This window comes from Paraburkholderia sp. NMBU_R16 (assembly GCF_013282575.1).
In the GTDB taxonomy this organism is placed as follows: Bacteria; Pseudomonadota; Gammaproteobacteria; order Burkholderiales; family Burkholderiaceae; genus Trinickia.
The window spans coordinates 56,093-97,020 of the sequence record NZ_JAAAYE010000022.1 but is presented as its reverse complement, the minus strand read 5'-3'; the positions used below and the strand labels follow the sequence as shown (position 1 = coordinate 97,020).

The following is a 40,928-nucleotide window of genomic DNA, read 5'->3' as shown; positions in this document are numbered from 1 at the left end:
TTGACGCGCTGCTCTCATCTTGTTTGACGCGCGGCAGCATAGCCACCCGCGGCGTCGCAAACGAGCACCGCATGGGCCAGTTTCGGCGCAGCATTGGCAAGCTCGTTCGCAAACGCCCCCTGTACACGCCAGGACCATGCAGCGTCGGGGAGCACGTGCAGCGCGCCACACTGCAGGACTACGTGAGGCAGGCATTGCCGCGCCCGCGCAAGATCGGCCTCGCGTTCTTCCGTCAAGGTCGGCACGAGCGGTTCGGCGGCGATGAATTCGAACGCGTTCGAATACGGCCGCAGCGCTTCATACAATTTGTCCGGCGCGATCAGCAGGTCCGCCTCGGTGCGGCCGTAGCCGTTATAGTTGAGTGCCTCTCCGAGTGAACGCAATTGCTGCGTTTGCCCGGCGCTCAAACCGGCAGATTGCGCGAGCACATGCGCGGGCGCGACCAGATTGTCGCCAAAGGCCGCGGCAATCGCCCAGAGATGATGCCGTCCGGACAGATGTCGGTCGACGAGGATACTCGTGCACACGTCCGGCGACGTATCGATATGCGCAATCAGTCCGCCATGTGTGGGAATCGTGCCGGCAAAGTGATGATCGAAATACTCGACGCGAACACCTCGTTCGAGCAGCGAGTTCAGCGCAGTGCGGTTCGCATCCAGCGAAATGTCCAGCACCGTTATGGAATCGCCATGCCGCGCGTTCGCCCGCGCGAGCAGGCTGACATCGTGCTTGGGGCCGGTGATGAGTTTCGCCGGCATCGGCGCGGCGAGCCGCAACTGATGCAGCGCACAGATGCCGTCGGCATCGCCGTTGAAAACGTCGAAATGTGCCATGGCCGATTCATGCCTCAACCGACATCACAGGCCTGCATGCGCCGGCCCGGCGCGCAACTATTGCGCATCCAAACGAAGTGCGAGATTCCTCAACGGCTCCGAAGCGTCGGCACGAAACGGAACCGCCGACTCGAGATCGAGCAGAGAATCGGGCAGCAGATCGAGTTGCTGGCGCGCATATTCTCGCGCCGATTCGAGGCGCACGGGTGGCTTCGTCCGCGCGCCGTCGCTCATCGCCGGCTCCAACAGTTCTTTGCCCGCGTGCCGCTCTCCAGCAAGTGCAATGCAATCGCTTGCCAGTCGCCCCTCGGCGTCGAGCCGGCGAAACACCTGCTTGCGGCCCGGCCACGTCGCCTTCCCTTCTGAGCGCTTGCGGCGTGGTTTGCCGGCGTACTCCGTCAGCTTGTACGCGCAGTCCAGGTAAGGTGCATCCGCTGAGGTGTTCATTCGCGTTCCCACCCCAAAACCATCGATCGGCGCCTGAGCGCTCATCAAATCGCGTAGCCGGTACTCGTCCAGATTTCCGCTCGCGAAGATCGTGATCTGGCGGAGTCCCGCATCGTCGAGAATCGCCCGCACCTTGCACGCGTGCACCCCGAGATCGCCGCTGTCGAGGCGCACGCCTTTGACGGCAAGCCCCTCGCGTTCGAGCGCGCGTGCAAGCGCTGCGACTTTGCGCGCGGCGGCCTCCGTGTCGTAGGTGTCGATCAGAAGTATCGCGTTGTCGGGCTGCGAGCGAACGAAATGCTCGAATGCCTGTGTTTCCTCGTCGTGCGCCTGCACGTAGGAATGCGCCATCGTCCCATACAAGGGGATCCCGAAGCGCAGACCTGCCAGCAACGTCGCCGTGCCCGCAAAGCCCGCGAGATAGCTCGACCGTGCAGACAGCAGCGCCGCTTCCGCACCGTGCGCGCGGCGCAAGCCGAAGTCGACGAGCAGTTTTCCGGGCGCCGCAAGCACGCAGCGCGCCGCCTTGCTCGCGACGACCGTTTCAAAATGCATGAGATTGATGATGCGGCTTTCGATCAATTGAGCTTCGCGCAACGGCGCGGTGACGCGCAAGATCGGCTCGTCGGGGAAAAACACCGTCCCCTCCGGCATCGCATGCACAGAGCCGGTGAAGCGCAGCGTTTCGAGTGAGGCAAGAAACCTGGCAGTGAAGCGCCCGGTGCGCGCGAGCGCCTCGATATCCGGCGCGTCGAAATGCAAACCGCCGAGATAGTCGAGCACCTGTTCCAACCCGGCTGCCATCAGGAAATTTCGATCCGCCGGCAGTTTTCGCACGAAGAGCTCAAACGTGGCGCTGTCGTTCATGGCGCAATCGAAGTAGGCCTGCAGCATCGTTAGTTCGTATAGGTCCGTGAGCAGCACGCTCTCGCAAGATCGATTCATCGTGCATCCTTCCTCTTTTGCAGAACCGCTCGCTCACCAAGAATGCGTGCAATCGATATTCTGCAAACGTCTGCACAGGTCGTGATTCGCCGATGGATCACGCCTTTAGCGCATGGACGAGCAGAAGTGGAATCTCGGAAAGTTGCGCTACGCGCCCTGCGACCGTGCCCAGCATCCAGCGAGCCACGCCGCGTCGCCCATGCGTCCCCATTACGATCAAATCGGCCTGCCAATGGCCGGCCTCCCGAACGATCGCGTGGGCAACGTCGTCGTCGGTGCGGGCTGTCCTGATAAGTGCCGTGCTCGATCGTCCTGATACGCCAGCGAGAATCGGCTCTGCTTGCGCAATTGCACGGGTGCCTTCGTCAACGAAGCCGGCCTCGAGCGCATCGATAGGTACGAAGTCGCCCAAGCGCACCGCGCGATCGACCACATAGACGGCCCGGACATGGGCGTCATGTGTCGCGAACCGGACGCCGTAATGCAGCGCCGCCATTGCCTGACGGCTGCCATCCACCGCGTATAAAATGCGCTCCGGCGGGCGATCGGCCTTGACCGTATAGGCCGCGGGCACGATCAGAATCGGGCAGCGGGAAAGTTTTGCCAAGGGCTCGGAGATAGTGCCTTCGATCCAACGCAGCAAACCGTGGTGTTGCCGGGTCCCAACCACGAGCAGCTCCGCCTGCCACGTGTCGGCCGCTTCGATGAGCGCGTGGACGACATCGCCGCCGTGCGTCGAGAGATCGATCGCATCCGTTTCGACGCGGATGTTGCATTTGGCGAAGGCCTCGCTCGCGACGGCCAGCGCGTCGGCCGCGTCGCGCAACAATTCAGCGCGCGCTGAACCTAGCGCTTCGCCGACGAACGAACCCGTCGGAACGAGCGTGCGAGGGTTTTCGGCGACACTCACGAGACGAACCGTGCCGCCCTGCGCAACGATAGTTCGTGCATAAGCGACGGCCTGCCGCGATGCCGCAGACGAATCGACCGCAATGAGAACTTTGCCGGGTAGCGTTGAAGTCGGGCTGCTTGAAGTCGACGTGTTCATGGTTCGCCCTTTGCGAATGGGTGTGAGGTCTCTCTCGTCTACTGGAATTCTGTGGGTCGGCGACGTCTCGTCGTTTGATGGAGGTCAAAGCCGATGTGATAACTGTATTACCCGAGTGACGATCGCAATACTCGATGCGCACGCCTCGTCGCGCTATAGATGAATGGAGTGCGCCATCTTCTGTTCGATCCAAATCATCCCTTCCCGCAATCCTTCGAGCACGGCCTCGCGCTCCGTGCCGAATACCCTGTGATGCTTGAAGCAGTGCTCGAATTTGCCGTTCGGATCGGCGTGGTCGACGTGATCGACGTGGATCGTGCAGACGAAACCGCCCGAAGCAGGCTGGACATCCGCCGAGACGGACCAATCGTGCTCGTTGACTTTACCTGACACCGTCATGATGAATACCTCGACTTGAAAGAACTGCCGCCCTACCGGGGCAGCAGCATTGCCACCGCCGCCGCGCCCATCACTGCCGTCGCGATCCAGCCAAGAACGATCAGAAAACGACTCGCGGTGAAAGCGCCCATCACCGACTTCTTCGAAACCAGCATGATGATGACCACCATCAACGGCACGGCGACCACACCGTTGATGACAGCACTCCAGAAGAGCGCCTTCATCGGGCTGATCGGCGAGTACTGGATACCCAGCGCCGCAAGCACGCTAACGGCAATGATGGCGTAGAAGCCCCGCGCGTCGTTCACGTTGCGTTCAAGCCCCTCTTTCCAGCCCATCGCCTCGGAAAGCGCATAGGCTCCCGATCCGGCCAACACGGGTACCCCGATCAGGCCGACCCCGAGAATGCCGAGGGCAAAGAGGAGATAAGCAAACTCGCCGGCCAGCGGGCGCAACGCGCTGGCTGCCTGCGCTGCAGTCGAGATGTCGGTGACGCCGGCCGCATGCAGCGTGACCGCGGTCGCCAGGATGATGAAATAGGCGGTGACGTCGGAGTAGAGCATGCCGCTCCATGTATCCCACCTGATTCGTCGAAGTTCCACGACGGCGGAACGCGGGTCTCGCAGGAGCGCCTCACTGCCGCGGCGTGCCGCCATGTCCTCGACTTCCTCGGATGCCTGCCAAAAAAAGAGATATGGGCTGATGGTCGTACCGAACACACCGACGACCACCGCTGCGGCGTTTGCGTCCAGTGTGAATCTGGGCCACAGTGTACGAACCGCAACCTGGCTCCATGGAACATCGACGGCGATCAGTACCGCTGCATAGGCGAGCAGCGAGACCGTCAGCCACTTCAGGAAGAAGACGTAGCGATGATAGGGGACGAACATCTGCAGTAAAAGCGTACCGAACACGAAGCATGCCGTCATCAGATGGCGGTCGACGCCGCTGACCAGTTCCGCGACCTCCCCCATGGCAGCGACGTCGGCGGCAATGTTCAGAGTATTGGCGACGAGCAGCAGCAGCACGACGCCCCGAAGCACGATGGGCGGAAACGCAGACTTGATGTTGGCGGCAAGTCCTATGCCGGTCACCCGGCCGAGATTCGCGCACATCGACTGAACGGCAGCCATCAACGGGAACGCCAATGGCATCGTCCACAGCATGTTGAAGCCGAATTGAGCGCCCGCCTGGGAATAGGTCGCGATGCCGCTTGGATCGTCGTCAGCGACCCCGGTGATCAGTCCCGGCCCGATCCGTGACAAGGGGTGCTCCTTCAGACGCTCCCAAAGCCCCCGAAAGGCGTTGACGCATGGCGCTTGGTCGATGTTCATTTACCGATTCCATTAATGGAAACGAGCGTGCCACCTGTCACCCCTTCTTTCTTTGATCGACCTCAAGTTATGCCTCGACCGGACGCCCAGAATTCGAATAGCGGGAATTTCCATATATCCGAACAACGCATCCGAGGAGAAAAATCATGAACCGTGGTGCGCAAGGCGGCGCGCGCGATGCAAGCGAACATCGGCTCGAACCGCAAATCAGCATGGCGAAGAAGCTGGACGCCACGCTTCGAGCGGCCGTGCAAGCTCCGTCGAGCCATAACTCGCAACCGTGGCATTTCGTCGTCGACGACGAGTCGATCACGCTGTGCGCCGACCGTACCCGCGCCCTGCCCGTCGTCGATCCGTTCGATCGCGAGTTGATCATCAGTTGCGGAGCGGCCCTCTTCAACCTGCGCGTGGCGCTGAATCACTTCGGCCTCGCCTACGAAATCAGTTTGTTTCCGTCCGAAGTCGATCCCGACGTCCTTGCCCGGCTACGATTGCATGCGGGCACGCTTTCCGATCCCACACTGGAGCGCTTGTTTGGGGCGATCGCCAGGCGCGCCACGACTCGCAAGCCCTTTGCCCGCACGCCGGTGACAGCTACCTCGCAGCGCTACCTGATCGAAGCGGGTGAAGCGGAGGGAGCGCACGTCGTCTGCATCGACCAAATGGCGCAGCGCGACCGAATCGCGGAACTGATCGCCGAGGCGGATGCCCTGCAATTCGCCGATCCGCGCTTCAGACGCGAACTGGCGTGCTGGATACATCCGCAGCGCGCCAGCGACGGCATGCCGGCCGAGGCCGCGGGGATGGCGGCCTTGCTCGATTTCGCGGTACCGATCGCCACGTCTGCGATTCGCACGTTCGATCTGGGCGGTGGCGCAGCCGCCATGCATCACGAGCTCATTGCCGGTACGCCGCTCATCGTCGTCATCGGCACCGACAGCGATGGCCGCGAAGCTTGGCTCGCGGCGGGCCAAGCGCTGGAGCGCGTGTTGTTGACCGCGGCAAATGGCGGGTTGAGTGTGTCGTACTTGAACCAGCCGATCGAGGCCGCGGCGCTTCGCGAGCGACTGCGCACGATCGCCAGCATGGACGCTCAGCCGCAGTTGCTGCTGCGAATCGGTTATGGGCCCGAAGTGACAGAACGTGCACCGCGCCGGCCACTTGACGACGTTCTATGGTGATGTGGCGATCGAGCGGCGCGTGGGCGGATCCCGTCACCGCATGTCGTCATTGGAAGGCGGCCTGCCTATCGCGCGTTGTCCAAGGCATCGTGTTCCCCTCTGCGCAAATGCTATCGGCACGCGATCAATGTAGTGACTGTCTCGCCACACCGGCTTGATTTGCGTCAATCCAGTTTGCAGGGCGCGCGCGTAGGATAAAAGCCTCGCGTCGCAATCGCCTGCAACGCCAATCCCATGCAAACCATTCCTTGCTGCGAACCCTGCGCTGAAGAATGAAGGTTCCCCGGCGCGATTCTTGATCCTGCTCCATCGCGGCAGACAGGAAGGAGACGAATGATGCTGAGCCTTCACGAGGTCGCTGCGCTATTGCTGGTCAAGGACGGGCATGCGCTGAAACAGATCGATCGCGCCGAGTTGGACATGCTGTATGAGCACGAACTGATCACGCTCGAAAACCGCGAGAGCACTGACATCCGCGCACGCGTGACGTACCGCGGCGAGTCGATGCTGCGGGCGATCGGAAGAAACCGCTAGCCGGCGGCGGCACGAGCGCAGGCGGATTGTCATCGAACTTGCCGGTTGGAATTCGCCGGTTATGTCGGGAAAGCAGGCGCGTTGACGTCGATCAATGGCCAGCCTCATCCGCAGCGCAATATCTCCTCATCGAACGGAGCACGCGTCGCGCCGCCACGCGGCCGCGCGGCGTGCGCGACAACCGTCTGGAGATCATGGACGTGGCTGAAACCACGAAGACCACCCCGTTGCCGCCGCTGCGCAAAAGCGAGGCGCCAGCCGGTTCGAAACCGGTCGTGTCGTACAAATGGCACCTCGCCATCTGGCTGGCGGTCGTCGCTGTCTGTCTGGCAGGAGGCGGTGCAGCCTGGTGGCTCATGCGCACGGCGGTGCCCGTCCACTATGTCAGCCTCCCTGTCACGCGCGGCAACGTAACGCGTTCCGTAACGGCAACTGGAACTGTGAATCCGGTTCTGACCATCATCATTGGCAGTTACGTATCAGGTGTCATCCAGAGTCAGTACTGCGATTTCAATACACGGGTACACAAAGGGCAGGTCTGCGCGAAAATCGACCCGCGTCCTTATCAGACGATCGTCGATCAGCACAAAGCCGATCTTCTCAACGCCCGGGCACAGCTGATCAAGGATCAGGCGGCACTCGCCTATGCGAAGGTCGCGTATGAGCGGGACGCGGCGTTACTGACCCGCGGCATCGTTTCGCAGGATACGGTGGACAACGCCAAAAGCATCTACGGTCAGGCTGTTGCGCAAATCGCGGTCGACAGGTCGATCATCGAGCAGCGAGCCGCAGCGCTCGAATCCGCACAGGTGAATCTCGACTACACGAACATCGTCTCGCCGGTGGATGGGACCGTCGTCTCACGCAACGTTACGATTGGACAGACGGTCGCCGCGAGCTTTCAGACACCCACGCTCTTTCTCATTGCGACGGACCTCACGCAGATGGAGGTCGATACGAACGTGAGCGAAAGCGACGTGGGCGGGGTACGCGAGGGCGACAAGGCGTCGTTCACCGTGGAGGCCTATCCGAAGCGGTCATTCGAAGGGAAAGTCGTGCAAGTCCGGCAGGCTCCGCAGACCGTTCAGAATGTCGTCACCTATGACGTCGTGATCGGCGCGGCCAACGAGGCGCTCCTGCTCAAACCGGGGATGACGGCTACGACACGCATCGTCATCGAACAGCGTGAAAACGTAGTTCGTGTGCCCGATCAAGCGCTGCGGTTCTCGCCTGCGGGTGTCGCCAAGGCATCGAGTAGCCCGGCTGGCGCACCGCTCTCACAGGCGGGCGCGGGCACCGCCCGCGTCTGGGTACTGCGCGACGGACACCCGGTATCGGTCGTGATCAGGACGGGGCTCGACGACGACACGCACACTGAAGTTCTAGCCGGCTCCCTGAAGCCTGGCGACCTGGCGATCGTAGCGGAACAGCATGACACGGCGACGGAATCGGGCGCCGCGTCGGGTCCGCGGCTGTTCCGCTTCTAACGCTGCGGTGTGCGGCCATGACAGAGCCCGTCATCGAGATCGAGAACGTAACGAGAGTGTATGCGCTCGGGGACGTGCAAATGCGCGCGCTCGATGGCGTGAGCCTCACGATCGCGCAAGGCGAATTCGTCGCGATCATGGGCTCCTCGGGCTCGGGCAAGTCGACGCTGATGAACATTCTCGGCTGCCTCGACAGACCGACGAGCGGACGCTATATCTTCGAAAAAGTGGACACCGCAACGCTACCCGAGCCGGCGCTTGCACGAATCCGTAGCGAACGGATCGGGTTCGTATTCCAGAGTTTTAATCTACTGGCGCGCACGAGCGCCATCGAGAACGTCGCCCTGCCGCTCTTTTACGCGGCGTCCGGACCGGCGCGGCGCGCCGAGCGATTCCAACGCGCGCGCGAAGCGTTGCATTTCGTCGGGCTGGCCGACAGGGAGCGCAACACTCCGGGGCAGCTATCGGGCGGTCAGCAGCAGCGCGTCGCCATCGCACGCGCGCTGATCAGCAGCCCGGCAATTCTGCTCGCTGACGAGCCGACCGGCAACCTCGATACGAAAACATCGCACGAAATCATGGAGATGTTGCGCTCGCTGAATCGCGACCACGGCGTGACGATCGTCGTAGTCACCCATGAACGGGACATCGCAGACTACACGGATCGGGTCGTGACCATGCGTGACGGGCGCATCGTCACCGACGAGCAGCGTCGCTCGATGTCGCGACCGGACCAGCTATCGGCCTCGGCAGATCTGTCGTTCAGCACGCAAGAAAAGGCAACCTCCGACACCGCTGCGCTGGCCGATCCCATTCTCGGGTTCGCCTCGATGATCGTCCTCGCAGCAGCGCAGGCGCTCGGCCGCAACAAGATGCGCGCGGCGCTCACGATGCTCGGTGTGTTCATCGGCGTCGCGGCCTTGATTGCGATGGTGGCCGTCGGGCAAGGCGCGAACGAGGCTGTCAAGAAGCAGATCGAAAGCCTCGGCACCAATCTTCTGATCGTCTTGCCCGGTGCAACGACGGCGAGCGGTGTCCGCTCCGGCAGCGGAAGCGCATCGACACTCACCGTCAGCGACGCCCAGGCCATTCGCCGCGAAGACCCTGCAGTTGCCGCAGTCAGTTACCTGATTCGGCAGATCGGACAGGTGCAATACAGCAGCCAGAACTGGTCGACGAGTATTCAGGGCATCGCGCCAGCCTATCTGCAGACCGCCAACTGGCGCATCGCAGCAGGCCGGCCCATTACCGTCGATGATGAACGCAACGCATCGATGGTCGCGCTGATCGGCCAGACGGTCTACCAGCAGTTGTTCGGCGCCGCCGAAAATCCCGTGGGCGCGATGCTGCTGGTCAAGGGCACCCCGGTCCGAGTGATCGGCCTGCTCGCCGGCAAGGGACAGAGCACTTATGGGCAGGACCAGGACGACGTTCTGATGATCCCATTCACCGCCGCCGAGCAAAAAGTGCTGGGCGTAGCCGTGCCCAGCCAGGTGCAGACCGCGGCGAACTCGCATTTCCCGCCTCCAACCGACCCGTACGGTCGTCCGCCCCGGCTGACCGGCTTCGTCAATCAGATCTATGTGCAAGCCGTGAGTCCCCAGCAGGTACAGTTAGCGATCGGACAGGTAAGTGAAACGCTACGCCGTCGCCACCACATCCGGGCACAGGACACGAGTGACTTCGCCGTGCGCAATCTGAGTCAGATTGCCGAAACCGCCGAAGGAAGCAGTCATATCATGGCCATGCTCCTCGCCACCGTCGCCTCGATCTCGCTTCTCGTAGGCGGCATCGGGATCATGAATATCCTGCTGGTTTCGGTGACGGAGCGCACGCGCGAGATCGGCCTGCGCATGGCCATCGGAGCGCGCCGATTGCATGTGCTTCTGCAATTCCTGGTCGAAGCCGTCTTCCTGAGCGTGACGGGCGGTTTCGCCGGCATGGTATTCGGCGTCGTTGCCTCCGAACTCATCACGGTGGTCGCGCATTGGCCGACGGTACTCTCGTCAGCGGCCGTGATCGGCGGCTTTGCGTTTTCGGCGGCCGTAGGGATCTTTTTCGGCTATTACCCGGCGAGGAAGGCCTCCCGGCTCGATCCGATCGAGGCACTGCGCTATGAGTAGCCGGCCGTCAACCTGCATCGGCGCCTGTTGGGCCCACAGACGCTGGGTCTTGCCGGTGGTGCTGGCGAGCCTCGCCGGCTGCGTCGTCGGGCCGGATTATTCGCGGCCAGTACCGTCGCCCACTGCGGGATACACGCGCTCGCCGCTCATGCTGCCATCGGCGGGAAGAACGGACGTCCAACAGCACATCGTGCCCGGCGAACAGATATCGGGCCGATGGTGGACGCTGTTCCAATCGCGAGAGCTCGATGACACGATGACGATGGCGCTCGCCGGCAGCCCGACGCTCGACACGGCACGCGCCACGCTGGCCGAAGCACGACAGGCCATCGCCGCGGCGCGCGGCGGACACTATCCTCAAATCGATCTCGGAGCAAGCGTTGCGCGGGCACGCGTGACCGCTGGATCGAACAGACGATCGAATTCCCGTGTCGAGAATCTGTTCAGCATCGGACCCACGGTGAGCTTCGACGCCGATCTCTTTGGCCGCGTCCCGCGCCAGATCGAGGAGCAGATCGCGCTCGCTCAGGTCGCGCAATACGAACTTGCCGCAGCCTGGCTCACGCTTACGGGCAACGCAGTAATACAGGCGGTCGACATCGCGTCCGCACGCGAGCAGATTCGCGCGGTCGAGGACATCATCTCCGTCGATGAACACAATCTGGAACTGGTGCGAATCGAACGCGAAGCAGGCAAAGCGGCGACGACCGATGTACTCAGTGCACAAAGCCAGCTAGCCGCTGATCGTACGCTGCTGCCACCGCTCGAGCAGCAATTGAGCGAGGCCAGCGATGCACTTACGATCCTCGTCGGCAAGACCCCTGCCGAGTGGACGCCGCCGCGTTTCGACCTCGAGCGGCTTTATCTGCCGAACGCCCTGCCGGTCACCGTACCTTCCCGGTTCGTGCGCGATCGGCCGGACATCCTCGCCGCCGAGGCTCGACTGCACGCGGCAAACGCAGCCATCGGCGTCGCGACCGCCCAGCTTTACCCCAACATCGCACTGACTGCTTCCTGGACGCAGGCGGCCGGTACGGTCGGCGAACTGTTCGATCGCTCGAGCGGGTTGTGGAGTGTGGCGGGCGGCTTGACCGCGCCGCTCTTTCACGGCGGCACGCTCAAGGCACAACGACAGGAAGCGGTCGATGCCTTCGCGGCGCAGCTCGGCATTTACAGGCAAACGGTACTGTCGGCCTTCGGCCAGGTCGCCGATACCCTGAGGGCGCTCGAACATGACGCCGCGGCGCTCGACGCGCAACGCAATGCACTGGATGCGGCGCAGGCATCGCTCGCGCTGTCGCAGGCAAGCTACCAGTATGGCCAGTCCAGTTTCATTCAGGTCCTGGAGGCTCAGCGCCTGTTCGGCCAGGCGCGTGTCGGTTATGCGAAATCAAAGGGACAACGGTACATCGATACCGCGCAGCTATTCGTCTCGATGGGTGGCGGGTGGCAATCCTGGGACGATCCGGCGATGCGTCCGTCCGCGCACTGAAAGCGATATGGGATCGCCTCTGACACTCAAGCTTGACATTGGTCAAACGCCGGCGCCTGCGGCGCCGTACGCTGACATGGAAGGCGTCAGTCGGGCCAGTCTTTCTCGGAAAGGGATCGTTGCAGGACCACGGCCGGTAAATCAGCCCCAAACCCCAGTTCAATGGAGTCGATCATGCACGTAGGAAGACTTGTGACGCGCCCCGTAGAGACCTGCACAGTCGACGAAAACGCCGCAACGCTTGCGAGCCGGATGCAGCACCGCCATGTCGGCAACCTGGTCGTCATCGAATATCGCAACGGCGAAGCGGTGCCGATCGGCATCGTCACCGATCGCGACCTCGTCACATCGGTCATGGCGCCCAAGCTGGACCCGGAACGGGTGACGGCGGGCCAGATCATGTCGCACGGATTGATCGTGGCGGCCGAAAGCGACGACGTCACCGTCGCGTTGGACGAGATGCGGCGATCGGGTGTTCGGCGCCTTCCAGTCGTCGACGACGGCGGACGACTCACCGGTATCGTGGCGCTCGATGACGTGATGGAGTATTTCGCATCCATCCTCGTCGATGTGTCGCGAATCGGTCGAGTGCAACAGATCGAAGAGCAACGTACCCACGCGTGAGCCTGGCCGACGCAGTCCGCCCCGCTCCCCGAGATTTTGCACGCGTCGAGACGAAGTTGATCGGCACGCCTTCCGAGTCGGAGATCCATCGTGTCAGGCAAAACCCTGGTTTTTCACCAACGCGCTCGCCACCTTCTGCTCAACGGCGTCAATACGCTTGCTGAAGCCGTCAAAGTGACGCTCGGTCCCGGGGGGCGCAACGTCATCGTGGAGCGCGCCGGCCAGGCGCCGCTCGTTGCGAACTCGGGCGTCATCGTCGCCGGTTCGATCGAGCTGCCCGATCCGTTCGAGCAAATGGGTGCGCGCTTGCTGCGCGAAGTCGCCACCAAGACCAGCGAAGTGGCTGGCGACGGCACCACCACCGCCACGACGATCGCGCAGGCGATCATGACCGAAGGGATCAAGTGCGTGAGTTCCGGGCACGACCCGATGGCGCTGAAGCGCGCGATCGAGCATGCGGGGCGTCAGGTGATCGCCGAGCTGCACCGGCTGGCGCTGCCCTGCTCCACCACAGACGAAATGCGCCAGATCGCCACGATCTCCGCAAGCGGCGACAGCAGCATCGGCTCGCTCGTGGCTCAGGCCGTCGAGCGTGTCGGCAAGAACGGCGCGATCAGCATCGAAGACGGCTCGAAGCTCGACGATGAGCTGGAGACCGTGGAAGGTTCCCTCTTGGAGCGCGGTTATCTCTCTGCGCTCTTCGTCGATTCGGAGAGCCGCGCGGTGATCCTGGAGGAGCCGCGCGTCTTGCTGTGCGATGCCAGCATCAGCGCGATCGCGCATTTGCTGCCGGTGCTCGAAGCGGTCAGCAAGACCGGCAATCCGCTTCTCGTCATCGCCAACGAAGTGGAAGGCGAGGCGCTAGCGACACTCGTCGTCAACCACGTACGCGGCACGCTGAAGTCATGTGCGATCCGCTCACCCGGCTTCGGCGATGCGCGCACCGACCAGCTGGCCGACCTTGCCGCGTTGACGGGAGGCACGGTCATTTCGCCGCAGACGGGACGCACGGTCGAGCACGCGACGCTGGCCGACCTCGGTTCCGCAAGACGCGTCGAAATCACACGCGACACCACGACGATCATTGCGGGCCACGGCGAGAGAAAGCGCATCGAAGAGCGCATCGCGGGCCTGAAAAAGCGCATCGATGCCGCCAACCCGGGCTACGAGCGCGACGCGCTCTCGAGCAGACTGAACAAGCTGGCCGGCGGCGTAGCGGTGATCCGCGTGGGCGCCGCCACCGAAACAGCGCTGCACGAACGCAAGAACCGCTTCGAGGACGCGCTGCACGCGACGCGCGCGGCCGTCGAAGAAGGTTTCGTGCCGGGCGGCGGGGTCGCGTTGCTGCGCGCGCGCGGCGTCCTCGCGCAGCAAGCGGCCTCCGATATCGAACGTACCGGTGCGAAGATCGTCTACGATTCGCTCGCCGCACCGCTGCGACAAATTGCCGACAATGCGGGCGCGGACGCGCAGGCCGTCGTGCACGAGGTAGCGGCCGGCAGCGGCGCATATGGCTACGATGCCGCCCGCGCAAGCTATGGCGACATGATGGAAGCCGGCATCGTCGATCCGGTCAAGGTGACGCGTTCGGCGCTGCAAAACGCTATTTCCGTCGCTTCGCTGCTGCTCACGACGGACTGCATGGTGGCGAACCGTCCGTCGCCCTCTGCGGGCATGCAGGAGCGTGACGAGTGGTCTGGCGACCTGGCGTGACCACCGATGCAGCGCCGCCGCTCCTCATGGCTGCCGCGCGGCGTTCGCGCGATGGCGGCTCTCGCCTGTGCGTTGCAGATCGCGGGAGCCGCAGGTGCGGCGTATGAGGTGGCGCCAGACGCCGGTTGCGAGCCGCGGGTCGCGATCCTCGTCTACCACCGCTTCTCCGCGACGGCGGACGATTCGATGACCGTGCGCGTTACCACCTTCGAGTCGCAGCTGGCGTTCTTCCGCGAGCACGGCTATCGCTTCGTGCCGCTCGATAACGTCGTGCGCTGGATCGAGAACGCATCCACCACGCTGCCCGACAAAAGCGTCGCGTTGACTGTCGACGACGGCCATCGCTCCGTCTACGAGGCGCTGCGGCCCATCGTCTTGCGCGAGCGCCTACCCGTCACGCTGTTCATCTATCCGTCCGCGATCTCGAACGCGAGCTACGCACTCACGTGGGACCAGTTGCGCGATTTGCAGCGGACCGGATTCTTCGACGTCCAGTCGCACACTTACTGGCACCCGAATTTCAACACGGAGCGCCGGCGCCGCTCGGCCGACGACTTTCGGCAGTTCGCTCGATTCCAGTTCGCGCATTCCAGGCAGCGGCTCGAAGCGGAACTGGGCACGCGCGTGGACACGCTTGCCTGGCCGTTCGGCATCTACGACGACGGCCTCATGGCGCTTGCGGGAGAAGACCGCTACATCGCGGGCGTGACGCTCGACCCGCACTTCGTCGAGCGCCATGCACGCCTGCTTGCACTGCCCCGCTTTCTGATGATCGACGCATACGGTCCGGCAGCGCTCGCGCGGCTGTTCGGCGATGACAAGACGCACGCTTGTCCGCGGTAGGAAGCCCGCCATGAAAGGTAATAAACGCTATCTCCGAACCCTCGCGATCGCGCTCTCGTTCATCGGCTGCTTCGCCGCGGGCCATGCTCGCGCCGATGTGACGGGCACGGTGATCGACGCGCAAACGCGGCATCCCATCGAAGGCGCGACCGTAACCGTGGGGCGCGTCGCCCAATCCACGGACGCGCACGGCGCCTTCACCATTGCGTCGGCGGATTCCGCGGTCGCCGCGCGCGCGCCCGGCTATCTGCGCACGCAGATTCGCGCGGCAACGGGCGAACCGCTCACGCTGTCCCTCGTGCCGTTTCGTCCTCATGCCGTTTATCTGTCCGTGTACGGCATTGCCAGCGCCACGCTGCGCGAAGCGGCCGTCGGTTTGGGACAGACCAATCGGATCAACGCGCTCGTGATCGATGTGAAAGGCGATCGCGGCTTGACACCGTACCGCAGTGCTGCGCGCGACGCGCTCGGCGCGGCCGGCAGCGCCCAGCCGCGCGCGCCGCTCGTGCAGGACTTCGCCGGCCTGCTCGCGCGACTGCATCGCGATGGCTTCTATCTGATCGGACGCATCGTCGTCTTCAAGGACGATCCGCTCGCGAGCGCACATCCCGAGTGGGTCGTCCACGATGCGGGCGGCCGTGCATGGCGCGATCGCGAGCATCTGCAGTGGGTCGACCCGTTTGCGCAAGCGGTGTGGGCGCACAACCTCGACGTTGCCGAGGAAGCCGCGCAGCTCGGCTTCGACGAAATCCAGTTCGACTATGTGCGCTTCCCGGATGCAGCCGGACTGCGCTTCGCTCTGCCGAATACGCGTGCCAACCGCACTGCGGCGATCGTCGGCTTTTTGCAGGCGGCGCGCGAACGGCTGGTCCCCTATAACGTGTTCTTGGCCGCGGACATCTTCGGCTACGTCTGCTGGAACCTCGACGACACCGCGATCGGACAGCAGATCGAGGCGCTCGGCGCGTCGCTCGACTACATCTCTCCGATGCTCTATCCGTCGAGCTTCACCTGGGGGTTGCCGGGCTGCACGAACCCGGTCGCGGACCCTGGGCAGATCGTCAGGCGCTCGCTCATGGAAGCCCGCCAGCGCACGGGCTTGCCCGGCGTGCGTTTCAGGCCCTGGCTGCAGGCCTTTCGCGATTACGCGTTCGATCGCAGCGAGTTCGATGCCGCCAAGATGCGCGCGCAAGTCGAGGCGGCCGACGCGGCCGACTCGGACGGCTGGATGCTATGGAATCCCCGCAACCGTTACGACCCCGCGCAATTGCCGCGCTGACGCGTGCCCTCGCCGCCTGGGCGCGAGCGTGCGTGCTCTTTGGCATCGCGTCGGCCGGTTGGGGCGCGCAACTCGATCGAGCCGCACAAGCGCAGATCGAGCAGATCGTCACAGCTCAAATCGAAGCACAGCGGCTGCCAGGCGCGGTGATCGTCGTCGGCGATGCGCAGCACGTGCTGTACCGCGCCACGTTCGGACAGCGTGCGGTCGTACCGCGCTCGGAGCCGATGACGCCCGATACCGAATTCGATCTCGCCTCGCTGACGAAGGTCGTCGCGACGACCACGGCCATCATGCAGTTGGCCGAGGGTGGGCGCTTGCAACTCGACGCGCCGGCGGCGCGCTATTGGCCGGCATTCGCCGTCAACGGTAAAGCGGCGGTGACCGTGCGCGAGCTTCTTGCACACACCTCGGGCCTGCCGGCGGAACTGCCGCTGCCGCCCCCGGGTCACGGGCGCGCGCGCATCCTGCGCGACGTCGCTGCCGCGGCACTCGTCGCGGCGCCTGGCAATCGCGTGATCTATAGCGACGTCAACTTCATCGCCTTGGGCGAGCTGGTCGAACGCATGACGCATCGATCGCTCGACGCCTATTGCCGCGAACACATCTTTGCGCCGCTCGGGATGCGCGACACGATGTTCCTTCCCGACGCACTGCGCGTTTCCCGCAGTGCCCCCACCACCGCCGATCGCGTCGGAATGCGCCGCGGCGCGGTGCACGATCCCGTGGCCTCGCGCATGGGGGGCGTGGCGGGTAACGCGGGCCTTTTTTCCACCGCGGACGACCTCGCCCGCTTCGCGCAAATGCTGCTTCGCGACGGCACGTCCGTGAGACACGTGCGCGTGCTCGCCCCCACCAGCATCGCCGCGTTCGCTACGCCGAATTCGCCGCTCGCGCAGACGCCGTGGCGCGGCGTCGGCTGGGAGCTCGCGGCGCCAATGGTGACGAACCGCGATCGTCTGCCGCCTGCAGGCGCCATCGGCCACACCGGCTATACGGGCACGGGCCTTTGGATCGATTTCGTCTCCGGCCGCTTCGCGGTGATCCTGACCAATCGCGTGCATCCCGACGATAGCGGCGACGCGAGGCCCTTGCGCGCGCAGGTGCTCGCCTTGCTCGCAAGCCGCTCGGCACCCGCATCGACCTCAGATATCGTGCGCAGTGTGCCCGAGGTTGCGTCGGCGCTCGCGCAGGCTGGGCGGCTACCCGCGTCGGCCGGCCCGGTGAGAGCAGGAATCGACGTGCTGGAAGAGCAGCGATTCGGCCCACTTGCGGGATTGAGGATCGGACTGCTGACGAATCGCAGCGGGTTCGACGCACTGGGCCGACGGACGATCGACGTGCTGATGCAGGCCCCCGGAGTCAAGCTCGCGGCCTTGTTCTCGCCCGAACACGGGATGAACGCCGACGTGGATGCCCCGGTCTCCGACACGCGCGACCCAGCGACCGGCCTCGTCGTCCACAGCCTGTACGGCCGCTTCCAGCGCTTTCCGCCCGAGTCGCTCGATGGTCTCGACGCGCTCGTGGTCGACATCCAGGATGCGGGCGTGCGCCTTTTCACCTATGAAACGACGCTAGGCTATGCACTCGAGGCGGCAGCGGCCCAGCACATTCCCATCTTCGTGCTCGATCGTCCGGCCCCGCTCGGCGGCGATCGATTTGGCGGCCCCACGCTGGATGCGGGGCAAGAGTCGTTCACCGGCTACCACCCGCTGCCTTTGGTGTCGGGCATGACCGTAGGCGAACTGGCGAGCCTCTTCAACGACGAACGGCATATCGGCGCCGATTTGCGCGTCATTCGCATGCACGGTTACACGCGCTCGATGCGCTTTGCCGATACCGGTCTCGGCTGGATCCCGCTCTCGCCCAATCTGCGCACGCTCGAGCAACTCGACCGCTACCCCGATCTCGTGCTGCTCGAAGGCGCGAATGTCAGCGTCGGACGGGGCACGCCCGCTCCCTTCGGCGTAATCGGCGCACCGTGGATCGACGGGCCGCGCCTTGCGGCGGCACTCAACGCCGCGAATGCCGGAGCGCGCTTCGAGCCCTTCGATTTCGTGCCGACCGAATCGGTTTGGCACGGCGTCGTGTGTCACGGCGTGCGCATCGTCGCTGCGGATCCGAGCCGAGAGCCGGGCCGCCTGGGCCTGGCGATGCTCGCCACGCTGCATGCGCTCTATCCGCAAACGTTCGATTTGGCGGCCACGCAACCGGCGGTCGGCTCGTCTGCCGTCGGGGCGGCACTCGCCGCCGGTGCCGACCCCGATCGCGTTGCGCAGCTCGCGGAACTCGGCGTGACGAGCTTTGCTCGGCTTCGCACCCGCTATCTGCTCTACTGAAGCCGACCAGTAGCGGGCGTAGCGCCGGGACGTCTTCGCCACCCGCTTTCGGGGCACGGAAACCCTCTCACCGCAGGTAGGCTTCGCTCGCATATCTGCGCATCATGCGCTGGCTGTTGAAATAGCAGGCGATATTGGCAATGGTCTGCTTCATCATCAAGCGCCATTGCGCCGGATCGGTGTAATAGAGCGGCAGTACGACGCGCTCGAGTTTCTCGTACAGATCGGCCGCGTGGTGGTGCGCCTCTTCGTCACGCGTCTCGATCGACCAGCCAGTTACGCCCTCGATGCAGGCTTCGATCCACCACCCGTCGAGCACGCTGATATTGAGTACACCGTTCAGCGCTGCCTTCATGCCGCTCGTTCCGGATGCCTCCAGCGGCGGCAAAGGCGTGTTGAGCCAGATGTCGGCGCCAGCCGTGAGCGCCATCGCGAGCTGCATGTCGTAACCGGGGACAAAAACGCAAGTCACCTTGTCGCGGAGCTTGCGGGCGGCCGCATGGATCTCTTCGATCGCCTGCTTGCCTTCGACGTCTCGCGGGTGCGCCTTTCCCGCCATCACCACCTGGAACGGATGCTGCTGCGCTATGCTCGTTACGCGGTCCAGATCCTCGAAGAACAGCAACGGGCGCTTGTAGCCCGTCATCCGGCGTGCAAACCCCAACACTGGGATGCTCGGGTCGAGGCTAATGCCGGTCCGGTCCTTCACGATCCCGAGCAAATCCGCTTTGGCGCTCCGATGGCAGCGCCAGACGTCATCGTCGGGTAATCGCAACGCACGTGTCAGGACCTCAGGCTCATGCTGCCAGTCCGGAAAATGCGACGTGTAGAGCTCGGCGAACGCCGCATGCGTCCATGTTCCCGCATGCACACCATTCGTGATGGCGTGGATACGGTAGCCCGGAAAGAGATGTGCCGTAGTCTGCGCATGCCGTCGTGCTACGCCGTTGACATAGCCCGCGAGGTTCAGCGCGAGACGTGTCAAGTTGACCTTCGCCTGTCCGGCCAGGCGCTTCAGAAGTTCGAGCTCGATGAACCCAGGCAACAGACGCTCGAAAAGAGCGTAGGAAAACTGGTCGTGTCCGGCCTCGACGGGCGTGTGCGTCGTGAATACGCACCGTGCCCGCACCTCAGGAACATCGTACTGCAGTTCACTTTCAAGCTGATCCGAGGCGGGGGTACGGGTGCGTGTGAGCAACTCGAGTGCGAGGAGGGCCGCATGCCCCTCGTTCAGGTGGTACGTGTGCAAGGAAAAGCCGAGTGCACGCAGAATTCGTATTCCACCGATTCCCAGCACGATTTCCTGTTTAAGCCGGTAGCTGTCGTCGCCCCCGTAAAGATAATGGGTCAGCGTGCAGTCCGCTTCATCGTTTTGATCGACGTCCGTATCGAGAAGCAGAACCGGGATTTGATGTCCGTGCGGACACGTGTGCACATACAGCCACGGCCGGATCCACACGGGTCTTTGCTCGATCTCCACCGCCACCATCGCGTCTAGCGGCGTACACCAGCGCCGCAGCTCCCACCAGTCTGGCTCCTCAGTTTGGCGACCATCGGCGTCGATAGACTGACGGAAGTATCCGGCCCGACTCGCGAGGGTTACGAAGACGACGGGAATCTCGAGATCTGCGCAGGAGCGTGCGGTATCGCCAGCGAGGACGCCCAGTCCACCCGCGTAAGTTGGTATCTCAGGCCGCAGCGCAATCTCCATCGAGAAGTACGCGATGTGTGTGCGCAAAAGGAACAGATCGATCGATGTAGACATTTCAGCGCGGCGCGGCTGTGCCGACTATGGGAGGCCAGGGGCGCGAACCGCTACTGCTGCATTCGCCAGCTGCCGTCCGGCTGACGGCACGCCGTACCTTCCTACCCATGACGTCCTCCCAACTTCTTTTGCGTTTGGAGTTTGCAGCGATGCATCCGAAGCCCATGCTGAGCGCAAGCCGCAACCGCCGGCTTGACGCATGTCAACAAGTTGAGCTTGCTCTCAAACACGAATCCCCTGCCAAGCCGGCGCGAAGGCCGCGCCGATTGTGTCTGATCCCTCAATGCGCGTTGAGACGCGGGCACATCGCCGGCGTTGTCGTGACGGGTGGAAACACACACCATGAACCATCGCCATGCCGAAAGAAGACAATCGTGAACGGGCCGCTCGAGGTGCGGCCTTCGATCCGCACGTAGCGGCTATGCGTGGCCAGCAGGCGCCCGACTTGCGTAACGCGGGCCGGCATCGAAAGCGTGGGCGCAAGCCACTTGTCCACGAGTGCCCGAAGGGAAATATCGTTGCCGTTCATCGCCTGCTCCCGGTTCTGCTCGGACTGCGGCGGAGCGTCGCAATTCAAGTCCGTAAAACCATTATTGCTTGCGCGCTCGAGGAGCGAAATCAGAGCGGACTGAGAATAGCGTAGTCGTATCTCCGCGCCTGTAGGCGCTCGACTACACGCCGCGGCGAACCGTCAGAACGGGGTAGATCACAGATGCAGCGGCGCTTGCACGGATCCGCTGCTCTCGCGGTTCTGCTCGCAGCGGACGATGCTGGACAGCAGCACGAGATCCCGGCCGATGGCCTCGATCACGTCGTCGAGCGAGAGCACCCCGACGATGTCCTGCTCGGCGTTCGTGACGGCGAGCCGGCGCACGCCGTGGCTCGACATCGTCTGCATCGCATCGGTCAGATCCGCATCGGTGCCGATGACCACGACGTGCGGCGTCATCACGTCGGCGACGAGCATGTCGTTCAGCGCAGCGCCGAATGCCACTGCCTGTAGCACGATGTCGCGGTCGGTCACGATTCCGGCGATGCGGTTGATTGCTCCCCCGCTCGTGGCAATCAGCGCACCGACGTGCTGGTCGCGCATCTGAATCGCCGCATCCTGTAAATTGCAGGACGTTGGAATATGAACTGTAGCCGGGGTGTAAATGTCGCTTACCTTCATTGCCATCTCCTATGTTCGGCCGGCCTTGGTGCTCTCGCGCTCGCGCCGGCCCCATACAACGTTTTGGCGATGCGCGGTCGACGGTTAGCCGCACGCTCATCAGATCGATAAAACAAGGGCCGTCAACCGTCTGCCATCCCAGCATAGAGTCAGCGATCCTCATGGCGTTGAGGTACGTCAACCAATTGGCGCGCGTCCATTCGATGCCGCGCCCAGGCCCTAGGCAGACAAGAGAAGTGCAAGCGAGAGCTCCGCAAGGCCATGACGAGCGTCATCGGGCACAGGGACCTTGTCGTCCGCTGGCCATATCTCGCCGGGCGCCACGCGTCCCGTGTCGACGGCCATCCGCCAGCGCGCCGCCGGCGCCGGTGGTAGCGTGAACTCGACCGGCGCGCTTGCCCCGTTGACGAGCAGGCAGAGCGTAGCGGCGGGTTCTTGAATGCCTGCGGTCCCGGCGGGTTTGATCACACAGCCGAATGCCCGCGCCGGGCCGTTCCAATCGGGCGCCTCGCCCGCCGCGCCGAACCACTCGATCTCGGCATCCGTGTAGAACGCGTCGCGGCTCAATACCGGATGCCGCTTGCGCAATGCAATGAGTTCGCAAACGAAGCGATGCATCTCCCGGTTCCGTTCCAACAAGCGCCAGTCGTACCAGGAAAGGATATTGTCCTGGCAATAAGGGTTGTTGTTGCCGTTCTGCGTGCGGCAGAACTCGTCACCGCCGAGGAGCATCGGAACGCCGCGCGAGAATAGAAGCACGGCGAGCATGTTTTTGCTCTGCCGCAGCCGGATTTGCTGAATCTTCGCGTCGCACGTGACGCCTTCGAAGCCGTAGTTCGCACTGCTGTCGTCGTTCGTGCCGTCGAGTCCGTTCTCACCGTTTTCCCAGTTATGCTTGTGTGCATAGCTGACGACGTCGCGGAGCGTGAAGCCGTCATGACACGCCGCGAAGTTGACGCTGTTCACGGGCTCTTTGCCATGGTGCTGATAGAGATCGGCACTGCCGCACAGACGCTTGGCCAGGGCTCCGGTCATGCCGGCGTCGCCGCGCCAGAACCTGCGCACGTCGTCTCGAAAATGCGCATTCCATTCCGCCCAGCGCTGCCCCGGAAAACTCCCGACTTGATAGGCCCCACCCATGTCCCACGCCTCGGCGATGAGCTTGACGTGCCGCAGGATCGGATCGTCGGCAATGCGCTCGAGAAGCGGCGGGTTAGAAACGAGACGCCCTTGTTCGTCGCGGCCGAGGATCGACGCGAGGTCGAACCGGAACCCGTCGACATGCATGTCCGCGACCCAGTAGCGCAAGCAGTCAATTATGAATTCGCGAACGACAGGATGGTTGCAGTTGAATGTGTTGCCGCAACCCGAGTAGTTCCGATAGGCCGCTTTGTCTTCTTGAAGCATGTAGTAGATGGCATTGTCGAAACCACGGAAGTTGAAAAGCGGCCCCGCCTCGCCTCCCTCGGCCGTATGGCTCAGCACGATGTCGAGTATCACCTCGATGCCGTTGCGATGCAGCTCGCGCACCATGGTCTTGAACTCGCGGACTTCCGCGCCCGGCGCGCCGCGGGTCGAATACGTGCCGTGCGGCGCGAAGAATGCAACGGTGTCGTAGCCCCAGAAGTTCCGAAGCGGCACCCCGCTCGCTGGATCGACGCGAAGCGCTCGCAGGTCGTCGAATGCCTGCACTGGCATCAATTCAAGCGCCGTCACGCCAAGCTCCAGGAAATAGGGGATTTTCTCCACCAGCCCAAGAAAGGTCCCTGGATGAGCAACGTTCGAAGACGGATGCATCGTCAGACCGCGCACGTGCGTCTCGTAGATCACGGTATCGGACCACGGGGTTCGAGCAGGCGTGGTGCCTTGCCAGTCGAAGCGCCGATCGATCAGAAGGGCCCTGCCGCCGCTTAGCGTGCGAGTTCGCTCGTCGGCGGCCGGCGGCCGTGCCGGGCCGACTTCCTGCGGCAACACGACCGCCAGCGCACGCGGATCGATCAAGATCCGGCTGCTATCGAATCGGTGCCCGTGTTCCGGCGCCCACGGCCCCCAGACCCGGTACGCGTACGCCTGACCGTAGCGCAAGCCGGTGACGAACGCGTGCCAGACGTCCCCGGTGCGATGGGCGGCACTTTGCAAATCGAAGGCCGCGACCGGCGACTCACTATCCGCCTCGTCGAATATCAGCAGCTCGATCCGCCCTGCGTGCCGGCTGAAGACCGCGAAGTTGAATCCGTCCTGGCCCTCTTCCACGCCGAGCGGCACCGGGCGGCCAGGCTCCACGCGGATCGCGGCATCATTGGCCGGCATGCGTCGCAATTACTTCGTAGCCATCCGCCGCGACGCGCCAATCGCCCACGTGCGTGTAGGCCTGGAACTCCCAAACCGCATCTTCTATGGCCGCCTCGCGAGACTCCTGCGCGACCGTCACGCGCATCACTTCGCTGCGATGCGGGAGGCCGGCATGGTCGAGAATCTCTTTGTAGAAGACGATTTCGAACGGGCGGCGCTCCGAAGCGCCACCGCCCAAATCGCTGAGCGAAATCACGCCGACGACGTGCCGCTGACGATCCAGCACCACGAGGCGCCGCACGTGTGCGCCGTGCATCAACGCTGCGGCCGTGTGAACGGAATCGTCTTGCGAGCACCACAGAGCATCGACGGACATCACCTCGCGCACGGTCGTTTGCTCCGCACTCCGCGCGTCCGCGACGCTGCGCATCGCAATGTCGCGGTCGGTGATCATGCCGAGCAAGCGCTCGGCGTCGCATACGGGCAAGCAGCCGATGTTGCTCTGCTTGAGCTTACGGGCAGCCGCGGCCACGGATTCGTCCGGCCCCACACAGACCGCCCTTTTCATCGCATCTTTCACTAACATCGGAGACTCCACGACTTGAATCGCCGGTATCGCTGCGCGGACGCTGCCGGCCAGACGGTTTGCCATGCGGCGCTTCAACGCTCGCCCCCCATCCGCAAGCCGGCCGCCTGCTCGGCGGCCGCCACGCGCTGCTTCACCGCGATGAAGCTGTCGGGGCTCACCGAGATCGAATCGATCCCGCACCCCACGAGGAATTCCGCGAACTCGGGATGGTCGCTCGGCGCCTGTCCGCACAAGCCGACTTTGGCGCCCGCCTTGTGCGCTTCTCCGATCACGCTGCCGATCATCCATTTCACCGCTTCGTCCTGCTCATCGAACAGTTCGGCAAGTTCAGCCGAATCGCGATCGACGCCGAGCGTCAGCTGAGTCAGGTCATTGCTGCCGATCGAAAAGCCATCGAAACGCTCGGCGAACGCCTTCGCCAGGATCACGTTCGACGGGATCTCGCACATCACGTACACCTGCAAGCCCGCCTGGCCGCGTTCGAGGCCATGCTCAGCCATCACCGCCAGTACGCGGTCGGCCTCCCGGGTCGATCGACAGAATGGGATCATCACGACCACGTTCTTGAAGCCCATTTCGTTGCGCAAGCGCGCGATCGCGCGGCATTCGAGCGCGAAACCGTCCCGGTAGCGCGGCGAGTAATAGCGGGACGCGCCCCGGAAGCCGAGCATCGGGTTCTCCTCCTTCGGCTCGAACTGAGCGCCGCCGATCAGATGCGCATACTCGTTCGTCTTGAAGTCGCTCATGCGCACGATGGCCGGATAGGGATAGCGGACCGCGGCAATGCGCGCCAGACCGCGCGAGAGCCGATCGACGAAATACTCCGTCTTGTCGTCGTAACCCGCTGTCAGCGCCGCGATAGTCCGCTTCGCCTCTTCGTCCTTTAAGGTGTCGTAGCATGCGAGCGCCATCGGATGCACCTTGATATGGTTGCTCACGACGAATTCCATACGCGCAAGGCCGATGCCGTCGGCAGGAATCCGCCACCAGCGAAATGCGGCCGCGGGGTTCGCCAGGTTCAGCATCACCTGCGTTCGCGTGACAGGGATCGCGCTGAAATCGATCTCCTCGACCTCGTATTCGGCGATGCCCTCATACACGAAACCTTGCCCGCCCTCCGCGCACGAGACCGTCACGTCCTGCTGGTCGTGCAACAGATGCGTCGCGTTACCGGTGCCGACGATGGCAGGCAGCCCGAGCTCGCGGCTTACGATGGCGGCGTGGGAGGTTCGTCCGCCATGATCGGTGACGATGGCGGAGGCGCGCCGCATGATCGGTACCCAGTCGGGGTCTGTCGTCTGCGTCACGAGAATCGCGCCGTCGACGAAGCGTGAGATGTCGCGAGCATTGTCGATCACGCACACCGCCCCCGTCGCCACCGCCTCGCCGACGCTCACCCCTGACAGCAGCTTGCGGCCTGTGCTGCCGATCCGATAAGTCTTCACGGCGCCGGCCTGTCGGCGCGACTGAACGGTTTCGGGGCGCGCCTGGACGACGAACATATCGCCGCTTGCGCCGTCTTTCGCCCATTCGATATCCATCGGCTGGCCGTAGTGCGCTTCGATCGCACAGGCCCAGCGCGCGAGCGCCAGAATCTCGCTATCGCTCAGCACGAAGGCGGCACGCTCCGCTTTCGAGGTCGGCACGTTGCGGGTGGGGGCATCGCCGCTGCTCGCATAGATCATCTTGCGGTCCTTCTCGCCGCATGTCTTGCCGACGATCGGGCACGACGCAGGATCGTTCAGCAAAGGCTTGAACACTTCGTACTCGTCCGGATCGACTGTGCCCTGCACGACGTTCTCGCCAAGCCCCCACGCGGCATTGATCAGCACCACCCGATCGAAACCGGTCTCGGTATCGAGCGAGAACATGACGCCGGCACTGCCGAGGTCGGAGCGCACCATGCGCTGCACGCCGACCGACAGCGCGACTTGCAGATGATCGAAACCCCTGTCCTGCCGATACGCGATCGCCCGATCGGTAAAGAGCGAGGCATAGCAGCGGCGGCATGCCTCGAGCAGCGCCCGCTCGCCGCGCACGTTCAAGTACGTTTCCTGCTGCCCCGCGAAGCTCGCGTCCGGAAGATCCTCCGCGGTGGCGCTCGATCGCACCGCCACGTCCACGTTCTGCCGCTCCGAGCGCTGGCACAACGCATCGTACGCGTCGCGAATGGCCTGCGCGGTGTCGGCCGGCCATTCGCCGCGCACGATGGCGCGGCGAATGGCGGCCCCGGCCTCGGCAAGCGTCAATTTATGCGCGGCCAGTTCGTCGAGCGTCGCGGCAATCGTCTGCCGCAACCCGTTTGCGTCGATGAAGCGCCAATACGCGTGCGCCGTGGTCGCGAAGCCGGGCGGCACCTTCACCCCTTTAGCGGACAGGTTGGCGACCATTTCGCCCAACGACGCGTTTTTGCCGCCCACACGCGGCACGTCTGCCCGGCGCAGGTCTTCGAACCAGATGATATGAGCGATCTCGTCAGTCATCTCCTGCTCCTTTGCGCACAGCCGGGTCGTTGCTTCCAGTTTCGCGCGGCGCGTCCCGATTTCGTTGATGTGGATCAGGAGAAAGCTTCGGAGAATCCCCATCATGAAGTCATGCTCGAGAGCATCGAGAATCACGGGACTTCACGGAGCCACGCATGAAACTGACTTTCCTGGGCGCAACCGAAACGGTCACCGGCTCGAAATACCTCCTCGAAGGCGCAGGACTGCGCCTCTTGATCGATTGCGGACTGTTTCAGGGCACGAAAAACCTGCGGCTGCGCAATTGGGCCCCGCTCCCAGTGCCCGTCGATACGCTCGACGCCGTGATCCTCACCCATGCTCACCTCGACCACTCCGGGTACTTACCCGTGCTCGCGCGCATGGGCTACCGCGGCCCCGTCTACGGCACGTCGGGCACCGTCGACCTGTGCGGCGTGCTCCTCAGAGACAGCGCCAAGCTCCAGGAAGAAGAAGCCGACTTTGCGAACCGCCATGGCTTCTCGAAGCACCACCCCGCGCTGCCGCTTTATACGATGGACGACACCGAGCGCGTGCTCAAGCAGCTCGTGCCGTGCGATTTCGACCAGCCCGTCAGGTTGCAAAACGGCGTGTCCTTTTGCCTGCTCCCGGTCGGACATATCCTCGGCGCCGCAAGTCTGCTCATACATATGGGCGGAAAGCTGATCGCGTTTTCCGGCGATATCGGCCGACCCGTCGATCCGATCCTGCGCGCGCCGATGCCGCTCGCGCATGCCGACTACCTCGTCGTCGAATCGACCTACGGCGACCGCCTCCACCCGGACAGCGATCCAGCGGCCGAACTCGAGACGATCTTCGCGCGGACGTTCAAGCATGGCGGCGTCGTCGTCATTCCCTCCTTTGCCGTGGGCCGCACGCAGTCGATCCTGCGGTACATCGCGTTGCTGAAGGAATCGGGACGGATGGCGAACGTCCCCGTCTATCTCGACAGCCCCATGGCCATCGATGTGACCGAACTTTACCGGCACCACATGCGCGAACATCGGCTCACGATGTCGCAAGCGGACTCGATCCGCAAGGCCGCGACGATGGTACGCACCGTCGATCAGTCAAAGCAGCTGACGGCCCGGCACGGCCCGATGGTCGTCATCGCGGGCAGCGGCATGGCCACGGGTGGCCGTGTACTGCATCACCTGAAGACGTTTGCGCCCGATTCGCGCAACACGATCGTGCTCGTGGGCTATCAGGCGGCGGGCACGCGCGGGGCGGCCCTCGAGGCGCACGCGCCCACGCTCAAGATTCACGGCGAATACGTGCCGGTGCGGGCGGCGATCGAATCGATTTCGTCGCTGTCGGCACATGCCGACTACCGCGAGACGCTCGCATGGCTCGGCTCGCTGTCGACCCCGCCCGAGCGCACCTTCGTCACGCATGGCGAGCCGGCGGCGGCCGATGCGCTGAGGCGTCGGATCGAGGAAACGCTGCATTGGCCCTGCGAGGTGCCGACCTACCTCGAATCGGTCGAACTGCCGGCGGCGCCGTACGACAAGCCGGCGCAAGACGTCGCGATCGGGACGTCCGACGAACGCACCGATCATTGCCGCTTCTGAGCATTTTCGGCGGACGCGTTTCCATGCATATCGCTTCCGGCACTCGCGAGCCACAGGCAGTCTGCGCGTCGGTACTGGCCGACCGCTACCTGGCGCCCGGCGAACACACGCTCGAGGACGTGTTCAAGCGTGTCGCCCGGGCGCTCGCGCGCGTCGAGCAGCCCTACGCGCGAAGTCAGTTTGCGCGCGTTTTCTATCGAAACCTGCTGCAAGGCGCGATCGGCGCCGGCCGCATCATGGCGAATGCCGGCACGGCGAACGACGCGACCATGGTCAATTGCTTCGTGCATCCCCTCTGCTCGCAACCCGCCGGTCGGTACGTGGCGTCTGCGGACGATATCGAACGCGCGCTGGCGGCCGCGCGCACCACGCTCCTCATGGGCGGCGGCATCGGCTACGACTTTTCGCCGGTACCGCCCGCGAACGCACGCACCGATGACGAAAGCCGCGTTTGCGACGCCTGCGCGATAGTCGATCGTTTCGACGCCGCATGCCAACAAGCACCCTTCACCGGTGCACGCCGTGGCGCGCAAATGGCTGTGCTGCGCTGCGACCATCCCGATCTCCCCGCCTTCGTGCAGGCCAAAACGGGGCGGCGGCGCTGGCGGTCGTTCAACGTGTCCATCGCCGTCACCGATGCGTTCATGAATGCGGTCCGAGACGACCGCCCATGGATGCTCCGGCACGACGCTGCGCCGTCGGCGCAGCAGTTGCGCGCCGGCGCGTTCCGGCTGCGTACCGGGGACTGGTGCTATTGCATCGTGCGCGCGCGTGCGGTTTGGGAGCAGATCGTGGCCTGCGCGCGCGACAGCGCCGAACCGGGCCTGCTGTTCGTCGATACGGTCAATCGAGCCAATCACCTCGCCCGGCTCGAAACGCTCGCCGCGACCAATCCATGTGGCGAGCAACCTTTGCCGCCCTGGGGAAGCTGCGTGCTCGGCCCTATCGATCTATCCCGGCTCGTGGATGCGCCGTTCGGGACCGGAGGCACCCCGCGATTCGATTTCATGCGGCTAGGTCAGCTCGTGCGCGTTCAGGTCCGCGCGCTGGACAACGTGCTCGACATCACGCGCTGGCCGATGCCTGAACACGAGCGGGAGGCATTGGCCAAGCGCCGGATCGGCGTCGGTGTCACCGGATTGGCCGACACGCTCGCCATGATGCGGCTGCGCTATGATTCGCACGTCGCACGCGAGCTGGCAGGACGAATCGCCGCCTGCATGCGTGACGCGGCGTATGCCGCATCGGCCGAGCTGGCCGCGCAACGCGGTCCGTTCCCGTCGTTCGATTCAGCTTGGTATCTCGAAGGAAACCGCTTCACCTCGGACTTACCGCCGTCGGTACGCGAGGCGATTGCGCGCCACGGACTGCGCAATAGTCACTTGCTGTCGTTCGCGCCGACCGGCAGCGTGAGTATTGCGTTTGCGGGCAATTGCTCGAGCGGCATCGAACCCGCCTACGACTGGGTCTTTCGCCGCGCGATACGCCTGGGCAACGGCGAACGGCAAGTCGCCGTCGCGCAAAACCGCGCCTACCGCCTGTTTCGCTCAGTGCACGGCGATGCAGTGCCGTTGCCCGCTTACTTCGCGAAAGCGGGCGACATCGCCCCAGCCGACCACGTCGCCATGCTCGCGACGCTGCAACCGTTCGTCGACGCGGGGATTTCGAAGACGGTTGCGGTGCCGCAGACGTGCCGCGAGACCGACGTCGCCGACCTGTTCTTCGATGCCTGGGAAAAAGGGTTGAAGGGCATCACGATATTCCGGCCGGACCCCTCGCTCGATGCCGTACTGACTTCCGACGACGAAGCTACCGCGTCCCTTGCGCCGCGTTGTCCGACATGCCAGGAGGACCTTTCGACAAGTGCGCCCCCTGGTTGCCAGCTTGCGGAGCTGCGATGACGCTACACACCACCTTACGTGCGCGCGCCATGAAACGTGGCTTTCGAGCGTTGGTCCGCGCATTGCAGCGTGCCTGCGCCTATCCGCATCCCGCCGGACACGTCGTACGCATCGAAACACATCTGTCCGTCGTCTATCTGGCTGGACGCTATGCCTACAAGATCAAGAAGCCCGTCCGTTTCGACTTCGTCGACTTCTCGACGCACGAAGCGCGCTCGCGATCTTGCCTCGACGAATTCAAGCTGAACCGGCAATTCGCGCAGCCGCTTTATCTCGGCGTCGTACCGATCGCGCGGCGGGGACGTTCTTTTGCCTTCGCCTCGTGCGGGCGAGTCGCCGAGTACGCCGTCAAGATGCGACGCTTCGACGAACGCGGTGTATTTTCCGCACTGGCCGCGCGCGGCGAGCTCGCGGCCACCGACATCGACCGCCTCGCGCAGCGCCTCGCACAATCGCACCGGCACGCGCCGCGCAATCCGCCCAAACACCGGTTCGGCACAGCCGAGTGTATTCGCGCGCAAGTCCAGGTCGTGCTCGATTCGCTCGATCGGCAATCGCCCGGGCTCGTGCCGGGCACGCTGCGCGACTGGTGCGATGTGGAACTGACACGCCTTGCCGGGCATTTCGATGCGCGCCGCACGGCGGGTTTCGTGCGCGGCTGCCACGGCGACCTGCATCTCGCCAACGTGGTGCGGCGTGGGCAAGACGTGCTGATGTTCGACTGCATCGAGTTCAGCGGTGCCCTGCGCTGGATCGATATCGTCAACGATCTGGCGTTTCCCGTGATGGATCTTCTTGCATACGGCCAAGCCGATCTCGCGTGTCGCCTGTTGAACGCCTGGGTGACGGCGACCGGCGATTTTTCAGGCCTCGCGGCGTTGCGCCTCTTCGTGGTCTACCGGGCCCTGGTACGCGCGCTCGTCGCGGTGCTCAAAGCAGCGGAATCGGAGCGCCGGGGTGTCGTGCCGGAAGCTGCCCGCTATCTGCGCATCGCCAAGCGCGCGGCCGCTGCGCAGCGGCCATTCCTGCTCCTGTGCCACGGCTTCTCAGGGTCCGGCAAGTCGGCCGCCAGCGAAGCGCTCGCGCCGCTGATCGGAGCGGTGCGCGTGAGTAGCGACATCGAGCGCAAGCGCATCGAGGCGCTCTCGGCGCCGGGCCGGGCTCCGTTACCGGCTGCCGCATACACCGGGGAGTCGATCGATAGGCAGTACGAGAAACTGCTGTCCTCCACGGACGCACTGCTGGAAAACGGCTACCCGGTCATCGTCGATGCGAGCTTTCTCAAGCACGTGCACCGCGCGCGTTTCATCGAGCTTGCCTCGACGCACGCGGCCCCGGTCGAGATACTGGACTTTCAGGCAGACCCCGCTCGTCTGGAACAACGCGTACGAACGCGCCTGGCGCGCGCCGACAGCCCCTCGGATGCCGACGTGAGCGTGCTACGGCTGCAGTTCGCAAACGCGCAGCCGCTCACCGACAACGAATCGGCGCTCGCCATCGCATTCGACGCCGATGTCCCGCTTGCAGAATTCCAAACGCGGAAATACTGGCAAGCGCTATTCGCGCGTGTGCCCACATCTGGGTTTCTTGCTACGCGGTCCATATTCCGCTCGGCCCCATCCGGGTCGATTACACCCACGATCACGCCACGTCTTGCGCCACGCCGACCGTAGCCGGAGGCGCTTCGCCAATCATCTTTAGCAGCGTCTCGTGATCGATGACTTCGCTCTCGAGCAGACGCCGCGCAATACGCTCCAGTGGCTCGCGCCGCTCCCGCAGCGTTCGCGTCACGCGCTCGTGCGCTTCGCCCAGGAGCCGGCGCACTTCCTCGTCGATCAGCGCGGCTGTGCCCTCGCTGTAGCGCTCATGGGCTGGCGTTCCCGGCATGTTCCCTGCCGCTTGCGTGTCGGCGAATGTCGCGAGACCGAGCCGCTCGCTCATTCCGCAGCGCGTCACCATGTGGCGCGCCAGCGCGCTCGCGCGGTCGAGATCGTTCTCCGCGCCGGTGGACACGTCGCCGAACACGATCTCCTCCGCCACGCGGCCGCCCAACAGCGCGTCGAGACGATCGAGCAGCTCGCTCTCGCGCAGGACGTAGCGATCCTCGGTCGGCACCTGCTGGGTGTAGCCCAGCGCCGCGACGCCGCGCGGGATGATCGACACTTTCTTGACCGGATCGCAATGCGCCCGGCTTTGCGCCACCAACGCATGCCCTGCCTCGTGATAGGCGATCGTGACCTTCTCCTGCTCGTTCATGACTCGGCTCTTGCGCTCCATGCCGGCCATCGCACGATCGATCGCCTCGTCGAAATCCGCCATTTCGATGGCCGGTTTGTCCTGCTCGGCTGCGTGCAACGCCGCCTCGTTCACGACATTCGCCAGGTCGGCGCCGACGAAGCCCGGCGTGCGCGACGCCAGCTCGGCCAGGTCGACGTCGGCAGCCAGTTTCACCTGCTTGACGTGCACCGCGAGAATCTGCTGCCGTCCGATCAAATCCGGCCGGTCAATGGCGATGTGCCGGTCGAAGCGGCCGGGGCGCAGTAACGCGGGATCGAGTATTTCCGGGCGATTCGTCGCGGCCATGATGAGCACGCCCGAGTTCGGCTGAAAGCCGTCCATTTCCACGAGCAATTGATTGAGCGTTTGCTCGCGCTCATCGTTGCCCGACAATGCGCTCGCGCCGCGCACCTTCCCGAGCGCGTCGAGCTCGTCGATGAAGACGATGCACGGAGCCTTCTGTTGCGCCTGTTCGAACAGATCCCGCACGCGCGCCGCGCCCACCCCAACGAACATCTCCACGAACGCGGAGCCGCTGATCGAAAAGAACGGCACGCCAGCCTCGCCCGCGACGGCCTTCGCGAGCAGCGTCTTACCGGTGCCCGGCGCGCCCACGATCAACACGCCCTTCGGAATCTTGCCGCCGAGCCGGCGATAGCGCTCGCCGTGGCGCAGGAATTCGACGATCTGCTGCAGCTCGGCCTTGGCCTCGTCGATGCCGGCAATGTCGCCGAAGGTGACGCCCATTTCCGTTTGCGCATAGACGCGCGCGCGGCTCTTGCCGACGCCGGCGAAGTCGCGCATCGCGCCGCCACGACGCATCAAGAAGCCCCAGAGCACGACGAATCCCACGACGGGCAGCGCCCATGACAAAATCGCCCCGCCCCAGTTGCTATCGGGTGCACCGCGGTAGCGGACACCCGCTGCAGCGAGGCTTTCGGTCAGATGATCGTCGCTGATCCGGTGCGTCCAGAAGCGCCACGGCGCACCGTTGCTCCGGATCGCTGCCGCATCCGACGCCGGCAGCAGCGCTGCCGCAGCCGGCATGCGTATTTCGCCCATGATCTGCGTCGGGGTGACGACGAGCGCATCCACCTGCTTCGCGGCGAGCAACGTGCGGAAATCGCTGTAGGCGATTTCCCGTGCCGGCGGGCTGCCCGTCAGCAGTTGGAACATGAGCAGCATCGCCAAGCCTAGCGTGACCGCGAGACTGAAGTAGTCGTTTTTTTCCATTGGGACGCGCGGTTTTCTCCGCCCTTTGCAGTAACCCTATCGTGAGCATAGGCGGCCGTGCCGCGCAGTCACTGATCCGCGTCAATGGATCGCTTCACAGACGCCTCGGCGCGAGTCCGCCCCGATCGATGCGGAGTCGCGCGGGCCGGGAATCGGCCGGTCGTCTCGTCTGCTCAGCGGGCGTTCGATCAGGCGGTATCCCGCGTCATGAGAACCGGGCAGTGCGAAAGGCGCAAAAAGCGCTCGGCCACGCTTCCCAGCACGAGACGGCGCACACCCCGGCGCCCGTGCGTGCCCATCGCCACGAGATCGGCACCGTGGCTTTCGGCGTATCTGAGCAAGCAGTGCGGCACGTCATCCGCCAGACTTTCGGTTTCGACGGCCTCGACTTCGCCCGCCACGTGCTGTGCCGCCATCGCCTCCCGCGCGGCGTCGAGCGCCGCGCCGCCGTTGGCGCGCAATCCCTCCATCAGCGCGACCGGATCGTAGTATCCGGCATACAGGAAGAGCGGCGACTTGTCGACGATATGCACGACGCGCAGCTCGGCATGCGCCAGGTTGACCAGGCGCAGTGCTTCGTCCAGCGCGCGTTTCGATGACCCACTGCCATCCACGGCAACCAGTATCTTTTTGTACACGATTCATCTCCCATCGCTGTCGGGCAGCGGCAATCGACACCTTCGCCGGAGGGCCTTGGCTCATCCGATGACGATGTCACGATATAAACGCTCGATATCTTCTTTTTTGCAAAGTTCGGTGCCCGCATTCAGCAGCGAGGCGCACGCCGCCGCCAATCCATAGCGAAACGCTTCTTCGAGCGGTGCGTCGTGATCGAGCGCCCAAACGAGTGCACCCAGAAAGCTGTCGCCGGCACCGATTGCGCTAGCGACGGGCACGCTCAGCGCCGGCGCGCGCAGCACGGCGCGCTCACTGACGAGCAAGGCACCCAGCCCGCCGAGCGTCAACACGACCGCGCGGGCCTGTCCCGCATGCACGATCGCGAGCGCCGCCTCTTTCCATTCGGTCTCGTTGGCGAGCGGCCGGCCGGTCAGTTCACGAAGCTCGCCAAGACTGGGTTTGACGAGAAAAACGCCCGCATCGAGCGCCGATCGCAAAGCAGGTCCGGACGTGTCGAGCACGACCCGCGTTCCCTTCTGCCTCGCCGATCCGGCCAGCCTCGCATAGATGTCATCGGGAACGCCCGGAGGCAAGCTGCCGCTCAAGACCAGATAGCTCGGCGGCGGGCCGAACGCATCCAGCCGCGCGATGCAGCGTTGCCATTCCGCCTCGGCGAGCGTGGGCCCAGGCAGGACGAAGCGAAACTGGCGCCCGGTCGACTTCTCGTAGACGGAAAAGCTTTCGCGTGTCTCCCCGGCGATCTCGATGCACTGCCCGCGCACGTTCTCCGCCTCGACGAGGCGCCTCAGTTCCTCGCCGAACGGGCCGCCCGCCAGATAGACAGCCATGCAATCGCCGCCCAGCCGTTCGATGACGCGCGCGACGTTGATACCGCCGCCGCCCGGATGCCTGAGCGCCGTGTCGCATCGGAGCTTGCGCGTATCGATGACCTGTTCGACGGCGGTCGAAACATCGAGCGCGGGATTCAGCGTGAGGGTCACGATCCGCGGCATCTGTCCTCCGTTGGGCTATCGCCGCGCGGTGCGGACACGACGCCGAGCGCGGCCAGTTTCTGCGCCAGCCATCATGTTTCGATGAGCACTTTCAGCGCATGCGTGTCGGCGGCGTGTCCAAACGTCTCGTAAGCTTTGTCGATCTCGCCGAGCTTGAAGCGATGCGTGATGAGCTGCTTTGGATCGAGCTTGCCCGAACGCACGGTCTTCAACAGCATCGGCGTGCTCACCGTATCGACGAGGCGTGTCGTGATCGCGATATTGCGATCCCACAGCTTCTCGAGATGCAGATCGGCTTTTACGCCGTGCACGCCGATATTTGCAATGATTCCGCCCGGCGCGACAATCGCTTCGCACAACTCGAAGCTCGCGGGCACACCGACGGCCTCGATCACACAGTCGGCGCCCACGCCCTCGGTCAGCTTCATCACTGCCGCAGCGGGATCGAGCGCGCCGATGTCGATACAGTCGGTCGCGCCGAACCGCCGAGAAACCTCGAGGCGATTCGTATCGCGGTCGATCATCACGATTCGTGCGGGCGAGTAGAACTGAGCAGTCAATAGCGCGGCGAGCCCTATCGGACCTGCGCCTACGATCGCCACTGTGCTGCCGGGCTCGACTTTCCCGTTGAGCACGCCGCATTCGAACCCTGTCGGGAGAATGTCCGACAACATCACCAGCGCGTCTTCGTCGGCACCCGCCGCAATGTGATAGAGACTGGTATCGGCGTGTGGAATCCGCACGTACTCGGCCTGAGTCCCATCGATCCGGTTGCCCAAAATCCAGCCTCCCGTCGTGCAGTGCGAATACATGCCGCGCCTGCAGTACTCGCATTTTCCGCACGACGAAATGCATGAAATCAGCACATGGTCACCGGGCTTGAACGACGTCACGGCAGAACCGGCCTCTTGAACGATGCCGACGCCCTCATGGCCGAGGATGCGGCCGGGTTCGCATGTCGGCACGTCCCCTTTGAGAATGTGCAAATCGGTTCCGCAGATGGTCGTGCGGGTGACCCGCACGATCGCGTCGGTCGCATTGACGAGAGCCGGCGTCGGGCGATCGTCGAGCGAGCATGCGCCGGGACCGTGATACACGAGAGCTTTCATTGCTGGTACCTCCATGGAGCCAAAGGTTCGTTCTGCATACGAAACACCTTAAGCCTTGGCGAAACACCCCGGATTGATTTGCGTCAATCAGTAGAACTCGCCGCGCTCCTAGACTGGGAAATAGTTGAGCACCCATTCGGTATCGGGATTCCATTCTTGGGAGCAATGGCAATGAGTTACAAAAGCATCCTCGTGCACCTCGATCCGAGCCAGGCTGTGCACAACCGGCTGGAACTCGCGCTATCGCTTTCCAGGCAGTTCGACGCTCTTCTCACGGGGTTTTTCACTGTCTTCAGGCCGGAACCCGGATCGTTCTACGTGATGGCAGGCAACGCCGACTTTTACAGGGACCTCGACCATCGGCGCGAGGAGCGCAAGGGCGCGCTCGAGCGCCTGTTCCGCGCCGAAACGTTGCGCCTCGGCGTCGCGGGAGAATGGCAATCGTCGACGGAATACGCCAATCGGTACGTTCCGCAGGCGGCTCGTCTGGCCGATCTGGCCATCGTCGGTCAATACGATCCCAGCGACCCCGAGTCGTTCGTCGCTGACCAATTCGTCGAGAATCTGGTGCTCTCGTCGGGACGCCCGGTATTGGTCGTGCCATATGCCCGCCAATTCAAAAGCATCGGCTCGCGCGTTCTGGTTGCGTGGGACGGCAGTCGGGAGGCCACCCGCGCGTTACACGATGCATTGCCGTTTCTGAGCCGCGCGAAGCAAGTGACCGTGCTCACGATCGACGCGCTGAAGAGCGAGCCCCCGTCGAGCCGGATTCCCGGTTCCGATATCGCGGCGATCGTCTCGCGTTATGGCGCCAACGTCGCCACGCAGGATGTCGAGGGTATGGAGGGCGTGCCGACCGGCGAAGCGATCCTCTCCCGAGCCGCCGACCTCGACGCCGACCTGCTCGTGATGGGTTGCTACGGCCATTCGCGCTGGCGCGAATGGGTGCTCGGCGGCGCCACGCGGTCGATTCTCAAATCGATGACGTTGCCGGTGCTGATGTCGCACTGACAGGAAGCCGTCGACAGGAGACTTCAATGAGAATCACCCTACACCTCGATACATTCGATACCAACCCTGGCGCGTACGCCATTCTTTGGCTGGACGACGCTTCGCTCAAATGGTCGCGCGAAGCGCACGCTGGCCTCGCGCTACCCGCGTGGGGAACCGTGCGCACGGAGGCGGGCAGGACATTGATACTGGACGCATCCGGCACGCGGCAGTTATGCAAGCTCGAAGGGTTGGGCCTCGGAACCGATGGGGGACCGTTCGAGGGCGAAGTCGGCCGTGTGTCGTGGTGCAATCGGGGTTCGACGAAACGAATGCAGGGCGATTGGCACGTGCAGTGCGTCGACTGCGAAACGAGCGAACCCGAATTCGGCGTCTTTGCCGATGACGAAGCCGCTTGACGCGCTATTCGCGACACGCGCATCGCCGGCCACTGTCAACGCCTTCCGGAAGACCTCGTTCACTTCCAGGAATCCGGGTGCGAGTCGTCGTCGAGACCCAGGAGTGGGTTGAGCAGGAACACGAACGCCGCGATACCGATCACGACGGCCGCCGCACCGTAACGGACGACACTATCCCGATCGAATAACAGCCCGTGAAGCGCGGCAAGGATGCCCGAAATCGCGACGAATACCGCCAGCGTCGCCAATACGATTCGAAAGTTTGCTCGCATGATCGAACTGCCCCCACTGTGCACGCATCGCATCGCGCGCGTCCTCGGTTCGCGTTGCCTGCGCGACGGCCCGCTGCAGACGCCGGAGCCTTCATCTTCGCCGGTTGGCCGTACGCCTCGTTGATATGCGTCAATCGAGCGCAAAGTGAGGACCGAACCACCGCGTACGTTCACACGAATGTCCGAATGCAGCGTCGCGTACGTTGACGTAGGTCATACCTGCCCGCGGCCACGTGTGTAGAGTGAATTTCAGGCCGAACCGAAGGATGCTCGATGGATACGCGCAGCAAGGAGAAAGACCCGATCGACGACGCCGCGCTCACGCCCGGCCTTTTGAGCGACAGCCCGTTTCGTGCGCTCGACCATGCGAAGGAAGCGTGGATCGCGCAAGCGACCGGCGGTCTATCTCCGGCAGCGCTCGCACTCGCTCTTTCCGACTGGTTCATTCATTTGCTCGCGGCGCCCGGCAAGCGGATGGAACTCGCTGCACTCGCTGCGGGCCAAGCGCGCCAGCTACTGGACTTCGCACACGGTATCGCTTCTGTCGATACGGATCTGCCGACCGACGATCGGTTTAGCGCCCCCGTCTGGCAGATCCCCCCATTTCACGCTTGGCAGTACGCGTTCAGACTGACCGAACAATGGTGGTGCGCGGCGACGCACGAGATGCCCGGCGTGACGCGCCATCATCAAGACGTCGTCTCGTTCGCCGCCCGGCAATGGCTCGACGTTCTTTCGCCGGGCAACTTTCCGCTGACGAATCCCGAGGTCGTTCAACGCACGGTCGAGACCTTCGGCGCCAATCTCGTACAAGGTACGTTGAACGCGCTCGAAGACGCATCGCGCGTCGCGGCCGGCCAGCCGCCCAAGGGAACACAACGGTTCAAGCCGGGCGTCGATGTCGCCGTCACGCCTGGGCGCGTCGTCTTTAGCAATCACCTGATCGAGTTGATCCAATACCGCGCATCGACCGCCAAAGTTCACGCCGAGCCGATACTGCTCGTGCCCGCGTGGATCATGAAGTACTACATCCTCGATCTTTCGCCGCACAACTCGCTGGTGCGCTATCTCGTCGACGAGGGGTACACCGTCTTCTGCATATCGTGGCGCAATGTCGACAAGGAGGATCGCGATCTCGGATTCGACGACTACCGTCGCCTCGGCATCATGGCTGCGCTCGACGCAATATTGCAAATCGCGCCCGGGCGCAAGATCCACGCGGCCGGCTACTGTCTCGGTGGTACGTTGCTCGCGATCGCGGCTGCCGAGATGGCCAGCCGCCGCGACGAAACGCTCGCGTCGATTACGTTGTTTGCCGCGCAAACGGACTTCAGCGAACCGGGCGAACTGCAGCTCTTCATCGATGAAAGCCAGGTCTATTTTCTCGAGAGCAGCATGTGGGAACGTGGCTATCTCGGCGGCGAGCAAATGGCGGGGTCGTTCCAGCTGCTGAAATCGAACGATCTAATCTGGTCGCGTGTCGTCCACGATTACCTTCTCGGCGAACGCGAGCCGATGAGCGACTTGAAGGCTTGGAACGCGGATCGCACGCGCATGCCCTATCGCATGCACTCGGAGTATCTGCGCAAGCTCTTTCTCGGCAACGACCTCGCATCTGCGCGATACGAAGTTGACGGTCGGCCCGTTTCGCTGCGCAACATCCGCGCGCCGATGTTCGTCGTCGGCACCGAACGCGACCATATCGCACCATGGCGCTCCGTCTACAAGATTCACCATCTCTGCGATACCGACATCACCTTCGTACTGACGAGCGGCGGCCACAACGCTGGCATCGTCAGCGAGCCGAACCATCCGCGCCGCCATTACCGCATCGAGACCACCGGCGCCACGGATCTCCGAGTGGGTCCGGACGAATGGATGGCCTTCGCGGACCGACATGACGGTTCGTGGTGGCCCGCATGGAGCGAATGGCTCGCTGCGCGCTGCGGCGCGAAACGCCTCCGCCCGCCAGTTTGCGAGGCGCTGGATGCGCAAGGCCATGCCACGGCAGACGCTCCTGGCACCTACGTTTTCCAAACATAGAAGGGATAACCGTGAACGACGATCTTTCGCGCAGCCGGCTCACGGGTCACGGTCGCTACGAAGCATTCATTCGCAGCGCACGGAGCCGGCCGCCGCTGCGAACCGCGATCGTGCACCCCTGCTCGCCCGAAGCTATTCGGGCCGCCGTCGAGGCGCGCGACGAAAATCTCCTCGACCCGGTTCTGATCGGCCCGGAAGCGAAAATCCGGGCGGCCGCGGATGCTGCCGAGTGCAGCCTCGAACACATCACGATCGAAGCTGTCGCGCACAGCCATGCCGCGGCCGCCAGAGCGGTCGAACTCGGTGCGTCCGGAGCCGTGGCGGCGTTGATGAAAGGCAGCCTGCACACCGATGAGCTGCTCTCGGCCGTGGTCGCACCGGGCTCCGGCCTGCGAACCGAGCGGCGCGTCAGTCATGTTTATGTCATGGATGTTCCCGCTTATGAAAAACCGCTCGTCATCACGGACGCGGCCGTCAACATTGCGCCCGATCTCACGCAAAAACGCGACATCTGCCAGAACGCAATCGACTTCCTACGGTTGA

General features: G+C 63.9%; 33 protein-coding genes (1 of these 33 cut by a window edge). 17 read left to right on the top strand and 16 right to left on the bottom strand.

Features of this window, described 5'->3' with window-relative positions; all coding sequences use genetic code 11:
- Positions 1–14 precede the first annotated feature (14 nt).
- The 5 genes from GWC77_RS13760 to GWC77_RS13740 all read right to left on the bottom strand — a co-directional run bounded on the left by GWC77_RS13760 (position 15) and on the right by GWC77_RS13740 (position 5,006).
- Positions 15–833: an acetyltransferase gene (locus GWC77_RS13760; protein ID WP_173257587.1), complete on the bottom strand. Its 819-nt coding sequence runs from the start codon at positions 831–833 to the stop codon at positions 15–17.
- A 57-nt stretch (positions 834–890) separates the two neighbouring features.
- The gene (locus GWC77_RS13755; RefSeq protein ID WP_173257585.1) at positions 891–2,225 is read right to left on the bottom strand and encodes a nicotinate phosphoribosyltransferase; all 1,335 of its coding nucleotides are present in this window, start codon (positions 2,223–2,225) and stop codon (positions 891–893) included.
- 97 nt (positions 2,226–2,322) lie between these two features.
- Entirely contained in the window at positions 2,323–3,273 is a 951-nt protein-coding gene (locus GWC77_RS13750) for a universal stress protein (protein ID WP_173257583.1), read from the bottom strand.
- Between the two features lie 153 nt (positions 3,274–3,426).
- Positions 3,427–3,672 (bottom strand): hypothetical protein, encoded by a 246-nt coding sequence (locus GWC77_RS13745; RefSeq protein WP_173257581.1) that lies wholly within the window; start codon positions 3,670–3,672, stop codon positions 3,427–3,429.
- Between the two features lie 32 nt (positions 3,673–3,704).
- A complete protein-coding gene (locus GWC77_RS13740; protein WP_173257579.1) occupies positions 3,705–5,006 on the bottom strand; it encodes an NRAMP family divalent metal transporter in 1,302 nt (433 codons plus the stop codon).
- A gap of 212 nt (positions 5,007–5,218) precedes the next feature.
- Between GWC77_RS13740 and GWC77_RS13735 the strand changes: the two genes are divergently transcribed.
- The 10 genes from GWC77_RS13735 to GWC77_RS13690 all read left to right on the top strand — a co-directional run bounded on the left by GWC77_RS13735 (position 5,219) and on the right by GWC77_RS13690 (position 18,621).
- A complete protein-coding gene (locus tag GWC77_RS13735) occupies positions 5,219–6,187 on the top strand; it encodes a nitroreductase family protein (protein ID WP_254366953.1) in 969 nt (322 codons plus the stop codon).
- Positions 6,188–6,520: 333 nt separating this feature from the next.
- Positions 6,521–6,721: a hypothetical protein gene (locus GWC77_RS13730; RefSeq protein ID WP_254366950.1), complete on the top strand. Its 201-nt coding sequence runs from the start codon at positions 6,521–6,523 to the stop codon at positions 6,719–6,721.
- A 200-nt stretch (positions 6,722–6,921) separates the two neighbouring features.
- Positions 6,922–8,208, top strand: a complete 1,287-nt coding sequence (locus tag GWC77_RS13725) for an efflux RND transporter periplasmic adaptor subunit (RefSeq protein ID WP_367949046.1) — start codon at positions 6,922–6,924, stop codon at positions 8,206–8,208.
- Between the two features lie 17 nt (positions 8,209–8,225).
- The gene (locus tag GWC77_RS13720; protein ID WP_173257573.1) at positions 8,226–10,331 is read left to right on the top strand and encodes an ABC transporter permease; all 2,106 of its coding nucleotides are present in this window, start codon (positions 8,226–8,228) and stop codon (positions 10,329–10,331) included.
- On the top strand, positions 10,324–11,823 hold the full coding sequence (locus GWC77_RS13715; protein WP_173257571.1) for an efflux transporter outer membrane subunit: 1,500 nt from the start codon (positions 10,324–10,326) through the stop codon (positions 11,821–11,823). The genes GWC77_RS13720 and GWC77_RS13715 overlap by 8 nt, the downstream gene beginning before the upstream one ends.
- 174 nt (positions 11,824–11,997) lie before the next feature.
- On the top strand, positions 11,998–12,447 hold the full coding sequence (locus tag GWC77_RS13710) for a CBS domain-containing protein (RefSeq protein ID WP_173257569.1): 450 nt from the start codon (positions 11,998–12,000) through the stop codon (positions 12,445–12,447).
- A gap of 90 nt (positions 12,448–12,537) precedes the next feature.
- Positions 12,538–14,160, top strand: coding sequence for a chaperonin GroEL (gene groL, locus GWC77_RS13705; protein WP_173257567.1), 1,623 nt, complete (start codon positions 12,538–12,540; stop codon positions 14,158–14,160).
- A gap of 6 nt (positions 14,161–14,166) precedes the next feature.
- Positions 14,167–15,003, top strand: a complete 837-nt coding sequence (locus tag GWC77_RS13700) for a polysaccharide deacetylase family protein (RefSeq protein WP_173257565.1) — start codon at positions 14,167–14,169, stop codon at positions 15,001–15,003.
- 10 nt (positions 15,004–15,013) lie between these two features.
- The gene (locus tag GWC77_RS13695; protein ID WP_173257563.1) at positions 15,014–16,282 is read left to right on the top strand and encodes a putative glycoside hydrolase; all 1,269 of its coding nucleotides are present in this window, start codon (positions 15,014–15,016) and stop codon (positions 16,280–16,282) included.
- Positions 16,237–18,621, top strand: coding sequence for a serine hydrolase (locus GWC77_RS13690; RefSeq protein ID WP_173257561.1), 2,385 nt, complete (start codon positions 16,237–16,239; stop codon positions 18,619–18,621). Before GWC77_RS13695 ends, GWC77_RS13690 begins: the two co-directional genes overlap by 46 nt.
- A 67-nt stretch (positions 18,622–18,688) precedes the next feature.
- Here the strand turns inward: GWC77_RS13690 and glgP are convergent, their stop codons facing one another.
- The 6 genes from glgP to ppsA all read right to left on the bottom strand — a co-directional run bounded on the left by glgP (position 18,689) and on the right by ppsA (position 26,921).
- Positions 18,689–20,386, bottom strand: coding sequence for an alpha-glucan family phosphorylase (gene glgP / locus GWC77_RS13685; protein WP_173257559.1), 1,698 nt, complete (start codon positions 20,384–20,386; stop codon positions 18,689–18,691).
- A 280-nt stretch (positions 20,387–20,666) separates the two neighbouring features.
- Positions 20,667–20,915 carry a hypothetical protein gene (locus GWC77_RS13680; protein ID WP_173257557.1) on the bottom strand — a complete coding sequence of 83 codons (249 nt, stop codon included), beginning with the start codon at positions 20,913–20,915 and terminating at the stop codon, positions 20,667–20,669.
- 177 nt (positions 20,916–21,092) lie between these two features.
- On the bottom strand, positions 21,093–21,557 hold the full coding sequence (locus tag GWC77_RS13675) for a CBS domain-containing protein (RefSeq protein WP_173257555.1): 465 nt from the start codon (positions 21,555–21,557) through the stop codon (positions 21,093–21,095).
- Positions 21,558–21,776: 219 nt separating this feature from the next.
- Positions 21,777–23,867, bottom strand: a complete 2,091-nt coding sequence (glgX, locus tag GWC77_RS13670) for a glycogen debranching protein GlgX (RefSeq protein WP_173257553.1) — start codon at positions 23,865–23,867, stop codon at positions 21,777–21,779.
- Positions 23,854–24,435 carry a CBS domain-containing protein gene (locus GWC77_RS13665; RefSeq protein WP_173257551.1) on the bottom strand — a complete coding sequence of 194 codons (582 nt, stop codon included), beginning with the start codon at positions 24,433–24,435 and terminating at the stop codon, positions 23,854–23,856. Before GWC77_RS13665 ends, glgX begins: the two co-directional genes overlap by 14 nt.
- 74 nt (positions 24,436–24,509) lie before the next feature.
- Positions 24,510–26,921, bottom strand: a complete 2,412-nt coding sequence (ppsA, locus tag GWC77_RS13660) for a phosphoenolpyruvate synthase (RefSeq protein ID WP_173257549.1) — start codon at positions 26,919–26,921, stop codon at positions 24,510–24,512.
- Between the two features lie 155 nt (positions 26,922–27,076).
- Between ppsA and GWC77_RS13655 the strand changes: the two genes are divergently transcribed.
- Genes GWC77_RS13655 through GWC77_RS13645 form a run of 3 tightly spaced genes read left to right on the top strand, consistent with a single transcriptional unit; the run spans position 27,077 to position 32,084 of the window.
- A complete protein-coding gene (locus GWC77_RS13655; protein WP_173257547.1) occupies positions 27,077–28,510 on the top strand; it encodes an MBL fold metallo-hydrolase RNA specificity domain-containing protein in 1,434 nt (477 codons plus the stop codon).
- A 23-nt stretch (positions 28,511–28,533) separates the two neighbouring features.
- Positions 28,534–30,411 (top strand): adenosylcobalamin-dependent ribonucleoside-diphosphate reductase, encoded by a 1,878-nt coding sequence (locus GWC77_RS13650; RefSeq protein ID WP_173257545.1) that lies wholly within the window; start codon positions 28,534–28,536, stop codon positions 30,409–30,411.
- Positions 30,408–32,084: a bifunctional aminoglycoside phosphotransferase/ATP-binding protein gene (locus tag GWC77_RS13645; RefSeq protein ID WP_254366949.1), complete on the top strand. Its 1,677-nt coding sequence runs from the start codon at positions 30,408–30,410 to the stop codon at positions 32,082–32,084. Before GWC77_RS13650 ends, GWC77_RS13645 begins: the two co-directional genes overlap by 4 nt.
- On the opposite strand, the gene ftsH is transcribed toward GWC77_RS13645, so the two are convergent.
- The 4 genes from ftsH to GWC77_RS13625 all read right to left on the bottom strand — a co-directional run bounded on the left by ftsH (position 32,053) and on the right by GWC77_RS13625 (position 36,661).
- Complete coding sequence (gene ftsH / locus GWC77_RS13640) at positions 32,053–33,921, bottom strand: ATP-dependent zinc metalloprotease FtsH (protein WP_173257543.1); 1,869 nt, start codon at positions 33,919–33,921, stop codon at positions 32,053–32,055. The genes GWC77_RS13645 and ftsH overlap by 32 nt on opposite strands.
- A 188-nt stretch (positions 33,922–34,109) precedes the next feature.
- The gene (locus GWC77_RS13635) at positions 34,110–34,559 is read right to left on the bottom strand and encodes a universal stress protein (RefSeq protein ID WP_173257541.1); all 450 of its coding nucleotides are present in this window, start codon (positions 34,557–34,559) and stop codon (positions 34,110–34,112) included.
- Positions 34,560–34,619: 60 nt separating this feature from the next.
- A complete protein-coding gene (locus GWC77_RS13630; protein ID WP_173257539.1) occupies positions 34,620–35,552 on the bottom strand; it encodes a 1-phosphofructokinase family hexose kinase in 933 nt (310 codons plus the stop codon).
- A 71-nt stretch (positions 35,553–35,623) separates the two neighbouring features.
- The gene (locus GWC77_RS13625; RefSeq protein WP_173257537.1) at positions 35,624–36,661 is read right to left on the bottom strand and encodes a zinc-dependent alcohol dehydrogenase family protein; all 1,038 of its coding nucleotides are present in this window, start codon (positions 36,659–36,661) and stop codon (positions 35,624–35,626) included.
- Between the two features lie 171 nt (positions 36,662–36,832).
- On the opposite strand from GWC77_RS13625, the gene GWC77_RS13620 reads away from it, so the two are divergent.
- Together GWC77_RS13620 and GWC77_RS13615 are read left to right on the top strand one after the other, a co-directional pair.
- Complete coding sequence (locus GWC77_RS13620) at positions 36,833–37,672, top strand: universal stress protein (protein WP_173257535.1); 840 nt, start codon at positions 36,833–36,835, stop codon at positions 37,670–37,672.
- 26 nt (positions 37,673–37,698) lie between these two features.
- Complete coding sequence (locus tag GWC77_RS13615; protein ID WP_173257533.1) at positions 37,699–38,070, top strand: DUF3564 family protein; 372 nt, start codon at positions 37,699–37,701, stop codon at positions 38,068–38,070.
- Between the two features lie 59 nt (positions 38,071–38,129).
- On the opposite strand, the gene GWC77_RS13610 is transcribed toward GWC77_RS13615, so the two are convergent.
- Positions 38,130–38,342 (bottom strand): DUF2964 family protein, encoded by a 213-nt coding sequence (locus GWC77_RS13610; RefSeq protein ID WP_254366948.1) that lies wholly within the window; start codon positions 38,340–38,342, stop codon positions 38,130–38,132.
- 273 nt (positions 38,343–38,615) lie between these two features.
- Between GWC77_RS13610 and GWC77_RS13605 the strand changes: the two genes are divergently transcribed.
- Both GWC77_RS13605 and GWC77_RS13600 read left to right on the top strand, forming a co-directional pair.
- Positions 38,616–40,385 (top strand): alpha/beta hydrolase, encoded by a 1,770-nt coding sequence (locus GWC77_RS13605; RefSeq protein ID WP_254366947.1) that lies wholly within the window; start codon positions 38,616–38,618, stop codon positions 40,383–40,385.
- An 11-nt stretch (positions 40,386–40,396) separates the two neighbouring features.
- Positions 40,397–40,928, top strand: partial view of a bifunctional enoyl-CoA hydratase/phosphate acetyltransferase gene (locus tag GWC77_RS13600; RefSeq protein WP_367949045.1) — the 5' portion only. It continues 428 nt past the right edge of the window; the window shows 532 of its 960 coding nt (coding positions 1–532); it begins with the start codon at positions 40,397–40,399; the stop codon falls past the right edge of the window.

Excerpts from the sequence above, each read along its gene's own strand:
- GWC77_RS13760 (WP_173257587.1), bottom strand. The coding sequence starts at position 833 with ATGGCACATTTCGACGTTTTCAACGGCGATGCCGACGGCATCTGTGCG.
- GWC77_RS13755 (WP_173257585.1), bottom strand. The coding sequence starts at position 2,225 with ATGAATCGATCTTGCGAGAGCGTGCTGCTCACGGACCTATACGAACTA.
- GWC77_RS13750 (WP_173257583.1), bottom strand. The coding sequence starts at position 3,273 with ATGAACACGTCGACTTCAAGCAGCCCGACTTCAACGCTACCCGGCAAA.
- GWC77_RS13745 (WP_173257581.1), bottom strand. The coding sequence starts at position 3,672 with ATGACGGTGTCAGGTAAAGTCAACGAGCACGATTGGTCCGTCTCGGCG.
- GWC77_RS13740 (WP_173257579.1), bottom strand. The coding sequence starts at position 5,006 with ATGAACATCGACCAAGCGCCATGCGTCAACGCCTTTCGGGGGCTTTGG.
- GWC77_RS13735 (WP_254366953.1), top strand. The coding sequence starts at position 5,219 with ATGGCGAAGAAGCTGGACGCCACGCTTCGAGCGGCCGTGCAAGCTCCG.
- GWC77_RS13730 (WP_254366950.1), top strand. The coding sequence starts at position 6,521 with ATGATGCTGAGCCTTCACGAGGTCGCTGCGCTATTGCTGGTCAAGGAC.
- GWC77_RS13720 (WP_173257573.1), top strand. The coding sequence starts at position 8,226 with ATGACAGAGCCCGTCATCGAGATCGAGAACGTAACGAGAGTGTATGCG.
- GWC77_RS13715 (WP_173257571.1), top strand. The coding sequence starts at position 10,324 with ATGAGTAGCCGGCCGTCAACCTGCATCGGCGCCTGTTGGGCCCACAGA.
- GWC77_RS13710 (WP_173257569.1), top strand. The coding sequence starts at position 11,998 with ATGCACGTAGGAAGACTTGTGACGCGCCCCGTAGAGACCTGCACAGTC.
- GWC77_RS13700 (WP_173257565.1), top strand. The coding sequence starts at position 14,167 with ATGCAGCGCCGCCGCTCCTCATGGCTGCCGCGCGGCGTTCGCGCGATG.
- GWC77_RS13695 (WP_173257563.1), top strand. The coding sequence starts at position 15,014 with ATGAAAGGTAATAAACGCTATCTCCGAACCCTCGCGATCGCGCTCTCG.
- GWC77_RS13690 (WP_173257561.1), top strand. The coding sequence starts at position 16,237 with ATGGAATCCCCGCAACCGTTACGACCCCGCGCAATTGCCGCGCTGACG.
- glgP (WP_173257559.1), bottom strand. The coding sequence starts at position 20,386 with ATGTCTACATCGATCGATCTGTTCCTTTTGCGCACACACATCGCGTAC.
- GWC77_RS13680 (WP_173257557.1), bottom strand. The coding sequence starts at position 20,915 with ATGAACGGCAACGATATTTCCCTTCGGGCACTCGTGGACAAGTGGCTT.
- GWC77_RS13675 (WP_173257555.1), bottom strand. The coding sequence starts at position 21,557 with ATGAAGGTAAGCGACATTTACACCCCGGCTACAGTTCATATTCCAACG.
- glgX (WP_173257553.1), bottom strand. The coding sequence starts at position 23,867 with ATGCCGGCCAATGATGCCGCGATCCGCGTGGAGCCTGGCCGCCCGGTG.
- GWC77_RS13665 (WP_173257551.1), bottom strand. The coding sequence starts at position 24,435 with ATGTTAGTGAAAGATGCGATGAAAAGGGCGGTCTGTGTGGGGCCGGAC.
- ppsA (WP_173257549.1), bottom strand. The coding sequence starts at position 26,921 with ATGACTGACGAGATCGCTCATATCATCTGGTTCGAAGACCTGCGCCGG.
- GWC77_RS13655 (WP_173257547.1), top strand. The coding sequence starts at position 27,077 with ATGAAACTGACTTTCCTGGGCGCAACCGAAACGGTCACCGGCTCGAAA.
- GWC77_RS13650 (WP_173257545.1), top strand. The coding sequence starts at position 28,534 with ATGCATATCGCTTCCGGCACTCGCGAGCCACAGGCAGTCTGCGCGTCG.
- GWC77_RS13645 (WP_254366949.1), top strand. The coding sequence starts at position 30,408 with ATGACGCTACACACCACCTTACGTGCGCGCGCCATGAAACGTGGCTTT.
- ftsH (WP_173257543.1), bottom strand. The coding sequence starts at position 33,921 with ATGGAAAAAAACGACTACTTCAGTCTCGCGGTCACGCTAGGCTTGGCG.
- GWC77_RS13630 (WP_173257539.1), bottom strand. The coding sequence starts at position 35,552 with ATGCCGCGGATCGTGACCCTCACGCTGAATCCCGCGCTCGATGTTTCG.
- GWC77_RS13625 (WP_173257537.1), bottom strand. The coding sequence starts at position 36,661 with ATGAAAGCTCTCGTGTATCACGGTCCCGGCGCATGCTCGCTCGACGAT.
- GWC77_RS13620 (WP_173257535.1), top strand. The coding sequence starts at position 36,833 with ATGAGTTACAAAAGCATCCTCGTGCACCTCGATCCGAGCCAGGCTGTG.
- GWC77_RS13615 (WP_173257533.1), top strand. The coding sequence starts at position 37,699 with ATGAGAATCACCCTACACCTCGATACATTCGATACCAACCCTGGCGCG.
- GWC77_RS13610 (WP_254366948.1), bottom strand. The coding sequence starts at position 38,342 with ATGCGAGCAAACTTTCGAATCGTATTGGCGACGCTGGCGGTATTCGTC.
- GWC77_RS13605 (WP_254366947.1), top strand. The coding sequence starts at position 38,616 with ATGGATACGCGCAGCAAGGAGAAAGACCCGATCGACGACGCCGCGCTC.